This is a genomic window from Pseudomonas sp. RL_105y_Pfl2_101 (assembly GCF_963970585.1).
GTDB lineage: Bacteria > Pseudomonadota > Gammaproteobacteria > Pseudomonadales > Pseudomonadaceae > Aquipseudomonas.
On sequence record NZ_CAXAPG010000006.1, the window covers coordinates 224,103 to 267,171 of the forward strand.

General features: G+C 61.8%; 37 protein-coding genes, 4 tRNA genes, 1 pseudogene and 1 riboswitch (1 of these 43 running past the window's edge). Of the genes and pseudogenes, 29 read left to right on the forward strand and 13 right to left on the reverse strand.

Going from position 1 to position 43,069, the window contains the following annotated elements:
• Both AACY31_RS10235 and AACY31_RS10240 read right to left on the reverse strand, forming a co-directional pair.
• A protein-coding gene (locus AACY31_RS10235; protein ID WP_339504384.1) for a PQQ-dependent sugar dehydrogenase crosses the window boundary here: on the reverse strand, positions 1–1,192 show its 5' portion. Its footprint begins 119 nt before the window's first position; only the first 1,192 of its 1,311 coding nucleotides appear in the window; it begins with the start codon at positions 1,190–1,192; the stop codon falls past the left edge of the window.
• A 249-nt stretch (positions 1,193–1,441) separates the two neighbouring features.
• Positions 1,442–2,026: a hypothetical protein gene (locus AACY31_RS10240; protein WP_339504385.1), complete on the reverse strand. Its 585-nt coding sequence runs from the start codon at positions 2,024–2,026 to the stop codon at positions 1,442–1,444.
• A gap of 154 nt (positions 2,027–2,180) precedes the next feature.
• A riboswitch (cobalamin riboswitch) is annotated at positions 2,181–2,390 on the forward strand.
• Positions 2,391–2,470: 80 nt separating this feature from the next.
• Between AACY31_RS10240 and cobO the strand changes: the two genes are divergently transcribed.
• The 13 genes from cobO to AACY31_RS10305 all read left to right on the forward strand — a co-directional run bounded on the left by cobO (position 2,471) and on the right by AACY31_RS10305 (position 14,162).
• On the forward strand, positions 2,471–3,097 hold the full coding sequence (gene cobO / locus AACY31_RS10245; protein ID WP_445261531.1) for a cob(I)yrinic acid a,c-diamide adenosyltransferase: 627 nt from the start codon (positions 2,471–2,473) through the stop codon (positions 3,095–3,097).
• A gap of 11 nt (positions 3,098–3,108) precedes the next feature.
• A complete protein-coding gene (locus AACY31_RS10250) occupies positions 3,109–4,506 on the forward strand; it encodes a cobyrinate a,c-diamide synthase (protein ID WP_339475703.1) in 1,398 nt (465 codons plus the stop codon).
• Positions 4,503–5,153: a 5,6-dimethylbenzimidazole synthase gene (bluB, locus tag AACY31_RS10255; RefSeq protein ID WP_339504387.1), complete on the forward strand. Its 651-nt coding sequence runs from the start codon at positions 4,503–4,505 to the stop codon at positions 5,151–5,153. Before AACY31_RS10250 ends, bluB begins: the two co-directional genes overlap by 4 nt.
• Positions 5,150–6,058, forward strand: a complete 909-nt coding sequence (cbiB, locus tag AACY31_RS10260; RefSeq protein WP_339504388.1) for an adenosylcobinamide-phosphate synthase CbiB — start codon at positions 5,150–5,152, stop codon at positions 6,056–6,058. The genes bluB and cbiB overlap by 4 nt, the downstream gene beginning before the upstream one ends.
• Positions 6,051–7,043: a threonine-phosphate decarboxylase CobD gene (gene cobD / locus AACY31_RS10265; protein ID WP_339475132.1), complete on the forward strand. Its 993-nt coding sequence runs from the start codon at positions 6,051–6,053 to the stop codon at positions 7,041–7,043. Before cbiB ends, cobD begins: the two co-directional genes overlap by 8 nt.
• Entirely contained in the window at positions 7,040–8,491 is a 1,452-nt protein-coding gene (locus tag AACY31_RS10270; RefSeq protein WP_339504389.1) for a cobyric acid synthase, read from the forward strand. Before cobD ends, AACY31_RS10270 begins: the two co-directional genes overlap by 4 nt.
• 320 nt (positions 8,492–8,811) lie before the next feature.
• Positions 8,812–9,333 carry a bifunctional adenosylcobinamide kinase/adenosylcobinamide-phosphate guanylyltransferase gene (gene cobU, locus AACY31_RS10275; RefSeq protein ID WP_339504391.1) on the forward strand — a complete coding sequence of 174 codons (522 nt, stop codon included), beginning with the start codon at positions 8,812–8,814 and terminating at the stop codon, positions 9,331–9,333.
• Positions 9,330–10,385 carry a nicotinate-nucleotide--dimethylbenzimidazole phosphoribosyltransferase gene (gene cobT / locus AACY31_RS10280; RefSeq protein ID WP_339504392.1) on the forward strand — a complete coding sequence of 352 codons (1,056 nt, stop codon included), beginning with the start codon at positions 9,330–9,332 and terminating at the stop codon, positions 10,383–10,385. The genes cobU and cobT overlap by 4 nt, the downstream gene beginning before the upstream one ends.
• Positions 10,382–10,957, forward strand: coding sequence for an alpha-ribazole phosphatase family protein (gene cobC / locus AACY31_RS10285; RefSeq protein WP_339504394.1), 576 nt, complete (start codon positions 10,382–10,384; stop codon positions 10,955–10,957). Before cobT ends, cobC begins: the two co-directional genes overlap by 4 nt.
• A gap of 2 nt (positions 10,958–10,959) precedes the next feature.
• A complete protein-coding gene (locus tag AACY31_RS10290) occupies positions 10,960–11,691 on the forward strand; it encodes an adenosylcobinamide-GDP ribazoletransferase (RefSeq protein ID WP_339504403.1) in 732 nt (243 codons plus the stop codon).
• A 72-nt stretch (positions 11,692–11,763) separates the two neighbouring features.
• Positions 11,764–12,168, forward strand: coding sequence for a MarR family winged helix-turn-helix transcriptional regulator (locus tag AACY31_RS10295; RefSeq protein WP_339504395.1), 405 nt, complete (start codon positions 11,764–11,766; stop codon positions 12,166–12,168).
• Positions 12,169–12,220: 52 nt separating this feature from the next.
• Positions 12,221–13,429 carry an MFS transporter gene (locus tag AACY31_RS10300; protein ID WP_339475087.1) on the forward strand — a complete coding sequence of 403 codons (1,209 nt, stop codon included), beginning with the start codon at positions 12,221–12,223 and terminating at the stop codon, positions 13,427–13,429.
• A gap of 181 nt (positions 13,430–13,610) precedes the next feature.
• Positions 13,611–14,162, forward strand: a complete 552-nt coding sequence (locus AACY31_RS10305) for a glutathione peroxidase (RefSeq protein ID WP_339504396.1) — start codon at positions 13,611–13,613, stop codon at positions 14,160–14,162.
• An 89-nt stretch (positions 14,163–14,251) separates the two neighbouring features.
• Here AACY31_RS10305 and AACY31_RS10310 read toward each other — a convergent pair whose 3' ends face one another.
• From AACY31_RS10310 to AACY31_RS10320, 3 genes are all read right to left on the reverse strand, one after another.
• Positions 14,252–15,523: an OmpP1/FadL family transporter gene (locus AACY31_RS10310; RefSeq protein ID WP_339475083.1), complete on the reverse strand. Its 1,272-nt coding sequence runs from the start codon at positions 15,521–15,523 to the stop codon at positions 14,252–14,254.
• Between the two features lie 144 nt (positions 15,524–15,667).
• A complete protein-coding gene (locus AACY31_RS10315) occupies positions 15,668–16,150 on the reverse strand; it encodes a hypothetical protein (protein ID WP_339475080.1) in 483 nt (160 codons plus the stop codon).
• A 275-nt stretch (positions 16,151–16,425) separates the two neighbouring features.
• Positions 16,426–16,650, reverse strand: a complete 225-nt coding sequence (locus AACY31_RS10320) for a hypothetical protein (protein ID WP_003204606.1) — start codon at positions 16,648–16,650, stop codon at positions 16,426–16,428.
• Between the two features lie 956 nt (positions 16,651–17,606).
• On the opposite strand from AACY31_RS10320, the gene AACY31_RS10325 reads away from it, so the two are divergent.
• Together AACY31_RS10325 and rmuC are read left to right on the forward strand one after the other, a co-directional pair.
• Positions 17,607–17,930 carry a sel1 repeat family protein gene (locus AACY31_RS10325; protein WP_339475077.1) on the forward strand — a complete coding sequence of 108 codons (324 nt, stop codon included), beginning with the start codon at positions 17,607–17,609 and terminating at the stop codon, positions 17,928–17,930.
• A gap of 188 nt (positions 17,931–18,118) precedes the next feature.
• The gene (gene rmuC, locus AACY31_RS10330; RefSeq protein ID WP_339504405.1) at positions 18,119–19,507 is read left to right on the forward strand and encodes a DNA recombination protein RmuC; all 1,389 of its coding nucleotides are present in this window, start codon (positions 18,119–18,121) and stop codon (positions 19,505–19,507) included.
• A gap of 154 nt (positions 19,508–19,661) precedes the next feature.
• On the opposite strand, the gene AACY31_RS10335 is transcribed toward rmuC, so the two are convergent.
• Positions 19,662–23,132 carry a hybrid sensor histidine kinase/response regulator gene (locus AACY31_RS10335; RefSeq protein ID WP_339475074.1) on the reverse strand — a complete coding sequence of 1,157 codons (3,471 nt, stop codon included), beginning with the start codon at positions 23,130–23,132 and terminating at the stop codon, positions 19,662–19,664.
• A 160-nt stretch (positions 23,133–23,292) separates the two neighbouring features.
• The gene (locus AACY31_RS10340) at positions 23,293–23,832 is read right to left on the reverse strand and encodes a TetR/AcrR family transcriptional regulator (protein WP_339475072.1); all 540 of its coding nucleotides are present in this window, start codon (positions 23,830–23,832) and stop codon (positions 23,293–23,295) included.
• A gap of 102 nt (positions 23,833–23,934) precedes the next feature.
• On the opposite strand from AACY31_RS10340, the gene AACY31_RS10345 reads away from it, so the two are divergent.
• From AACY31_RS10345 to AACY31_RS10360, 4 genes are all read left to right on the forward strand, one after another.
• On the forward strand, positions 23,935–25,125 hold the full coding sequence (locus AACY31_RS10345) for an MFS transporter (protein ID WP_339475070.1): 1,191 nt from the start codon (positions 23,935–23,937) through the stop codon (positions 25,123–25,125).
• A gap of 68 nt (positions 25,126–25,193) precedes the next feature.
• Positions 25,194–25,505, forward strand: a complete 312-nt coding sequence (locus AACY31_RS10350; RefSeq protein WP_339475069.1) for a cupin domain-containing protein — start codon at positions 25,194–25,196, stop codon at positions 25,503–25,505.
• Between the two features lie 103 nt (positions 25,506–25,608).
• On the forward strand, positions 25,609–26,757 hold the full coding sequence (locus tag AACY31_RS10355) for a TDT family transporter (RefSeq protein WP_339475066.1): 1,149 nt from the start codon (positions 25,609–25,611) through the stop codon (positions 26,755–26,757).
• 81 nt (positions 26,758–26,838) lie between these two features.
• Positions 26,839–28,713 carry an MFS transporter gene (locus AACY31_RS10360; protein ID WP_339504398.1) on the forward strand — a complete coding sequence of 625 codons (1,875 nt, stop codon included), beginning with the start codon at positions 26,839–26,841 and terminating at the stop codon, positions 28,711–28,713.
• A gap of 99 nt (positions 28,714–28,812) precedes the next feature.
• Here the strand turns inward: AACY31_RS10360 and sugE are convergent, their stop codons facing one another.
• The 3 genes from sugE to rdgC form a co-directional block, all read right to left on the reverse strand.
• Positions 28,813–29,127 (reverse strand): quaternary ammonium compound efflux SMR transporter SugE, encoded by a 315-nt coding sequence (sugE, locus tag AACY31_RS10365; protein ID WP_339475062.1) that lies wholly within the window; start codon positions 29,125–29,127, stop codon positions 28,813–28,815.
• Between the two features lie 118 nt (positions 29,128–29,245).
• Complete coding sequence (locus AACY31_RS10370) at positions 29,246–30,211, reverse strand: bile acid:sodium symporter family protein (RefSeq protein WP_339475060.1); 966 nt, start codon at positions 30,209–30,211, stop codon at positions 29,246–29,248.
• Between the two features lie 145 nt (positions 30,212–30,356).
• Positions 30,357–31,277: a recombination-associated protein RdgC gene (gene rdgC, locus AACY31_RS10375; RefSeq protein ID WP_339475059.1), complete on the reverse strand. Its 921-nt coding sequence runs from the start codon at positions 31,275–31,277 to the stop codon at positions 30,357–30,359.
• Positions 31,278–31,437: 160 nt separating this feature from the next.
• On the opposite strand from rdgC, the gene AACY31_RS10380 reads away from it, so the two are divergent.
• From AACY31_RS10380 to AACY31_RS10395, 4 genes are all read left to right on the forward strand, one after another.
• A tRNA-Val gene (locus AACY31_RS10380) sits at positions 31,438–31,513 on the forward strand.
• Positions 31,514–31,532: 19 nt separating this feature from the next.
• Positions 31,533–31,609: transfer RNA gene (locus AACY31_RS10385), tRNA-Asp, on the forward strand.
• Between the two features lie 176 nt (positions 31,610–31,785).
• Positions 31,786–31,861 (forward strand) — tRNA-Val (locus AACY31_RS10390).
• 17 nt (positions 31,862–31,878) lie between these two features.
• Positions 31,879–31,955, forward strand: a tRNA-Asp gene (locus AACY31_RS10395).
• Between the two features lie 424 nt (positions 31,956–32,379).
• Here AACY31_RS10395 and AACY31_RS10400 read toward each other — a convergent pair.
• Together AACY31_RS10400 and AACY31_RS10405 are read right to left on the reverse strand one after the other, a co-directional pair.
• Positions 32,380–33,516, reverse strand: coding sequence for a catalase family protein (locus tag AACY31_RS10400; protein WP_339475057.1), 1,137 nt, complete (start codon positions 33,514–33,516; stop codon positions 32,380–32,382).
• 28 nt (positions 33,517–33,544) lie between these two features.
• Positions 33,545–35,353: a di-heme-cytochrome C peroxidase gene (locus AACY31_RS10405; protein ID WP_339475055.1), complete on the reverse strand. Its 1,809-nt coding sequence runs from the start codon at positions 35,351–35,353 to the stop codon at positions 33,545–33,547.
• A 267-nt stretch (positions 35,354–35,620) separates the two neighbouring features.
• Here AACY31_RS10405 and AACY31_RS10410 point away from each other — a divergent pair, with 267 nt between their 5' ends.
• The 6 genes from AACY31_RS10410 (at position 35,621) to AACY31_RS10435 (ending at position 42,895) form a co-directional block, all read left to right on the forward strand.
• A complete protein-coding gene (locus tag AACY31_RS10410) occupies positions 35,621–36,334 on the forward strand; it encodes an FKBP-type peptidyl-prolyl cis-trans isomerase (protein ID WP_339475053.1) in 714 nt (237 codons plus the stop codon).
• Positions 36,335–36,629: 295 nt separating this feature from the next.
• Positions 36,630–37,085 carry a YkvA family protein gene (locus AACY31_RS10415; RefSeq protein ID WP_339475052.1) on the forward strand — a complete coding sequence of 152 codons (456 nt, stop codon included), beginning with the start codon at positions 36,630–36,632 and terminating at the stop codon, positions 37,083–37,085.
• A gap of 115 nt (positions 37,086–37,200) precedes the next feature.
• Positions 37,201–37,542 (forward strand): helix-turn-helix domain-containing protein, encoded by a 342-nt coding sequence (locus AACY31_RS10420; protein ID WP_339475050.1) that lies wholly within the window; start codon positions 37,201–37,203, stop codon positions 37,540–37,542.
• A complete protein-coding gene (locus AACY31_RS10425; RefSeq protein ID WP_003179080.1) occupies positions 37,539–37,910 on the forward strand; it encodes a hypothetical protein in 372 nt (123 codons plus the stop codon). Before AACY31_RS10420 ends, AACY31_RS10425 begins: the two co-directional genes overlap by 4 nt.
• Entirely contained in the window at positions 37,911–38,312 is a 402-nt protein-coding gene (locus AACY31_RS10430; protein WP_339475049.1) for a sel1 repeat family protein, read from the forward strand.
• 188 nt (positions 38,313–38,500) lie between these two features.
• Positions 38,501–42,895 (forward strand): RHS repeat-associated core domain-containing protein, encoded by a 4,395-nt coding sequence (locus AACY31_RS10435; protein ID WP_339504400.1) that lies wholly within the window; start codon positions 38,501–38,503, stop codon positions 42,893–42,895.
• On the opposite strand, the pseudogene AACY31_RS10440 reads toward AACY31_RS10435, so the two are convergent.
• A pseudogene (locus tag AACY31_RS10440) lies at positions 42,840–43,069 on the reverse strand (transposase); the annotation flags it as partial. The gene AACY31_RS10435 and the pseudogene AACY31_RS10440 overlap by 56 nt on opposite strands.

The following is a 43,069-nucleotide window of genomic DNA, read 5'->3' on the forward strand; positions in this document are numbered from 1 at the left end:
AACCGGTGAGCACATCTACGGGTTGCCCCACCGGCTTGCCGCCGTTGAACGGTACGAAAATCACTTTATAACCACTGTGGGGCTTACGGTTCCAGGAGCCGTGCTGGCCGACGAAGGCCCCTTCGGTAAACGGTGCAGGCAAGGTGCTGCCCTCGGCGAAGGTCAGGCCCAATGAGGCGGTGTGAGGGCCGACGGCGTAGTCCGGGGCAATGGCCTTGGCCACCAGGGCCGGGTTTTGTGGTTCGACCCGGACGTCGACGTTCTGCCCATAATAGCTGTAGGGCCAGCCATAGAAGGCCCCGTCCTTGACCGACGTAATGTAGTCCGGCACCAGGTCGCTGCCGATCTCATCCCGTTCGTTCACCGCTGTCCAGAGCGCGCCGCTGCGGGGCTCCCAGGCCAGGCCGTTGGGGTTGCGCAGGCCCGAGGCGAAGATGCGGTGATTGCCGCTGGCACGGTCCACTTCCCAGATGGCGGCGCGACCTTCTTCGGCCTCCATGCCGTTTTCCGCGACGTTACTGTTCGAGCCGGTGGTGACGTACAGCTTGCTGCCGTCGCGGCTGGCAATCACGTTCTTGGTCCAGTGATGGTTGAGTGTGCCACCGGGCAGATCGACGACCTTGGTCGGCTGCGTCTTGATTTGCGTGTCACCGTCCTTATAGGGAAAGCGGATCAGCCGGTCGGTATCGGCCACGTACAGGTCATTGCCGACCAGGGTCATGCCGAACGGTGAATTGAGATTTTCCAGGAACACCGTGCGGGTTTCGGCGATGCCGTCGTGATTGGCGTCGCGCAGCAGTGTGATGCGATTGGGGCTGGGCACGCCGGCGCCGGCGCGGCCCATGACTTTTTTCATCACCCAGCCCCGGATGCCCTTGGCGTCGTCCGGCTTGGGCGGGGCGTTGGTTTCGGCCACTAGCACATCGCCATTGGGCAACACGTAAAGCCAGCGCGGATGGTCCAGCCCTTCGGCGAACGCGCCCACTTGCAGGCCCTGGGCTGGGGTAGGCTTGGCGCCTTGTGGCCAGCCGATGGCTTCGGCGATGTTGACGGTGGGGACCAGGGTCTTGTTCGGTTCAGGCAGTTTCGGCGCTGGGCCGGTGCCGTCGGACACTTGCAAGGTGGACGACTCGCCACAAGCGACAAGCCCGGCGGCAAGGGCGACGATCAGGAGATGGGGTGGCTTGAGCATGCTGGCTTCCCTATGAATGCATGTAGTTATTCATAGAGGAGCGTAGACGCGCGATGGTTCAACTGTGGGTAGGACTGTCAGCCAGGCAGGCCCCTGTGATGCATATGGATTTTGTGCCTGCTGAAAATCCAGTGTGGGAGCGAGCTTGCTCGCGATGGCGGTGCATCAGCCTGTGTTGATGTTGACTGGCACACCGTTATCGCGAGCAAGCTCCCACACCAGATCTCTTACCGTTCCCTGCTGAACGAATCAACCATGAGCCTGCTTGAACAGCACCGCAATGCCAGGGTGGTAATGCCCGGCTTCGTTGCGCAACTTGCGGTAGGCGTAAGGGAAGTACCAGGCCACGGCGCAGGTGTTTTCCTTCTGCAGGTCGTCGATAATGTCCTGCAATTCTTCGGGTGTGGCGCTTTGCTGGGCTTTTTGTGGCGAGACGAACAGGCAGCCCAGCTTCAGGTCGCTGGCGTAGCTGATGCGCTTGGCATCGCTGGCGGCTTCGAGCAGCGGTTGGGTCAGGTTCAAGTTGTTGACCTTGGGCCAGCGTTGGGTGGCCTGGATGAAGGCGCGCTCTTCGGTGCTGGCGATGAACAGGTCGGCGCTGACGTTGCGTTCGCCTTCTTCATTCTGCTTGCGGGTTGGCGCGTTTTGCAGCGTGACCATCTCGGCCATCCAGGCTGCGGCTGATAGCAACCCAAGGTTGGCTTTTTCATCGAACCAGTAGGGCGTGTCGTTATCGCCGCGCACGGCATTGTAGCGGTCGATACAGTCAAACCAGCGTTCCAGCGCCGGGCGCAGGAATTCCAATTTTGGATTGCTGATGATCATGCCTTGCATGCTTTTGCCCTCTTGTTCTTGTGATATCGGGTCGTAATGTCGCTTTGATATCACTTGCCGCAGAATCCCACAAGATTGGCGTCATTTTATTGATCGGCGCCAATGATCGCCCCGACAGGCGGCTTTAATTGACGCTCCACCCCCAACCCTCTAACCTTCGCCGCTTGTTTCAGGTGCTCTGTGGCTGCGGTCGACAGAGTGAAACAGGGAAGCCGGTGAGTGCACACGAACCCGGCGCTGCCCCCGCAACGGTAAATGAGTCAACGCTGTGCTCAAGCCACTGTGTCGCCAGACATGGGAAGGCGCGCAGCCAGGCACCACGCCGCTCATGAGCCCGGAGACCGGCCTGATTCATCCAACGGCATCACGGTGGGCGATGCCAGGCTTGTTGCCGTCTTTTTTTGTGCCCGCCCGCCGTTGTCCAATCCCAAACGGAGGCTTCCCATGACCGACTCCCTCATCACCGACACGTCCGATCGCGATGAGCGCCACCTGGCGCGCATGCTGCGCAAGAAAGCTGTGATCGACGAGCGCATCGCCAACTCGCCGAATGAATGCGGCCTGCTGCTGGTGCTGACGGGCAATGGCAAGGGCAAAAGCAGTTCGGCGTTCGGCATGCTTGCGCGGTCCATGGGCCACGGCATGCAATGCGGCGTGGTGCAGTTCATCAAGGGGCGCAACAGCACCGGTGAAGAGCTGTTCTTGCGCCGCTTCCCGGAGCAGGTACGCTTTCATGTCATGGGCGAAGGGTTTACTTGGGAAACCCAAGATCGCCAGCGCGACATCGCCGCTGCCGAAGCCGCTTGGGCGGTATCACGTCAGTTGCTCAACGATCCGTCCATCGGCCTGGTGGTGCTCGACGAGTTGAACATTGCCCTCAAGCACGGTTACCTCGACCTCGATCAGGTGCTGAGCGATCTGCAGGCCCGTCCGCCGATGCAGCATGTGGTGGTGACCGGTCGTGGCGCCAAGCCCGAGATGATCGAGCTGGCCGACACCGTGACCGAAATGGGCATGATCAAGCACGCATTCCAGGCGGGTATCAAGGCGCAGAAAGGCGTCGAACTGTGAGCGATCCCGCCATGACCCGCCGCCACTGTCCGGCGGTGCTGATCGCAGCGCCGGCCTCGGGCCAAGGCAAGACCACCGTCACTGCGGCGCTGGCCCGGTTGCATCGCAACCAGGGACGCAAGGTGCGTGTATTCAAATGCGGCCCGGATTTTCTCGACCCGATGATCCTGGAGCGGGCCAGTGGCGCGCCGGTCTATCAATTGGACATGTGGATGGTCGGTGAGCAGGAAAGTCGCCGACTGTTGTGGGAAGCCGCTGCCGAAGCGGACCTGATCCTGATCGAAGGGGTCATGGGGCTGTTCGACGGCACCCCGTCGAGCGCCGACCTGGCGCGGCATTTTGGCGTGCCGGTGTTGGCGGTGATCGATGGCACGGCCATGGCCCAGACTTTCGGCGCCCTGGCCCTGGGCCTGGCGCGTTATCAACCCGATCTGCCGTTCGCCGGGGTCTTGGCCAACCGGGTCGGCACCTTGCGCCACGCGCAATTGCTCGAAGGCAGCCTGACCGAAGGCCTGCGCTGGTACGGCGCGCTGTCCCGGGAAACCGGCATCGAATTGCCCAGTCGTCATCTCGGGTTGGTCCAGGCCAGCGAGTTGAACGACTTGGACGCGCGCCTCGACGCGGCGGCCGAGGCCTTGGCCGGGAGTTGCGAAGTGGCGCTGCCGCCAGCGGTGGCATTCGCCGCGCCCGAGGTGATCGCCGTCGAGCCGTGGCTCGCCGGGGTGCGCATCGCCGTAGCCCGGGACGAAGCGTTTGCCTTCACCTATGGCGCCAGCCTTGATCTGCTGCGGGCCATGGGCGCGCAGTTGAGCTTCTTTTCTCCGATCCATGACAGCGAACTGCCCGAGGCGGACAGCCTTTATCTGCCTGGCGGTTATCCAGAGCTGCACCACGTTGCGCTGGCCCTGAATACGCCGATGCTCGCCGCGATCCGTGCCCACCATGCAGCCGATAAACCGTTGCTCGCCGAATGCGGCGGCATGTTGTATCTGCTCGATTCATTGACCGATGTCGACGGCGTGCGCGCCGAACTGCTGGGGCTGCTGGCCGGTGATGCGCAGATGCAAAAGCGCCTGGCAGCCCTGGCGCTGCAATCGGTGGATTTGCCGGAAGGCGACCTACGTGGGCACACCTATCATCATTCGCTGACCAGCACCGAGCTTGAACCGATTGCCCGTGGCCATAGCCCCAACGGCGGGCGCGGGGCGGAAGCGGTGTTCCGGCAGGGGCGGATGACGGCTTCCTATGTTCATTTTTATTTTCCGTCCAATCCCAAGGCGATTGCTGCGTTGTTTGCGCCTGATCCTGAGACCGCTATCGCGAGCAGGCTCGCTCCCACAGGGGACCCAGTGATCTCAAGTGCAACGCTAGCCAATGTGGGAGCGAGCTTGCTCGCGAAGAGGCCATGACCGACACCGCTTTCTCCCAGGCCGAACGCGACGCCATCTACCGCGCCATCGCCGAACGCCGCGACATGCGCCACTTCAGCGGTGGCACGGTTGAGCCGGCCTTGCTGCGCCGTCTGCTGGAAGCCGCGCACCAGGCCCCCAGCGTCGGCCTGATGCAACCGTGGCGATTCATCCGCATCAGCGACCGCGCCTTGCGTGGGCAGATCCGCCAACTGGTGGAGCAGGAACGCATTTGCACCGCCGAGGCCCTGGGTGAGCGCAGCGATGAATTCATGAAGCTCAAGGTCGAAGGTATCGACGACTGCGCCGAAGTGCTGGTGGCGGCATTGATGGAGGATCGCGAGCGACACATCTTCGGTCGCCGGACCTTGCCGGAAATGGACCTGGCCTCGCTGTCCTGCGCGATCCAGAACCTATGGCTGGCTTCCCGCGCCGAAGGGCTGGGGATGGGCTGGGTGTCGTTGTTCGAGCCCCTGGCCCTGGCCGACCTGCTGGGCTTGCCCGCTGGGGCCAAGCCGCTGGCGATCCTCTGTCTGGGCCCGGTCGAGGGGTTTTATCCGGCACCGATGCTCGCCCTGGAAGGTTGGGCGCAACCGCGTCCGCTCAATGAACTGCTGTATGAAAACCGTTGGGGAGTGAGCCCATGAGTGTGGCGTTGATCAGTGTCGCCGCGGTGGCGCTGGATGCGCTGTTGGGCGAGCCTCGGCGCTGGCATCCGCTGGTGGCGTTCGGCGGTTTTGCCAATCGCATCGAACAACGTTTCAACTCAGGCGGACGCGGCTGGCGCAGTCATGGGGTGACGGCGTGGTTCATCGCCGTGGTGCCGTTGACCTTGCTCGCCACGGCCCTTTCGTGGGCGCCGATGGTGGGCTGGTTGGTGGAGATCCTCGCCTTGTACTGCGCCCTCGGCCTGCGCAGCCTCGGTGAACATGTCGAGCCGGTGGCGCGGGCATTGCGCAGTGGCGATCTGGACGAGGCGCGCAAGCGTGTCGGCTATCTGGTCAGTCGCGAAACGGCTGAACTGGATGAAACCGCCGTGGCCCGCGCCGCCACCGAGTCGGTGCTGGAAAACGGCAGCGACGCGGTGTTCGCCGCGCTGTTCTGGTTCGCCGTGGCCGGCGCGCCCGGGGTGGTGTTGTACCGCCTGAGCAATACCCTCGACGCCATGTGGGGTTATCGCAACGAACGCTTCGAGCGCTTCGGTTGGGCGGCGGCAAAAATCGACGATGGGCTCAACTATATTCCGGCGCGCCTGGTGGCATTGACCTACGCGCTGCTCGGCAAAACCCGCCTGGCGCTCAAGTGCTGGCGCACCCAGGGGCCGACCTGGGACAGCCCCAACGCTGGACCGGTGATGGCCGCCGGTGCCGGAGCGCTGGGTGTCGAGCTGGGCGGGGCGGCGGTTTATCACGGCGAGCTGCATCAACGTCCAGCGCTGGGCGAAGGCGTGCCGGCGAGTGCCGACGCCATTGATCGCGGCTGGCAATTGGTCCAGCGCGGCGTATGGTTATGGCTGCTGATTCTTTGCCTGGGAGCTGAGTTTTATGCTTGAACACGGTGGCCGCTTGCGCAACGCAGTCCGGCAATACGGCATTGGCGAAGCGGATTGGCTCGACTTGTCCAGCGGCCTGGCACCTTGGCCGTTCGACGTCCCGGCGATTCCGCAGCGGGCCTGGGCGCGTCTGCCGGAAACCGATGACGGCTTGGAACAGGCCGCCTGCGATTATTACGGCGCACTGAATGTGCTGCCGGTGGCCGGTTCGCAGATGGCCATCCAGCTGTTGCCGCGCCTGCGCCGGGCCGGCAAGGTCGGTGTCTTGTCGCCCTGTTACGCCGAGCACGCCGAAGCCTGGCGCCGCAGCGGCTACATCGTGCGCGAAGTGCTGGAGACGGAAGTGGACTTCTTTCTCGACAGCCTCGACGTGCTGGTGGTGGTCAATCCGAACAACCCCACGGGCCTGAGCCTGGCGCCCGAGCGCTTGCTGGACTGGCATACGCGCCTGGCCCAGCGCGGTGGCTGGCTGGTGGTAGATGAAGCCTTCATGGACGTCACGCCGGCGCTGAGCCTGGCGGCGCACACCCAACTGGTCGGGCTGATCGTGCTGCGTTCGTTCGGCAAGTTCTTTGGCCTGGCCGGGGTGCGCCTGGGCTTTGTCTTGGCCGAGCGGCGCTTGCTCAAGTTGCTCGCTGAACAAGTCGGGCCGTGGGCCGTCAGCGGGCCGACCCGGGTGCTGGGCCAGGCGTGCCTGCTGGACACTGATGCCCACGCATACCAGCGCCAACGCTGCGAAGCCGCCCGCCAACGCCTGGCGCTGATGCTCGAACGCCACGGCTTCAAGCCACACGGCGGCTGCGGATTGTTCCAATGGCTGGTCACCGAACACGCCCTGGGGCTCCATGATTTCATGGCCCATCGCGGCATTCTCCTGCGCTTGTTTACCAACACCAGCAGCCTGCGCTTCGGGCTGCCGGCCGACGACAGCGAATTCCTGCGCCTCGAACAGGCCTTAGAGGCCTACGCCAAGGACACCCGATGACCACAGTGATGGTGCAGGGCACCACGTCCGATGCCGGCAAAAGTACCTTGGTCACGGCTTTATGCCGCTGGGTCCGACGCCAGGGTGTAAGCGTGGTGCCGTTCAAGCCGCAGAACATGGCCCTCAACAGCGCCGTGACGGCCGACGGCGGCGAAATCGGTCGCGCCCAGGCGGTGCAGGCCCAGGCGGCGGGGCTGGAACCGCACACCGACATGAACCCGGTGCTACTCAAGCCCAACAGCGACACTGGCGCCCAGGTGATCATCCATGGCCGTGCCGTGACCACCATGAATGCCGTGGCCTATCACGATTACAAAGCCATCGCGATGCAAGCCGTGCTGGCTTCCCACGCGCGCTTGAGCGCGGCGTATCCGGTGGTGATGGTGGAGGGCGCCGGCTCGCCGGCCGAGATCAACCTGCGTGCCGGCGACATTGCCAACATGGGATTTGCCGAAGCGGTGGACTGCCCGGTGCTGCTGATCGCCGATATCAATCGTGGCGGGGTGTTTGCCCATCTGGTCGGCACCCTGGAGTTGCTTTCGCCCAGCGAACAGGCGCGGGTCAAGGGCTTCATCATCAACCGTTTTCGCGGTGACCTCGCCTTGCTGCAACCGGGCCTGGACTGGCTGGAAGCGCGCACCGGCAAACCGGTGGTCGGCGTGTTGCCCTACGTGATGGACCTGCACCTGGAAGCCGAGGACGGCCTCGACCAGCGCCAAACCGGCAAGGCTGAACAGGTGCTCAAGGTGGTGGTGCCGGTACTGCCGCGTATCAGCAACCACACCGACTTCGATCCGCTGCGCCTGCACCCGCAGGTCGACTTGCAATTCATCGGCCCCGGCCAGCCCATCCCGCCGGCCGACCTGATCATCCTGCCCGGTTCGAAAAGCGTGCGCAGCGACCTGGCCTACCTGCGCGCCAACGGTTGGGCAGCGGCGATCAATCACCACCTGCGATACGGCGGCAAGCTGCTGGGTATTTGCGGCGGTTTGCAGATGCTCGGCCAGCAGGTCCACGACCCGTCGGGGCTGGAAGGCGCGGCCGGTTCCAGTGCCGGGCTGGGCCTGCTGGATGTCGAAACGACGCTGGAACACGAGAAGCAATTGCGCAATGTGCGCGGACGATTGGCTTTGGAAGAGGCTGAAGTCAGCGGCTATGAGATTCATGCTGGCGTAACCAGCGGCCCGGCCCTGGAACACCCGGCGGTGCATCTGGAGGATGGCCGTTGCGACGGCGCCCAGAGTCTCGACGGGCAGGTGTTCGGCACTTACCTGCATGGGCTTTTTGAATCACCGGCCGCCAGTAGCGCGTTGTTGCGCTGGGCCGGGTTGCAGGATGTGCAGGCGGTGGATTACCACGGGTTGCGCGAGCGGGATATCGAGCGGCTGGCGGATCTGGTGGAACAGCATTTGGATACTCGGTTGTTGCGTGAGCTTTGTGGGATTTGAGGTGCCTTTACCGGCCTCTTCGCGAGCAAGCCCGCTCCCACGTACACAGCAGGTTTTGTGTGGGCCCTGTGGGATTTAGAGTGGCTGGGCTGGCCTCCCACACCCCCCCCACATTGGATCTCTGATGACCACAGCATTCATGTACACCCTGGACCAACTGTGGGAGCGAGCCTGCTCGCGAAGAGGCCGGCCGCAACACCGCCAATAAAAGATACCCAATGTTCCAGCATCGGATCTGCGGGTATACATAAGTCCCCTGTGGGAGCGAGCTTGCTCGCGATGGCGCCAGTCGCCACACCGCCAAATAAAAGGAATAACCCATGCTGCAACTGATCCTCGGCGGCGCCCGCTCCGGCAAGAGTCGCCTGGCGGAAAAACTCGCCACAGACTCCCAATTGCCAGTGACCTATATCGCCACCAGCCAACCCCTGGACGGCGAGATGAACACGCGCATCGCCCAGCACCGCGCCCGGCGCCCGGCCGATTGGGCACTGGTGGAGGAGCCCTTGGCCCTGGCCCGAGTGCTACGGGAAAACGCCGCCCCCGGGCAATGCCTGCTGGTGGATTGCCTGACCCTGTGGCTGACCAACCTGTTGATGCTCGACGCTCCCGAGCGACTGAACGCCGAACGCGAGGCGCTGCTGGACTGCCTGGCCGCGCTCCCCGGGCACATCATTTTTGTCAGCAACGAGACCGGCATGGGTGTCGTGCCGCTGGGCGAGCTGACGCGCCGTTACGTCGATGAAGCCGGTTGGCTGCATCAAGCCTTGGCCGAACGTTGTCAGCGCGTCGTGCTGACCGTCGCCGGCCTGCCCCTGACTCTCAAAGGTACTGCGTTATGAATCATCGCTGGTGGCTGGACCCGTGCAAGCCCGTCGATACCCAAGCGCTGGAACTGGCCACGGCCCGTCAGCAACAACTGACCAAACCGGCCGGCTCCCTGGGGCGGCTGGAGTCGGTGGCGGTGCAACTGGCTGGCCTGCAAGGGCAGGTCAAACCGAGCCTCGATCAGCTATGGATCGCGATTTTTGCCGGTGACCATGGTGTGGTCGCCGAAGGCGTATCGGCCTATCCCCAAGAGGTCACCGGGCAGATGCTGCTCAACTTCGTCAGCGGCGGCGCGGCCATCAGCGTCCTGGCGCGACAACTGGGCGCGTCCCTGGAAGTGGTCGACCTGGGTACTGTCACGCCATCGCTGGACCTGCCCGGCGTACGGCACCTGAACGTCGGGCCGGGCACGGCGAATTTTGTCCAGGGCCCAGCCATGACGGTGAGCGAGGGCGAGCAGGCCCTGCAAGCTGGGCGCGACAGTGTGCTGCGTGCGGTCGCGGCCGGGACGCACTTGTTCATTGGTGGCGAGATGGGCATCGGCAACACCACGGCCGCCAGCGCCCTGGCCTGCGCCTTGCTCGAATGCCCGGTGGCGCATCTGGTCGGGCCGGGTACCGGGTTGGACGCGGCGGGTGTCAGCCGCAAGGCCCAGGTGATCGAACGGGCCCTGGCGTTGCACGCTGCCCAGGGCCACGACCCATTGCAAACCCTGTTCAACCTCGGCGGTTTTGAAATCGCCGCGTTGGTCGGCGCGTACCTGGCCTGCGCCCAGCAGGGCGTCGCCGTGCTGGTGGATGGCTTCATCTGCAGCGTCGCGGCCCTGGTGGCCGTGCGGCTCAATCCGGCGTGCCGGCCATGGTTGTTGTTCGCCCATCGCGGCGCCGAGCCGGGCCATCGCCACGTGCTGGAAACCCTCGGCGCCGAGCCGCTGCTGGAGCTCGGCCTGCGCCTGGGCGAGGGCAGTGGCGCTGCGTTGGCGGTGCCGCTGTTGCGCCTGGCCTGTGACCTTCACGGGCAGATGGCGACGTTTGCCGAAGCGGCCGTGGCGGATCGCCCGGCATGACCTTGCGCCTGGACCTGCTGCGTCACGGCGAAACCGAATTGGGCGGCGGCTTGCGCGGTAGCCTCGACGATGCCTTGACGGCCAGGGGCTGGGAGCAGATGCACACAGCCGTCGCCCAAGGCGGGCCCTGGGATCGCCTGGTGAGTTCGCCGTTGCAGCGCTGCGCCCGTTTCGCCGAGCAACTCGGCGCCCGGCTCAACCTGCCGGTGCACTTGGACAAAGACCTGCAAGAGCTGCATTTCGGCGCCTGGGAAGGCCGTAGCGCGGCGGCGTTGATGGACACTGACGCCGAGGCACTGGGCCAGTTCTGGGCCGATCCCTATGCCTTCACGCCCCCTGAAGGCGAGCCGGTGCTGGCGTTTTCCAGCCGCGTGCTGGCGGCGGTCGAACGCCTGCACGCGGCCTATGCCGGTCAGCGGGTCCTGCTGGTCAGCCATGGCGGCGTGATGCGCCTGCTGCTGGCCCAGGCCCGCGGTCTGCCTCGGGAGCAGTTGCTCAACGTCGAAGTCGCCCATGGCGCGCTGTTTTCCCTGACGGTGTCGGCAGGGCCCGTGCTCAAAGAGGCGGATTAATGATGTTGCCTTTCTGGATAGCCCTGCAATTTCTCAGCAGCCTGCCGGTGCGCCTGCCCGGCATGCCCGAGCCCGAACAGCTGGGCCGTTCGCTGTTGTTCTATCCCATGGTGGGGCTGGTGTTCGGCGCCGTGCTGTGGCTGCTCAATGCGCTGCTGCTGGGTGCGCCGTCGCTGCTCCACGCCGCGCTGTTGCTGAGCGCGTGGGTGCTGCTCAGCGGCGGCCTGCACCTCGATGGCCTGGCCGACAGCGCCGACGCCTGGCTGGGCGGTTTTGGCGATCGTGAACGCACGCTGCTGATCATGAAAGATCCGCGCAGCGGGCCGATTGCGGTGATCACCCTGGTGCTGGTGCTGTTGCTCAAGTTTGCCGCGCTGCTGGCGTTGATCGAGCAGGGGCACGCGTTGGCCTTGATCGTCGTGCCGGTGCTGGGGCGTGCCGCGTTGCTGGGCTTGTTCCTCACCACGCCGTACGTGCGGGCCGGTGGGTTGGGCCAGGCGCTGGCCGATCATCTGCCTCGGCGCGCGGGTTGGTGGGTGTTGTCGGCCTGTGCGCTGGGGTGCTTGCTGCTGTTGGGCTGGGCCGGGCTGTGGATGTTGGTGGTCGCCGCGCTGGTGTTCATCGGGTTGCGACGGATGATGCTGCGCAGGCTGCAAGGATGCACCGGGGATACGGCGGGCGCCCTGCTGGAGCTGCTGGAAGTGGCCGTTCTGGTAGCGTTGGTGTCGAGTTGAATCCGGATCTGGCTCACAGGGCTGTGTTCATTTAAATTTGCATTCATTCAGTCGCGGGTATATACACGCATCATGCTTCCTTCCCAATGTTTGTGCATCAACCTGCGTCGTGCCGCCCGTGGCGTCAGCAGGTATTACGACGGCGCCCTCGACGGCTTCGGGATCAACGTCGCCCAGTATTCGTTACTGAACAACCTGGCGCGCCTGGACCAACCGAGTATTTCCTCCCTGGCCGAGGCCATGGGCCTGGATCGCAGTACCCTGGGGCGCAACCTGCGGGTGCTGGAAGGTGAGGGGCTGGTGGCGTTGGCCGAGGGCGACGACTTGCGTAACCGTATCGTCGTGCTCACTGAAGCGGGCCGGGCCCGGCTGGCGGCGGCATTGCCGGCCTGGGAAGCGGCGCAGCAGAAACTGATCGATAAGCTGGGCGCGGAAAAGCGCGCGACCTTGCTGGCCTTGCTGGATGAACTGGCGTGAAGCCGGTTCGTTCGATGATAAGTGGGTATATACCCGCGACTGGAGAACAAGCATGACATCGATGTGGCGTACCTGTGGTTGGGTCCTGGTGGGCAGTGCGCTGATCCTGGCGTTGTCCCTGGGCGTGCGGCATGGCTTCGGCCTGTTCCTGGCGCCCATGAGTAGCGAGTTCGGCTGGGGCCGCGAGGTGTTCGCCTTTGCCATTGCCTTGCAGAACCTGATCTGGGGCCTAGCGCAGCCGTTCACTGGCGCCTTGGCCGACCGCTTCGGTGCGGCAAAGGTGGTGTTGATCGGCGGTGTTCTCTATGCGGTCGGCTTGGTGTTCATGGGCATGGCCGACTCGCCATGGTCGCTGTCATTGAGTGCGGGCCTTTTGATTGGTATCGGTCTGTCGGGCACGTCGTTCTCGGTGATCCTGGGCGTGGTTGGACGGGCCGTGCCGCCGGAAAAGCGCAGCATGGGCATGGGCATCGCCAGTGCTGCCGGTTCTTTCGGCCAGTTCGCCATGTTGCCGGGTACGCTGGGGCTGATCGGCTGGCTTGGTTGGTCGGCAGCGCTGTTGGCCCTGGGGCTGCTGGTGGCGTTGATTGTGCCGCTGGTGAGCATGCTCAAGGACGCACCGTTGCCAGTTGCCGGCCATGAACAAACCCTGGGCGAAGCCTTGCGCGAAGCGTGCAGCCATTCCGGGTTCTGGCTGCTGGCGGTGGGCTTTTTTGTCTGCGGTTTCCAGGTGGTGTTCATCGGTGTGCATTTGCCGGCGTACCTGGTGGACCAGCACCTGCCCGCCAGCGTCGGCACGACGGTGCTGGCCCTGGTCGGTTTGTTCAATATTTTCGGCACTTACACCGCCGGCTGGCTGGGTGGGCGCATGTCCAAGCCGCGCCTGTTGACCGGGTTGTACCTGGCGCGGGCGGTGGTGATCGGTCTGTTCCTGTGGCTGCCGGTGACGACCACGACGGCGTACTTGTTCGGCATGGCGATGGGCTTGCTGTGGCTGTCGACGGTGCCGTTGACCAATGGCACGGTAGCGACCCTGTTTGGTGTACGAAATCTGTCGATGTTGGGTGGGATCGTGTTCCTGTTCCACCAGTTGGGTTCGTTCCTCGGTGGTTGGTTGGGCGGGGTGGTGTACGACCGCACCGGCAGCTACGACTTGATCTGGCAGGTGTCGATCCTGCTCAGCCTGTTGGCGGCGGCGTTGAACTGGCCGGTGCGTGAACGGCCGGTAGCGCGCCTGCAAGTGCAGGTCGGTGCGACATGAGTCGCGTCGGCCCGTGGTTGATCGCTGTCGGTGCCAGCCTGCTGCTGGCGTTAGCCTGGTGGGGTTGGCATCAGGGCGGTTTGGCATTGATGCAACTGGGCATGGGGGCGTGTTGAGCAATGGACGGCATCGGACGCTGCGAGTAACGTCTTGGTCTGACGTGCTTTTAAGGAAAAACGACATGTTGATGCGCTGGTTTGCTGTTCCCGCCCTGTTGCTGGCTGTGACTGGGCAAGTCTGGGCCGCCGATTGCCCGTTGTTGCTGGAGGGTTCGTTGCCCAAGCTGCGGGCCAAGGAAACCATCGATCTGTGCCAGCGCTTCGCCGGCAAGCCACTGGTGGTGGTCAACACTGCCAGCTTCTGTGGGTTCGCCCCGCAGTTCAAAGGTCTTGAGGCGCTCAACCAGCGCTACAAGGGCCAAGGCTTGCAAGTGCTGGGTGTGCCGTCCAATGACTTCAAGCAGGAGTCCAAGGATGGTGCTGAAACCGCCAAGGTCTGCTACGTCAATTACGGCGTGACCTTCACCATGACCGAACCACAGCCGGTGCGTGGTGCGGATGCGATACCGCTGTTCAAACACCTGGCTGAACAATCCGCCGCGCCGAAGTGGAATTTCTACAAGTACGTGGTGGACCGCCAGGGTAAAGTCGTTGGCAGTTTTTCCAGTCGGATCAAGCCTGACGATCCTGATTTCATCAAGGCGGTAGAAGCGGCCATTGCTTCCAAGCCCTGATTGCAGACCACGAAAAAGCCCCGCCTCTTTGCAGAGTGCGGGGCTTTTTTCGCTTCAGGTGGCGAGTGGTTCAGGTTCGCCGTGAAACATCAGAAGCGGTAGGTTGCACCGACGCCGAAACCGTTGGCGCTGTTTTCGTATTCAGCGTTGTAGGATTGGCCGAGCGCATTGCTGCCGCCGACTTTGACTTTTTCTTCCTTGAGGTAGGAATAAGCCACGTCGATGGTCAGGTCTTCTGTCGGGCTCCAGCCGGCACCGAGGCTGAAGATGGTCCGGTCGCCGGTCGGAATGCGTGGCGAGCGGTCCTGGTTGTTGGTCGGCGACTGGTCGAAGGTCAGGCCGGTACGCAGTACCCACTGCTTGTTCAACTGGTAGGAGGTACCGATGGCGTAGGCCCAGGTGTCGTGCCAGTTTTGCTCTTCGGTGATGGTACCGAAGAGGGGCGGGTTCAGGGCACCACCACTCGTTACGTCGTTGTTTACGGTAATTTCTTTCAGGCGGCTCCAGCGAGTCCAGGTGCTGCCGGCGTAGACGGTCCAGGCATCATTGATTTGCTGGGTGACCGAAAAGTCCACCGATTCAGGCGTGGTGATGTCCAGCGAAGCGTCGTAGCGACCATTGCTGAGCAGGAAGGCCGGTGTGCCGGCGCCCGGGCTCACTTCAGTGTGGCCTTCAAGCTTGTACTTGACCTTGGAATGGTAGGTCAGGCCGACACGAGTGGTGTCGGTTGCCTGGACCAGCACGCCAATGTTGTAGCCGTAGCCAATGTCGTCACCCTTGATCTCCACGCCCGCCTCGGGCAGGCCTGGTACGCCCAGTTTCGATTCCAGGGAGCCGGAAATACGGTTGATGGTTGGGCCGAAACCGATCGATACCTTGTCGTTGAAGGCATAGCTGACGGTTGGCTGGAACGTGACGACTTTCACTTCGCTCTTGCTGCCGAAGCTCCGGCCCTGGAAGCCATTTTCGTAATCGGTGATCAAGCCGAACGGTGCGTAGACACCCAGGCCGAACGCCCACTGATCATCGATAGGCTTGACGTAATAACCCATCGGAACGCCGGTAAGCGGGACCATGTCGCCCTTGTTGGTGCCGGACTGGGTGCCGCTGGCATCGTCGATATCGGTGGAGGCATCGATGGCGGCGAAGCCACCGGTGACTTGCTGGCGCTTGAGGCGCGACATGCCGGCAGGGTTGCCAAACACGGTGCTGGCGTCATCGGCAGCGGAAGAACGACCTGCGAAACCAGTGCCCATGCCACTGATGCTTTGTTCGTTCAAGGCAAAGCCACTGGCGAAGAGTTGCGTGGATGCCAAGGTCACGGCAAGGCCAAGGGTGGTTTTGAGCATCATTTTTTTCATTGTTAGAACTCCTGGTGATCACCGGGGCGAAAATTACCAACATTTTCGGCCAAGCGCTATAGCCTTTATCGCTTGATTTAGAGTGCTTTTGTAGGACAATCAGACCAAATTCGCGACCATTGTAGGAAGTTTCCAAATTTCCCGTCAGCAAGCGACTTGGTTCAGTGGCGAGACGTAGCTTCGCCAGGCACAGGTGAAATCTCGCAGGCGTCCTTGGGGGTGAAAGGTCTGTCGCCAGATGCGGGCCATGCCCAGCAGGTCATCGGCTTCGGGAAGCGGGGTGTTCCGTTCCTCCACCAGCAGCCAGGCAATGGCGGTGGCGTAGCGCAGGTTGACGGTCAACTCCAGGTGCGGGCCGCTGAGAAAGGCGTGCTGGCTGGCCAGGCCGCGTACCAGGCTGGCACGCTCCGGGTCCAGCGCCAGGTAATGATCCCAGAGTGCCTGGTGTCGGGGTTCGGTAATGCGATACAGGCCGTGCCCGCGGCGATCATGCAGGGCCGAACCGAGGGCGGACTGGCTGGCGGCAATGCCCAGCAACAAGGATTCCGCGGTTGCGCTATGACGCTCAAGGTAGAGGAGCGTCGGGCGGATCACATATCGACACAGTTCGCTGGCAGCGATACCCATAAAACCCTCGAAGTGTGAATGGGCGGGGCCTGAAGAGTGTGGGCTTGGCAGCGGTGGATCGGTCCAGGCCCCGCCGGAAGCGGATCATGCCGCTTGACTTGAAGTGTAGTGTCATATTTGCGCTGTAAAGGACTGTTTTTAAAACATCTTCAGCGAACGGTTATAACTGTTATATCCCTTGGTACTTACGCCGTTTCGCTTGATCGAGACATTCCAGGCAATAAAAAGCCCCGCTTTCTGGGCGGGGCCTTTGGGGTTTCAGCCTTTCTGTCGTCTCAGGCAACCAGTGCCTGGCGGGTACGCTCGATCACGGCCTGCAGCGGTTCGGCGCTGGAGTACTGATCGGGGTACAGGCGTTCGCTGTGACGGGCGATGCCGTGTTCGTTGACCAGGGTGAAGCTGAAGCAGCCTTTGCGAGCGGCCATGATCAGGCAGTTCATCGGGGCAAAAGCGTTGGTTAGGGTGCGGATAGCATCCTGTGCGTGGATTTGAGTAGACATGTTATGGGTGTTCCTACAAATGACACGGTTAAGAACCGTGCAACGTTAAAACGTTCCAGTAACGTCGACCACCATTGGTCGAACGAAGAACCCGACTGGAACAAAGCAGCCAGTTTGAGCGCTATATAAAGTGCGCACTTGGGCTGGCAGGTAGGTACTTAGGAGGGCAGGCAACACATCAAGGGCAAAGGTTCTGGGCCCGGGGTGAAGATCCTGATCAATTTTGCAGGTTGGTTCGGTCAGAATAATGAGCCTGGCAACACCCTTCGCATTCGATCAAAGGCAGTGTTGGCGCAAGGTTTACCTGGAAACCATCGAGGGGGCCGGTCTCTTTTTTTCGGTGAGGCGTCCTTTGAAGGATGGCTGACCGTAGAGATGTGTTCGACCCTGAATTGACTTTCAGCTTGGTACTAACGCCGCGGATACTAACGGATCGAACTCGTGAAGGGAAGGGCGCTGGTTAAAAAATATTCAAGTAGGACCATGGGCCGATGTTGGAATCGGACTCGTAGCACAGGATCCAACTGTATTCGGGTGTGTTCATGCTACCCACGCTGCGCGCAAGAACCGAGGTTTATCCCCAGCTTTTACCGCCAGATGCGCCAAAAAAGCGCAGCGTTATAACCCATTCGGCGGTTACTTGTGCACACTCGCTGCACCACCTGTCACTGTACTGTCAGGTCGAAACAATCCGGGGTGGGTGCCTGTATCCAAAATTTAAGTCAATGAAAAACATCGCTTTTTTTTGCTGGTGAAAAAATCGTCAGTTTGAGTGCAGGCCCCGTTCCACAGGGCTTTGCGCGAGTTCAGGGGGGGTTGTCCACTGAGTTATCCACAGCTTCTGTGGATTGTCCCAAGCGCTTGCTCTAGCACGGGCGTGCTGGTTTTTTTTCGGCTTTACCCGTACGAAAAAAGGAGTAGAGTGGCGCGCCTTCCGATCTATCCCACAGTGTTTTATGAAGTTTCGCTCCGTATCAAATCCTGTTACCTCCACCCCCCCTGGTGTTACTCCACCCAAGCGTATTTCGATGCGGGTGGCTGAGTGGCTGCTCGACAGCCCGCGACTGGGGGATAGCCCCAGCGTCAAGCACTTGGCCGGCCGTTTACTCAAGCAACCGGCCCGTGAAGGCGTGGTGGCAGCGCAAAGTCGTCTCGGACAGTTGATGTGCCGTGAATGCGGCAACGCCCGGGATCGCCGCATCGGTCAGGACCTGCTGCGCCAGGCCGCACGGGCCGGCGATGATCAAGCCCGCCGGGTCCTCGGTGAAATCGAAGGCTGAAAACGAAGACCGAGCTGGGCAACCCCCGGCCGCTTGGTTAACCTTCGGGCTTTATTTGATCGGCAGGAATTGTCATGGCTATGGATTTGACCAGCCTGTTGTTTGGCTTGGCGGGTGCTGCGGTACCGTTGCTGGCACTGGCCTGGCACCTGCAACGCCAGGCCGGCGCTGCGCAGACCGAACAGGCCCTGCTGGAAGAACGCCTGGCCACCGCGCACATGGCCCACGACGGCCTCAACGCCCAACTCGATGCCTGCCGTGACGAGATCAGCGACCTCAGCCAGGCCAACGCCGCCAAGCAAGCCGAGCTTGCGGCAGTCAGTCGTGAAGTCGAGTTGTTGCAAATCGAGCGCGACAACGCCCGGGATGCGGCCCATGCCTGGAGCCTCGAGCGCGCCAACAAGGAAGCGGAACTGCGGCGGCTCGATGCCCAGGCGGCGTCGTTGCATGCTGAACTGCGCGAGCAACAGGAAAGCCATCAGCAACGCCTGGATGATCTGCAAGGTTCGCGAGACGAGTTGCGGGCACAGTTCGCCGAGCTCGCCGGAAAAATCTTCGATGAGCGTGAGCAGCGTTTCGCCGAGACCAGCCACCAGCGCCTGGGCCAGTTGCTCGATCCGCTGAAGGAGCGCATCCAGTCCTTTGAAAAACGTGTCGAAGAAAGTTATCAGGCCGAGGCCCGGGAACGTTTCTCCCTGGGCAAGGAGCTGGAGCGCCTGCAGCAACTGAACCTGCGCTTGAGCGACGAGGCCACCAACCTCACCCGCGCGCTCAAGGGCCAGAAGACCCAGGGCAACTGGGGCGAGCTGATTCTGGAACGGGTGCTCGAACATGCCGGCCTGGAGAAGGGCCGCGAGTATCAGACCCAGGTCAGCCTCAAGGGCCCGGACGGCGAGCGTTTTCAGCCAGACGTGTTGATTTATCTGCCGGGCGACAAGCAAGTGGTGGTCGATTCCAAGGTCAGCCTCACGGCTTATCAGCAGTACGTGGCCGCTGAAGATGACGCCATCGGCCAGCTTGCCCTCAAGCAACATGTGGTGTCGTTGCGCGCCCACGTCAAAGGCTTGGCCGGCAAGGACTACAAACGCCTGGACGGTTTGCACAGCCTGGATTTCGTGTTGCTGTTCGTGCCGATCGAAGCGGCGTTTTCCGCCGCCCTGCAAGCTGAGCCGAACCTGTTCCAGGAAGCCTTCGACCGCAACATCGTGATCGTCAGCCCGACCACGTTGCTGGCGACCCTACGGGTGATCGACAGCTTGTGGAAGCAGGAACGCCAGAGCCAGAACGCCCGGGAAATCGCCGAGCGGGCCGGGTGGCTGTATGACAAGTTCGTCTTGTTCATCCAGGACCTGGACGAGATTGGCAGTCGCTTGCAGCAGCTGGACAAAGCCTACAGCGCGGCGCGCAACAAGCTGACGGAAGGGCGCGGCAACCTGATCAGCCGCAGCGAACAGCTCAAACTGCTCGGCGCCCGGGCCAGCAAGAGCTTGCCCAGCGAATTGCTCGAACGGGCGATGACCGATGCGGATGGGCTGCCTGAGTTGCCGGAAGAGGCCCGCGAGAAAACCCAGGGCTGAAACACAAGCCCAAGGCTGAAGCGCAAACTTGTGGCGAGGTCATCGTGTGGGAGCAAAACTTGCTCGCGATGGCATCCTGAGACCGCTATCGCGGCAAGCCTTGCTCCCACAAGATTTTCCATCACCACAGGGGAGCAGCGTGTTCCGCTGCCCATTACAACGGCAAATGCCGACTCAACAACGCCCGCAATGCCGCCGGCTTCACCGGCTTGGCCAGGTAATCCAGGCCAGCGGCATGCACCTGGGCCACCGTCTCGGGGCGGCCATCGGCGCTGATCACCACCCCCGGCACCGGTTCCCCCATACGCTTGCGCAACCAGGCCATCAGCTCGGTACCGGTCTCGCCGTCGTCCAGATGAAAATCCACCAGCGCCAGTTGCGGTCGCCCGCCTTGGGCCAGCCAACGCTCGCATTCCTCGCGGTTGCGCGCTGTCCATACCTGGCAACCCCAGCGTGTCAGCAGGCTGTTCATGCCGATCAGGATGCTGTCTTCATTATCGACGCACAGCACCTGAGCACCGCTTGGCAGATGGCCGTTGGGTTCGGCCGCGGGGCTCGGTGCGACAACCTGTGTAGGGGCCAAGGGGACGCTGACGCTGAACACGCTGCCGCGCCCCGGCCAGGAGCGCACGCGCAAGGTATGGCCGAGCACGCGGCATAGCCCGTCGGCGATGGCCAGGCCCAGGCCCAGGCCTTTTTCGGCGCGGGTCTGGTGGCTGTCCAGGCGCTTGAACTCTTCGAAAATGACCTGCAGCTTATCCTCAGCGATGCCCGGCCCGCGATCCCAGACTTCCAGGCACAGCTCGCGGTTGTGTCGACGTACCCCCAATAGCACCGGGCCCTTGGCATAGCGGAAGGCGTTGGTGAGGAAGTTCTGCAGAACCCGCCGCAACAACTTGATGTCGCTGTCGACCCGCAGCCGCGAGCCCCGCACCCGGAATTTCAGGCCTTGTTCCTGGGCCAATGCCGTGAATTCGGCGCCCAAGGTGTCGAACAGTTCGTTGAGGGCGAACGGCTTGCGCTCGGGGTTGATCTTGCCGTTTTCCAGGCGGGAGATGTCCAGCAGGTCGGTGATCAGGTCTTCAGCCGAGCGCAGCGAACTGTCCAAGTGTTGCACCAATTGTCGGGCCTCGCCCGGCAAGCCGTCGTGCTGGTGGGACAGCGCGGCGGAGAACAGGCGCGCGGCGTTGAGCGGTTGCATCAGGTCGTGGCTGACCGCCGCCAGGAACCGGGTCTTGGATTGATAGGCCGCTTCGGCGGTGCTCTTGGCTTCGGTCAGGGCCAGGTTCAGTTGGGACAATTCCCGGGTGCGCTCGGCCACCCGTTGCTCCAGCCCCTCGTTGGCTTCGGTCAGTGCCTGTGCGGCCTCACGGAACGCGGTGATGTCGGTGAAACTCATGACGAAACCGCCACCGGGCATCGGGTTGCCGATCAGCTCGATCACCCGGCCGTTGGGGAACAGGCGCTCAGAGGTATGGGCGCGGCCCTGGCGCATCCAGTGCAGGCGTCGGGCGACGTGGACTTCCGCTTCGCCCGGGCCGCAGAGACCACGCTCGGCGTTGTAGCGGATGATGTCGGCAATGGGCCGGCCGACACTGATCAAGCCGTCCGGATACTTGAACAGCTCCAGGTAGCGACGGTTCCAGGCCACGAGCCTGAGGGACTGGTCGACCACGCTGATGCCCTGACTGATGTTCTCGATGGCACCTTGCAGCAGGGCTCGGTTGAACTGCAGCACTTCCGACGCTTCGTCTGCGATCCGCACGACGTCCTCGAGCTGCATCTCCCGACCTTCAATGGCGGCTTTTACGACAGCCCTTGTCGAAGAGGCCCCAAGCACACCGGCCAGCAGGCGTTCGGTATGGGCGATCCATTCACTGTCGGCGTTCTGGCTCGGGTTGAAGCCTTTGCCCTGGCGGTAGGCAAAACGAATGAAACTCTGCCGCGCCCGCTCCTCGCCGACGAAACGTGCGGCCAGTTGCAACAGGTCTTCGATGTGCACCGCCAGCATTGAACGGGGGTTGGGGCGGGCACTGATTTCCTGGCCGATGAAGCGTCCGGCCTGCCAGTGTTCCGAGACGCGTGTACGCGACAGTACGGATATCCAGGCGAACAGTGTGAAGTTACCGGCCAGGGACAGGACCACCCCTTGGGTCAGTGGCGTAATCGGCAGGTTCAATGGGTTGCCGTGCAGCCAGGCCAGACCGGGGAAGCTGCTGAGCGACCAGCCCAGGCTGTGGGCCGTGATCGGCAACACCAAGGTGTAGAACCACAGGAAAATCCCCATGGCGAGGCCGGCGAACACGCCGCGGCGATTGGCCTGTTTCCAGTACAGCGCGCCGAGCATGGCGGGGGCCAGTTGGGTCACGGCGGCGAAGGCTATCTGGCCGATGGTCGCCAGGCTCGCTGTCGAACCCAGCAGGCGGTAGCTGACGTAGGCCAAGAACAGGATCACGACGATGCTCACCCGACGCACCGATAGCATCCACTGGCGGAACACTTCGAAGGGCCGTTCGGCGTTGTTGCGGCGCAGCAGCCACGGTAACAACATGTCGTTGGAGACCATGGTAGACAGCGCCACACTTGCGACGATCACCATGCCGGTGGCCGCCGAGGCGCCGCCAATGAACGCCAGCAACGCCAGGGCTGGATGGGCCTGGGCCAGCGGCAGGCTGATGACGAACGAATCCGGCAGTACCGAGCTGGGCAGCAGCATCTGCCCGGCGAGGGCGATGGGCACCACGAACAGCGCGGCCAGGGCCAGGTAGGCGGGGAATACCCATTTGGCCAGGCGCAGGTCCTGAGGCTCGATGTTTTCCACCACGGTCACGTGGAACTGCCGCGGCAAGCAGATGATCGCCATCATCGCCACCCCGGTCTGCACCACCATGGACGGCCAGTTGATGGTTTCTTTCCAGTATTGCTCCAGGCGTGGGGCGAGCATGGCCTGGTTGAACAGGTCGTCGAAGCCGTCGTAAAGGCCGAACGTCACGAACGCACCGACCGCCAGGAAGGCGAACAGCTTGACCAGGGATTCGAAGGCAATCGCCAGCACCATGCCACGGTGGTGTTCGGTGGCGTCCAGGTTGCGAGTACCGAACACGATGGTGAACAACGCCAGGATCAGCGAAACGATCAGCGCGGTGTCCTGGGCACGGGTGCCCATGGCATCGGCGCCGGCACCGATCAACAAGTTCACCCCGAGCACGATGCCCTTGAGCTGCAACGCAATGTACGGCAGCACGCCGACCAGACAGATCAGTGCGACCACCACCGCCAGGGATTGGGACTTACCGTAGCGGGCGGCGATGAAGTCGGCGATGGAGGTGATGTTCTCCTGTTTGCTGATCATCACCATTTTCTGCAGGACCCACGGCGCCAGCACCAGCAGCAGGATGGGCCCGAGGTAGATCGGCAGGAATGACCAGAGCTGTTCGGCCGCCTGGCCGACGGCACCAAAGAACGTCCAGCTGGTGCAATACACCGCCAGCGACAGGCTGTAGACCCAGGCCCGCACCCGTGGCGGCAGCGGTGTGCTGCGCCGGTCGCCGTAGAAGGCGATGGCGAACATGATGGCCATATAGGCCAGGGCGACAACGGCGATCAGCCCGCTGGACAACGACATGGAAACTCCCGGACAAAGACACCGGGACTTGAGCCCGGCAGGACAGTCTCGCATGCCCGCTCGGGTTCGTCAGTGTCGACCAAGGTCGAGGCGTGGTGGGGTGTCGCAGGCGGGGGAAATGCTCAGATTATTTGGTGTTCTTTCGGGCCTCTTCGCGGTCTTACTGAGCCAACGCAATATCCACCAACCGATACAACTCCCCAACTTCCAATGGCGCGGTGGCAAAGAGGATACGAAACACCGTCGGCGCCACCACCACATTGATCAGCCGTTCGACGCCTGGATTGGGCTCATCGGGGTAGCGGTCCAGGATGATTTGCAACTGACGGCTGATGATCCCCACGCAATACCCCGGGGTGGCGCAGGCCTGGATGTCGCGCATCATATTGCGCCCGGGCTCGGAACTCATCTCGTCCAGGTACTGCTCGGCCCAGGCGAGTAGGTCGCCGCGCAGGCTGCCGGTGTTGACGGGTTCACTGTCGGGGTGCAAACGGGCGATAGCGACGTCGGCCAGCAGCGCCGGCAGATCCCCCCAGCGCCGGTAAATGGTGGACGGCGTGACCCCGGCGCGCGCAGCGATTTGCGGTACGGTCAGGGTTGCGCGGTCCTGCTCTTGCAGCAGGTCGCGGACCGCCGAATGAATCGACTCTTGGACCCGGGCGCTTCGACCGCCGGGGCGTAAACCTTCTTTAATCGCCATGCGTCAGACCTTAACACAAAGAATTTGCTTTAAGCGCACGCCGGTAGCACACTCCGCAAAAGCAAAAAATTAGCTTTTGTGGATATTTTGTGGAGCGTGCCCATGTCCCGTCCAGCTTCGACCCGTGCCAGCCTGATCTTCCTGGCGCTCACCTTGCTCGGTTTTCTCGCCGCGTCCAGCGCGCCGACGCCGTTGTACCACCTTTACCAGGAACAATTGCATTTTTCCCCGGCCGTCCTGACGCTGATTTTCGGTGTGTACGCGTTCAGTCTGTTGGCGGCCTTGTTGATCGTGGGTTCGCTGTCGGATTACCTGGGCCGCAAACCAGTGATTTTCGTGGCGTTGTTGCTCAACATGCTGGCGATGCTGCTGTTTATCAGCGCCGACAGCGTTGTCTGGTTGATCAGTGCACGGTTGATCCAGGGATTTGCCACCGGCATGGCCACCAGCGTGCTGGGGGCTGCCTTGCTGGATTTCGACCGTCGTCAAGGCCCGCTGATCACCAGTGTCGCGCCGCTGTTGGGCATGGCATGCGGGGCGCTGGGCGGTGGCCTGCTGGCTGAATTCGCGCCGCTGCCCTTGCAACTGACGTACTGGCTTTTGTTGGGCTTGTTCCTGGCCCAGGCCGTTTACCTCTGGCGCCTGGCGGAAAGCGTCAGCCCGCAACCCGGTGCCTGGCAGTCCCTGCGGCCAACCCTGCATGTGCCGCTCCAGGCGCGGCAAGCCTTGTGGCGGGTCCTGCCACTGAACCTGGCGGCCTGGGCCGTGGGCGGGTTCTACCTGTCACTGGCACCGTCCCTGGTACGGACGGCAACCGGATCGACCTCCAACCTGATCGGCGGCGCGTTGGTGGCGGTGTTGACCCTCAGCGGCGCGTTATCCATCTACCTGTTGCGCAACCAGGAGGCCGACAAAATGTTGCGCTCCTCCGCGAGTCTGCTGGTGATCGGTCTTGCATGGGTGCTGGTGGCGGTGCATGGCGCTAGCGTGCCATTGTTCTTCATGGGCACGCTGGTCACTGGCGGCGGCTTTGGCGCAGGATTTCTGGGCGCGCTGCGCAGCATCATGCCGCTGGCATTGCCCCACGAACGAGCCGGTTTGATGTCGGCGTTCTATGTCCTCAGTTACCTGGCCTTCAGCCTGCCGTCGCTGCTGGCGGGGAACCTGACGCGGGTGTTCGGATTGATCCCGACCACCGATGGTTATGGCGCGGTGTTGATTGTGCTGTGTGTCGTTGCGTTGTTGGGGATACGTCAATCCATGAGATCGGTCAGCGATGGCGCGCGGCCTTGAAACCATGCATGCAGGCGCCGCTGGCAGTGGGTTAGTCTTGGCGCCTCAGTCTTTTTCCGGACGATCTCTTGAAAATCATTCGTAGCAAATCCTTCACCGGGGACCGCGCCTGGGCGGCGCTGGATATCGCCAACATGAACGGCATCACCACGCGTCTGCACTGGACCGATCAGCCCTACAAATGGCACGTCAATGACGGCGAGGAAGTTTTCGTGGTGCTCGATGGGCAAGTGCGGATGTGCTATCGGGAAGAGGGTGTCGAAAAGGAGACCTTGCTGGAGGCCGGGGATATTTTCTACGCCTCGGTGGGCACCGAGCATGTGGCCAGGCCCGTGGGCGCAGCGAGAATCCTGGTGGTCGAGAGCGAAGGCAGCGTCTGATGGTTATCTGTTAAACCGATAACATATAGAGAAATTACCCGTTATATAGATATTTGATCCGGCTCTAGCATGGCTCCACCTCATCCGAGGACAGGAGTTCGCCATGACATGCTGCGCTGCAAAAAATCGCTTGCGTCCATTGAGTCATTTGCCCAGGCCGCTGGAGGCCATTCGCCAATTCACGCCTAACTGGTTTGCCGTGGTCATGGGCACCGGTGTGCTGGCGCTGGCCTTGGCGCAATGGCCTGGGAATGTACCGGGCCTGCGCCTCCTGAGCGAAGGCTTGTGGTTGTTCAACACGCTGTTGTTCGTGGTGTTCGCCCTCATGTACACGGCCCGTTGGGTGCTGTTCTTCAACGAAGCGCGACGGATTTTCGGCCATTCAACAGTCTCGATGTTTTTCGGCACCATTCCCATGGGGCTGGCGACCATCATCAACGGCTTTTTGGTATTTGGACTGGCGCGCTGGGGGAGCGGTGTGGTGGCGGTGGCTGAGGTGTTATGGTGGATCGACGTGGCCATGTCGCTGGCCTGTGGTGTGCTGATTCCATTCTTGATGTTCACCCGCCAGGAACACCGCATCGATCAAATGACCGCCGTATGGCTCCTGCCGGTGGTGGCCGCCGAAGTCGCGGCAGCCAGTGGCGGGCTGTTGGCGCCGCATCTGGCCGACGCTCATGGGCAACTGGTCATGCTGGTGACCAGCTACGTGCTCTGGGCCTTTTCTCTGCCGGTGGCGTTCAGCATCCTGACGATTTTGCTGTTGCGCATGGCGCTGCACAAACTGCCTCACGAAAACATGGCCGCCTCGAGCTGGCTGGCCCTCGGTCCGATCGGCACCGGTGCCCTGGGCATGTTGCTGCTGGGCAACGATGCCCCGCTGATTTTTGCCGCCAATGAGCTGTCCGGCGTGGGCGAAATCGCCGCCGGGTTGGGCCTGGTGGCCGGCATCACGCTGTGGGGGTTGGGGTTGTGGTGGATGTTGATGGCGCTGCTGATTACCGCGCGTTACCTGCGCGCAGGCATTCCCTTCAACCTCGGCTGGTGGGGGTTTACCTTCCCCTTGGGCGTGTACGCGTTGACCACGTTGAAGCTCTCGGAGCTGCTGGGTCTGGCTTTTTTCAGCGTGTTCGGCGCTGTGCTGGTGGCGATGCTGGTGGTGATGTGGCTGATCGTCGGGCGGCGTACGGTCCTCGGTGCCTGGCACGGTGAGTTGTTTGTGTCGCCCTGCATTGCAGGGCTGGCGAAATAATCGCTAAAGACAGGTAATGTGTGGCCTGGATCGAAAAGCGTTCATTCCAATAAGCGTCCACGCCACTCAGGAACATGGAAGATGAGTCACCCTTCGCAGTTCACCTTGCTTCGCACGCGGCGTTTCTTGCCGTTCTTCATCACGCAGTCCTTGGGCGCGTTCAACGACAACATTTTCAAGCAGTCGCTGATCCTCGCCATCCTCTACAAATTGACCATCGAGGGGGACCGCTCGATCTGGGTCAACCTTTGCGCGCTGCTGTTTATCCTGCCGTTTTTTCTGTTCTCGGCGCTGGCAGGGCAGTTCGGGGAAAAGTTCGCCAAGGACGCGCTGATTCGTCTGATCAAGCTCGGCGAAATCGCCATCATGGCAGTCGGCGCAGTAGGGGTTCTGTTCGATCACTTGTCGCTGATGCTGGTGGCCCTGTTTGCCATGGGCACGCAATCGGCGTTGTTCGGCCCGGTGAAGTACTCGATCCTGCCGCAGGCCTTGCACGAGGAAGAGTTGGTCGGCGGCAATGGGCTGGTGGAGATGGGCACCTTCCTGGCGATCCTGGCCGGTACCATTGGCGCCGGGATCATGATGTCCTCGGCGCATTACGCACCCGTGGTGTCCGCCGTGATCATCGGCGTTGCCGTGCTCGGTTACCTGGCCAGCCGCAGCATTCCGCGCGCGGCCGCGGCCTCGCCGCAGATGCGCTTGAACTGGAACATCTTCAGCCAATCCTGGGCCACCCTGAAACTGGGGTTAGGGCAAACCCCGGCAGTGTCCCGGTCGATTGTCGGCAACTCCTGGTTCTGGTTCGTCGGTGCGATCTACCTGACGCAGATCCCCGCCTATGCCAAGGAGTGGATGCACGGTGACGAAACCGTGGTGACCTTGATCCTGACGGTGTTCTCGGTGGGGATCGCCTTGGGTTCGATGCTCTGTGAAAGGCTTTCCGGGCGCAAAGTCGAGATCGGCCTGGTGCCGTTCGGCTCGTTCGGGCTCACCGTATTCGGTCTGTTGCTGTGGTGGCATTCCGGTGGAATCCCCGACAGCGTCGAGGGTCACGGTTGGCTTGAAGTGCTCGGTTTCGGTCACGCCTGGCTGGTGTTGATCGACATCCTGGGCCTGGGTGTCTTCGGTGGTTTCTACATCGTGCCGCTGTACGCCTTGATCCAGTCGCGCACGGTGGAGAACGAGCGGGCGCGGGTGATTGCCGCCAACAATATTCTCAACGCGCTGTTCATGGTGGTCTCGGCCATCGTTTCCATCGTGTTGCTGAGCCTGGTCAAACTGTCGATCCCGCAGTTGTTCCTGGTGGTCTCGCTGCTCAACATCGGCGTCAACGCCTACATCTTCAAAATCGTCCCCGAGTTCAGCATGCGTTTCATGATCTGGCTGCTGAGCCATTCCATGTACCGCGTGGAGCATCGCAACCTGGAGGCGATCCCGGATGAAGGCGCCGCGCTGTTGGTTTGCAACCACGTGTCCTTCGTCGATGCCTTGCTGATTGGCGGCGCGGTGCGTCGACCGATTCGCTTCGTGATGTACTACAAGATCTACAACCTGCCGGTGCTGAATTTCATCTTCCGTACCGCCGGGACGATCCCGATTGCCGGGCGCCAGGAAGACATTCACATCTACGAAAAAGCCTTCAAACGAATCGCCCAATACCTGAAGGACGGTGAGTTGGTGTGCATCTTCCCTGAAGGAAAATTGACCGGTGACGGTGAGATCAATGAATTCAAGAGCGGACTGACACGCATCCTCCAAGAGACCCCAGTGCCGGTGATTCCCTTGGCGTTGCAGGGTTTGTGGGGCAGCTTTTTCAGTCGCGACCCGGCCAAAGGGCTGTTTCGCCGGTTCTGGTCGCGGGTGACACTGGTGGCGGGTTCGGCGGTCGCTGTGGAAGTGGCTGAGCCGGCGAAGTTGCAGGCGTTGGTGGGGGAGTTGCGCGGCACAGTCAGGTAAGACGAAGAGCCTGTGGGAGCAAGGCTTGCCCGCGATGACGGTCTCAAGGACGCCGTCGCGAGCAAGCTTTGTTCTCACAGGTTTCGCTCCTTGGAGAACTCAGGTGCTGACCTTAAGCCCGATCAACCCCGCAACGATCAACGCTACGCTGAGCAAGCGCACCAGTGCCATCGACTCACCAAACAAAATGATTCCGGCGATCACCGTGCCCACGGCACCGACCCCGGTCCAGATCGCATAGGCTGTACCCAGCGGCAGTTCCTTCATTGCAAGGCCGAGCAGGCCGAGGCTGATCGCCATGGCGGCGATGGTCAGTGCAGTGGGGAGAGGGCGGCTGAAACCGTCGGTGTATTTCAGGCCGACAGCCCAACCGACTTCGAACAGGCCGGCAAGAAACAGAATGATCCAGGACATCACACACCTCATCAATGGATGGGGCCGTCCCCGGATAACGATCGCTCGAGCGTTGCGGGGTCGTCCCCGCATTGGGTGCAACAGTGCCCAATGCTGACGATTTGGTCAAGATTCTCCTTCAGTCCACCGCTTGGCGGGCTTGTAGCTCACGGTCCTGTTTTTCGCTCATGCGCCGCAAGTACGTCGAGAGCAGGGCGCCGGAAATGTTGTGCCAGACGCTGAACAGCGCGCTGGGCACCGCCGCCAGTGGCGAAAAGTGCGCGCTCGCCAATGCCGCGCCCAGGCCGGAGTTCTGCATGCCCACTTCCAATGACAGGGTTTTGCGCTGGGCCAACGGCAAGCCGAACAAACGCCCGGTGAAGTACCCCAGCAGATAACCGAAGCTGTTGTGCAGCATCACGATGGCCATGATCAGCAGGCCGGATTCGGCAATTTTCGCCTGACTGGCTGCGACCACCGCCGCGACGATGATCACGATGCTCACTACCGATATCAGCGGCAGCACTTCTACGGCATGACGAACCCGGGCACCCAACAGACGTTGGGCAACGATGCCCAGTGCGATCGGCAACAGGACAATTTGCAGGATCGACCAGAACAGCGCCGAGAACGACACCGGCAACCAGGCCGAGGCCAGCAGCCAGATCAGTGCCGGGGTCAGCAGAGGGGCGAGCAGGGTCGTGATGGCGGAAATCGCTACGGCCAGGGCCAGGTCACCGCGAGCCAGCCAGGTCATGACATTGGACGATGTGCCGCTTGGGCAACAGCCCACCAGGATCACGCCGACGGCGATCTCCGGCGGTAGGCTGAACACTTGGCAAAGCAGCCACGCCATGCCAGGCATGATCACGAATTGAGCAATCACCCCCAGGGCTACCCGCCCAGGATGGCGGGCCACTTCGGCGAAGTCTTCCAGCTTGAGTGCCAGGCCCATGCCGAACATCACCAGGCCCAGCAGCGGCACGATGGCGATTCTCAGGCCGACGAACCACTGCGGTTGCAGGAAGGCCAGCACTGCGAAAATCAGTACCCAGTAAGCAAAGGTGTTGCCGACAAAGCGACTCAATGCAGCCAGTGCGCGCATGACCTGATCCTTATTATTGATAACACCACAAGACCCAATGTGGGAGCGGGCTTGCTCGCGAAAGCGGAGTGTCAGTCAACATCATCGTTGAATGTCAGTCAGTCTTCGCGAGCAAGCCCGCTCCCACACTAGAGATCAACAGCCTTTAGATCCCCTGCGGAATCTCTTCCCCACCTAACGCTTCAACCAGCGCCGGCAGGAACTCGCCGAACGTCAACATCATCAGCGTGAAGCTGGCGTCCAGTTGGCCGAGGGCCTCGTCGCCACCGTCCTGCTCTGCCTGGTCCTGCAGCAGGTCTTCGAACTTCAGGCGCTTGACCACCATCTTGTCGTCGAGCACGAAGGACAGCTTGTCCTGCCACGCCAGGGCCAATTGCGTCACCACCTTGCCGGTGTTCAGGTGCAGCTGGATTTCGTCGCTGGTCAGGTCCTGGCGCTTGCAGCGCACGATGCCGCCGTCTTCATGGGTGTCGCGCAGTTCGCATTCATCGAGTACGAAGAAATCGTCCGCGGCTTTCTGGGTCTTGACCCAGTCGGTCATGGTGGCGGTCGGGGCCATTTTTACCGTCAGTGGCCGTACCGGCAGCGAGCCGATGACTTCGCGCAGGGTAGACAGCAGGTCTTCGGCGCGTTTCGGGCTGGCCGAGTTCACCAGGATCAGGCCCTGTTTCGGCGCGATGGCGGCGAAGGTGGACGAACGACGGATGAACGCACGCGGCAGGAACGCCTGGATGATTTCATCCTTGAGCTGGTCCCGTTCCTTTTTATAGACCTTGCGCATTTGCTCGGCTTCGATCTCTTCGACCTTTTCCTTCAGCGCATCGCGTACGACGCTGCCCGGCAAGATACGTTCTTCCTTGCGCGCGGCGATCAGCAGGAAGTCCTGGCTGACGTGCACCAGTGGTGCGTCTTCACCTTTGCCAAACGGCGCGACGAAACCGTAAGTGGTCAACTCCTGGCTTGCACATGGACGCGCCAGTTTGCTGGCCAGTGCAGTTTCCAACGCCTCGGCATCAAAAGGCAGATCTTGGGTCAGGCGATAGATAAGCAGGTTTTTGAACCACATGGGGTGAGTCTCTCCTTTATACAAAGGGGGGCATTATTCTCTTCGCGGCGCCATAGGCCAACCCTTCGCTAAGCCTTTGGAAGGCCTGAAAAAATTATTTTAAAAAGTGCTTGCCAGCTTAAAGACTGCTCCGTAGAATGCGCGCCACACCGAAAGCGAAGGGTGATTAGCTCAGCTGGGAGAGCGTCTGCCTTACAAGCAGAATGTCGGCGGTTCGATCCCGTCATCACCCACCATTCGTTCAACGTGTTACGCGCAGCGGTAGTTCAGTCGGTTAGAATACCGGCCTGTCACGCCGGGGGTCGCGGGTTCGAGTCCCGTCCGCTGCGCCATATTCGGTTACCTGGAACGCTGAACGCCAGGTCACCACACAAAGCCCGCTAACGCGGGCTTTTTGTTGTTTGAAGTTCCTGTGGTGTGTGTTGCTCATATTTTTTTGCTGAATTTGCTAATTAAATCAGCACGTTACAAAAAACTGTGAGAGAATGCGCCCCGCATCGAAAGTGAAGGGTGATTAGCTCAGCTGGGAGAGCGTCTGCCTTACAAGCAGAATGTCGGCGGTTCGATCCCGTCATCACCCACCAAACTTTCAGTGTTACGCGCAGCGGTAGTTCAGTCGGTTAGAATACCGGCCTGTCACGCCGGGGGTCGCGGGTTCGAGTCCCGTCCGCTGCGCCATATTCGGTTATCTGGAATGCTGAACGCCAGGTGACTACTAGAAACGACGCTTTTCCTTTACGAGGGAAGAGCGTCGTTTTTTTTTGTTTTCTTTTTTGTGTGTATATCCGTTGCTGCGGTTACGGCCACTTAGGTTCCGCCCTGACGGCGGGTCACCTCGAAAAGCGCGAAAGTAACCAAAGCGCTTCAGCCCCACCACTCGGTGCCTCGCCTAGGCTCGGCATGCCCGAACGAAGGCATTGCTCCGTGGGCCCGCCGCGAAGCAATGCCGGAGTGAGGGCACACCGAGCCTAGGCGAGGTGCCAAGTGGTGGGGCAAAGCGTTTTTGGTTACTTTTGGCGCTCTTCCAAAAGTGACCCGCCGTCAGGGCGGAACCCTAAGTAGCCGTTACCGAAGAAACGGATATACACCCAAAACCCATCGTCTACTGCTCAGCATTCCGCCGATGACGATAATCGCTGACCGCCTCATACACCGCCTTACGCAAGCGATTGATCCCACCAATAGGCCGATGCGCCTCAATCCCAAACCAAGGATTGAACGACTGATTATCACAAGCCAGATTCAGCTTGGGCGTATCAAAATCCTGAGCCGGCACCTTAATGCGTGCCACAGTCTCGAACGGTGCATCACTTTCCTGCCATTCAATACTGGTGTCTTCGATCGGCATGTACTTGCTCGGATCCTGACGCTGGATCTGCAAGACAAAACACGCCGGCACCCGGTCGGTGGATAACTGCTGGTTCAATGCGCTACGCAAGAAATTCGGCAGGTCCTGGTTCTGCGGAAGCAAGGTGTAGCTTGGGCAACTGTCCGGGTCCGGTGCGACGCGAAACTTGGCGTTGGCCTCACCGAACTTGTAAGGCGATACCGAGAAGTAAGTGGTCTGGGTCGGGCTGGCCGGAGCCGGCGAGAGGGTCGCCAGGGCGATGAACAAATGACGGATCTGCCAGCTGCGTGGGTCCAGGCTTGGAAAGAAAGCCATCGCCTTCTTCCCGTCAGCCTGAGCGGCCACATTCTGACGGTACTCGGCGACATCACTGACGAAGAAGTTCGGATGATTGAACATCACGAAATCCTGCTCACCCTGTGATTGCCGGTCAGCGAGCAGTTGCTTGCCCGGTACGTTCATCAGCTTGATCGCCATCCCGCGGGCATCGCGCAGGCTGTCGAACTGCGGATAGGCGTTGCCGTTGGACAGGCGAATCGTCGCCTGCCAGACCTTCCCCGGCTCGGCGAATACCCCTTGGCGCAACGCTGCCGGCAGGTCGCTCGGCACCTGGACTTCGGCCATGACGCACCCGTGCGCCTTGGCATGAGCGTCGCGCAGGTAGCGCGTGCTTTCGCGGTGCTGATCGACGATACGGATCGCGGTCTGGATGATGTCCTGGGTCATGGCGGCTTCGCCGGGCGCCACCTGTTCCTTGTCCGGGACCGGTCCCTTGTGTTGCCAGGCAAACCAGGCCGTGGACAGTGCCCAGCCGAGCAACCCGATGCCCAGCAGCCACAGGAGCGTCTTGCCCAAAAAGGCACCGAGGCGCAGCCAGAGCGCGATCAACATTGAAACTTCCTTTTACTTGTGGGATTCATCATTGCAGTTGCGCCTCCAGTGGCCCACCCAGCACCTTTAAATACTCCAGCAAGGCCCAGCGTTCCTGCGGTTGCAGCAAGCGGCCAATGACACCATTGCCTCGCTCGCCAGCGCGGAATTCATGGCCGCTGTTGTGGTTGCCGGTAAGGCGGGTATCGAAGAGAAAACCGTTGGTAAAGGCTTCGGTGCGATAGCCCAGGTGGCGCGGGTCGTATTCGAAGTTGCCTTTATAGAACGTGGTCGCGCGCTCGTCCTGTGGGGAAAGCAGTTGATAGATCGTCGGCACCGAGCCGTTGTGCAGGAACGGTGGCGTGGCCCAGACGCCCGCCAGGGGCCGGGCCTTGTAGGCGCGTAATTCACGTACGCCGATGGGCAGGCCGAAACCATCCAGGGCCGGGCGCTCGGCGGGAGTGACGCCGGCGTCGCGGTAAGCACGGTTTTCGACGAATGCCGTGACGTAGGCCAGACCTTTGGCGACCGAGAGTTGGCTCAGGTCCAGCGGCTCCGTCGGGGTCGGGTGCAGTTGCACTTCCAGCTTCGCCAGCTCGGCCGGATCCCACTGCAGGCTGGTCAGGTCGTAGCGGTGGTCGGCGATGTTATTAGCGGTGCCCGGGTCGGTGCCGATCACCTGCACGGGCAGCATGTGCAGTTGTTGGACCGGCCTGTCAGGCCCCTGGACCACTTTGGGCACATGGCAGCCGGCGCAGTTTTCGCTGAACAGGGCTCGGCCCTTGGCCGCCAGCGGTTTATCGATCGAGCCCAGCAGCGCTTCCGGCCACACGGGCGGCTTGAGCAGTTGCAGGGTCTCTTCGATCTTGTTCAGGTCGCGAACGCGCACGCTGGAGGGGTAGCGCGCATCGCCTTGCAGCGGTTTGCCTTGGGCATCGAAGAAATTCAGCGTGGCGCCGACCCCCAGCGCCTCACCGACGTTGCGGGCCATCGGTTGCTGGGCCGATCCGTTCCACTGCACCCAGTCGAACGTCCATATGTCCCACAACTGCGGGTAATCCACGGGGGCGTTGGCCACCCGGTAGTTTTTCGGCGAAATGGCGTCGCCGAAGCTGGCATTGGCGATGCGACCGAAGGCGTCGGTACGGCCAGGGCCTTCTTCGGTGGGGTACAGGCCGCGATGGGTGTCGTTCCAGGCCACCCGCAGGAACGTGTCCAGAGAGACCTTGAAGGCCTTGCGCAATGCCTCGTGGCGGGCGTCGTAGTCCTGGCCCAGCACTTGTCGGGCGAAGCGCTCGAATTTCCAAGGGTTGTAGTAGGTAGACGCCAGACTGGCGACCAATGCCTGTCCGAAACTGCCACCGCGTAATGTAGGAACACTGGAAGGCAGGACGTGTTGAGCCGAGCCACCATCGATTCGTATCGCCTGTCCCTTGAAGTGCAATTCGCCGGTATGACACGCGGCACAGGTGATATCCAGGAATTCGGCGTTGCTGCCCGGGTTCTGGTGACGAGCGAAACCTACCGGCAAGTTGCCGGGATTGTCTGGCGTGGCTTTCTGCGCTGGGTCGACCAGGAAGCCAAAGCGCGCCAGATACTCAGGCGACGCGAAGCGTTGTTGCGAAAATGGTAATTCGAGGGCAGTGAACCAGTCGTAGCGCAGGCCTTTGACCTGGGTGCCCTGGGGGGTGAAGTAATACGTCTGGCGCTCGGCGGCGCTCCATTGATCCAGGTAATACACCTGTTCGACGGGCGTGTAGAACGGCAAGCGAGGATTGGCGACGTAATAAAGCACCACCGCCACGACGATGATCAGCAACGCGAGGAGCAGCAAGAGAATGCGAGAGAGAAGGCGCACGGTAACGTCCTTGTTTTTTTGATGTGTCCTTATGCCTCAGTGCCGCGCGGCGGGCAAGTGGCCATTACCCTGGTCCTTGGAGAGCGGCCATTTGTCCCTGTACGTAACAGATGACAGATGCTTCATTCGTCCAGGCTTAAAAAGCGTTTGCGGACCTGAACTTATCATTACTTTGTGGCTCACATGCCGGTAGCCATTGGTCGTGGCCGCCTGATAAGCTCGCGGCTTTATTCGATTGCCCTTTAGGCGCATGAACAAGGAAATAGCATGAAACAGCATCGGTTGGCGGCGGCGGTGGCCCTGGTTGGCCTGGTACTCGCGGGTTGCGACTCGCAGACCAGCGTAGAGCTGAAAACCCCGGCGCAGAAAGCTTCCTACGGTATTGGCCTGAACATGGGCAAGAGCCTGGCTCAGGAAGGCATGGATGACCTGGACTCCAAAGCGGTCGCCCAGGGCATCGAAGATGCCGTTGGCAAGAAAGAACAGAAGCTGAAAGACGAAGAACTGGTCGAAGCCTTTGCCGCGCTGCAAAAGCGTGCCGAAGAGCGTATGGCCAAGATGAGCGAAGAGTCGGCAGCCGCCGGCAAGAAATTCCTCGAAGAAAACGGCAAGAAAGCCGGTGTCACCACCACCGCTTCCGGCCTGCAGTACGAAGTGGTCAAGAAAGCCGACGGCCCACAGCCTAAGGCGACCGATGTCGTGACTGTCCACTACACCGGCAAGCTGACCAACGGCACCGTGTTCGACAGCTCCGTTGAGCGTGGCAGCCCGATCGACCTGCCGGTCAGCGGCGTGATCCCGGGTTGGGTCGAAGGCCTGCAACTGATGCACGTCGGCGAGAAGTACAAGCTGTACATCCCGAGCGACCTGGCCTACGGCGCCCAGAGCCCGAGCCCGGCCATCCCGGCCAACTCGGTCCTGGTGTTCGACCTGGAACTGCTGGCGATCAAGGATCCGGCAAAAGAAGACGCAGTCAAGTAATCGCGACTGCTATGAACGACAACGCCTCGCTTATGCGGGGCGTTGTCGCATCTGGGCTGCTGCAAAATGGCAAAAAAACCGAACGCATGATGCAGGGTATAGTCATAGGCAATACAGGCGCTGCGCTAGACGCAGTCAGCCGGTCAAGTCAATGAAAAATTGGGTTTTTTTATGTGAGTAAAAAACGCCCGATCTAAGCCGGGCCCTTATGAAACGGGGGCTTCAGCGATGAAATGCAGCTCTGTTCACAAGGTTATCCACAATTTGTGTGGATAACATTTCAGTGGGAGAAAAAATGAAGGCCCCGTGGAATTTTGCGCGATTTCTGCCCTTGGCAGGCCGCCTGCTGGCCCGCGGTCGATTGCCAACATTGCTATTCGCTGTTGCCAGCAAAGGCGCCCGGGAGGGCGGACGGTTGGGCAAGCTCAAGGAGGACCTGCGTCTGTTGCAGGCCTTGTGCCTGGCCTACTGGCGAGGGGAATACCGCGCTGTCAGCGCCCAGTCGATGTTGTCGGTGGTGGCAGGGCTCATGTATTTCCTCAGCCCGCTGGATGCGATTCCAGACATCTTGCCAATGTTTGGCATGTTCGACGATATCGCCGTGCTGGCCTGGGTCATGAAAACCCTCGACGTTGAGCTTGAGGCTTTCCGCGCCTGGCGTTATCGACAGTCACCCGAGAAGCTTGCCCGGGTCGAAAGGCTTCCCGATACCCCGGAACAACTCCAACTCCAAGGCCAGAAAAAAACCTGATTCGGTAGCATTTGCCCCTGAGAATGCATCGCCCCGCGACCTTAGCCGGTATTTAGGATTACACTTCTAAGAAAAAAGGCTGACTCGCTAAGTGTTGTTGTCCTACGGGGTAGACATGGATATTCAAATAATCACACGTGACGGAGAACCCGAATACGCGGTTTTGTCGTGGGATCAGTACCAGTCGTTGTTGAAGGCAGCAGGCATCGATCAAGCTCCGCCGCGCGAAGCGACAGTCCGTCACGCGGCGGCACCGGGTCAGGTTCTCCCTGGCCTGGATCAATTACGCAGTTTGCGCGAAGGGAAGGGCATCGCCATTGAGGCGTTGGCCCGCACGGTAGGTATCAGCCCGTCTTATCTGGCCTTGATCGAGAGCGGCGAGCGTCAGCCCGATGCCGCGATTCGGCGCAGTCTGGCCTGGGAGTTGACGGTGCCGGGTTGGAGGGAAGAATCGTGAGTGTACGCATCAGTCGGCAGCATTGGGATGGGTTGTTGGGGGAGTTGGACCAGGCACGCCGCCAGCGCCATTTATTGACCTACCGCGCCTTGCTGGAGCGTCTGCAACTGCCCAGCCCGGCCATGCAGACCTTGACCGCGGCTCTTGAGCACTTGGCGGCGCTGGACGCCCGGGCGGAACAGCCGCTGCGCAGTTCATTGGTGATCAGCCAGGGCGCCAGTCGGTTGCCGCGTACGGGGTTCTTCGAATGTGTTGAACGCCTGGGTCGCTTTTCCGGGCCTTCCGATGGCGTGGCCGCTGCTTCCTGGCACGCTTCAGAAGTGGTTCGGGTATTTGAATACGAGTACCCCGAGTCGGCGGAGGCCTGAGTGCTCTGGCGACTCAAGGCGCTGGCCGGTTACTGGTTGGCGCGTCGGTTGTTTCATTGGTCCTGGTTCGTCCGCCAGCCGCGTGGCTGGGCCTGGCTCGAGGGGCAGTTCTCGCGCATGGCGAACTTGGGCGACGTCGGTGCACAGAGCTTCTATGGGCACATCCTCACGTTTCGCGGCCAAGGGCTGGGGGCCCGTGAAGAAGGGATTCGCCTGCTGCGGCTGGCTGCATTGGCCGGTGATGGCAAGGCCGCCTACCAGGTTGGCGTGATCAGCCTGGCCGGCACAACCAGCAAGGCGCCGGACCCGGTGGAAGCGGCACGTTGGTGGACCTTGGCGGCGAAAGCCGGGCACCCGCTGGCCGAGACCAAGCTCAAATCACTTGAAACTCGCGATCTCTAGGGGTGTTCACAGGCGATTCGTTGTGCAAGCCAGACGAATTTAGCGAATCGCCCTACGCACTCTGTCTCCTCCCCCTGACTTAATTCCCCTGCCATCCCCGGCAAAGTCTCGCGCTCCCTGAGCGCTGCGAGACGTCTGCCCATGTTCGACCGTTTTTTCCTGCCGGCCCGTGAGAGAGCCCTGTCCTGATGGATCAGGTAAGCCGTATCGAGCAGGAACTCGACAGCTTCAAAGACACCCTGTCGATCTACCGCGAGCACCTCGAGCGCTGGTACAGCAGAGCAGCGGACCGGGCCAGTCATGCGGCAGACCTGCCGTCACTGATGGGCATGGAGCGGGTGATCCGCTTCGGCGACAGCACCACCACTGTCAGCACCGGTGACGATGATTTTCTCTCCACAGTCGTCCAGTGCCCCAAGGGTGGGCCGTTGACGATCGAAAGCAAGTTCGAGTCGGTGTACGACATCCCGCTGGGCGATATCGTGGTGGATGTGGTGGATGTGGCCAGCGGCGAGGTCACGCCGGTCACCCTGGATGCCCAAGGCCTGGGGACCTTCACGGGGGAGGCGGGCAAGTCCTATCGGGCTCACGTTCAGGGCGAGGTGTCCGCCAAGCAAATCGCGAATCTGTTTTCTTCCTACGATGGCCTGAGCACCGATCTGACGGACTGGCTGCGCGGCGAGTGGCAGGGCTTCAAGCCGCGATGGGCGCAGCAGTCCTTGGCGACGTCGGCAACTGCGGTGGGCAACGGCTTGCTCGCCGGTAGTTGGGCGGCGATTGAAAGTGTGTGGGACAGCATCGGCTTGCTCTCAGACATCCTCAAGGACCCTGGTCAGTTTGTTGAGCGGTTGGGTGAAAGCGCCACGCAGCTGGAGGACCTGGCGGAAAAAACACCGCAGGTGATGGCCAAGCTGCAACTGCTGGCCAGCGACGAAGCGGCACTGTGCCTGTTGGTGCGCACCGCCAGTCTCTGGCTGGAGATGTTGCCGCCCAGTGAAGTCGCTGGCGAAAGGGCCAAAGGGCTCTCGACTGTCGCGGTGCAACTGGTGATCGACTTACTGATCGGCGTGGTCTTGACCTTTGCCGGGGCGGGGGCCGGGATTGCCTACCTGTCGATGCGGTTGGCCAGGCACGGCGCAACCCTGCTGAACGCCATGCAGCGTTTCATCCGTGCGATCTTCGCAGTGGTCAACGGCTTCATGAGCTACGTGGACCGCTACAAAACCGTGGCGGCACGCGGTATCGCGGCCGGGGTGAAAAAGGGCCGGATGCAACTGCACTGGGGTGCGCAGCGCAACGCCATGCTGAAAAAACACGAACATCACGACGACGCCCCCGCCCAATCGAAAAACCCCAACGGCGACCCCGCCGACACCGCGGCCCAAACCCAGGCAGTCGGCTGCCCGGTGTCGATGGTCACCGGCGAAGAACTGCTGACCCTCGACGACGGCACCCTCGATGGCCGCTTGCCGTTCGTCTTCACCCGTTTGTACCGCACCAGCGCCGCCGACCTGGACGTCGGCCTCGGGCGCGGCTGGAGCCATGCCCTGACCCATCGCTTGGAGCTCGACGGCGAGCAGGTCACCTGGGTCGACCAGGAAAACCGCCGCACGACCTTTCCACTGCCCAACGCCCAGCGTCCGGCGATCCACAACAGCCTGGCCCGGGCGGCGATCTACCTGGGCACTGAGCCGGACGAACTGATCGTCGCCCAGCCTGGCGAAAACGCAGCGTTCCTACATTTTCGCGACGGCCACCTGAGTGGCCTCAGCGACCGCTATGACAACCGCCTGACCCTCCAGCGCAACATCCACGGCGACATCTGCCGTTTGGACAACGGTGGCGGGCGTTCCTTGCGCCTGCGGTACGAGCAGCGCCACCTGATCGCCGTCGACTACCAGAGCTTCCATCCCGCCATCACCCTCGACGAAGCCTGGCGGACCGAACAGACGCTGGTGTCCTACCGCTACGACGGACGTTTCCGACTGATCGAAGCGACCAATGCCGCCGGGGAAAGCGAGCGCTACGACTACGACGACCAGCACGTCATCCTCCAGCGACAACTGGCCGGCGGGGCGAGTTTCTACTGGGAGTGGCAAGGCGCCGGGCCGGCGTCCCGCTGCGTACGGCATTGGGCTTCGTTTGCGCAGATGGATAGCCGCTATACCTGGGGCGAAGACGGCAGCGTCACGGCCCGGCATCTGGATGGCAGCCAGGAAGTGTATGTCCACGACGAGCGGGCGCGGCTGGTGCGCAAGGTCGAGCCCGACGGCGGCGAGCACCTCAAGGCCTACGACGAACAGGGCCGGCTGATCGCTGAACAGGACCCATTGGGGAGCGTTAGCGAATACCGCTACGACGACGTCGGACGGCTGGTGGCGCTGATTCCTCCGGACGAGGCGCCGACGTCCTACGAATACCGCAACGGTTTCCTGCACACCCGTGCGCGCGGCAAGGCCGTGTGCACTTACTGGCGCAATGCCCTGGGTGACGTGATCGTCTTCATCGATCCGGACGACCGGCGCACGGAATATGCCTACGACGCCCACGGGCAATTGCTGGCGACGTATGACCCGGACGGTGGCGAACATCGCTTCACCTGGAGTCGCCTGGGCCAACTGACCGAAGCGATCCTGCCCGACGGCGGTCGCCGGTGTTTTTCCTACGACGCCCTGGGGCGTTTGCTGACTCGCCAGGACGAACACGGCGCCGTCACTCATTACCAATGGGATGCCCTGGGGCGCTTGCTTCAGACCACCTTGCCCACCGGCGCGACCCGTGCCTGGAGCTACAACGCCTACGGCAAGGTCACCGCCGAGCGCGATGAGCAGGGCCGGCTGACCCGCTACGAATATGCCGACGACCTGCACCTGGTCAGCCGTCGCCTGAACCCCGACGGTAGCGAGCTGAAGTACCGCTACGACTCGGCGCGGCTGTTGCTGACCGAAATCGAAAACGAATCCGGCGAAAAATATCAGCTGGACTACACGCCCAACGGCTTGATCCGACAACAAGTCGGCTTCGACGGCCAACGCACCGCCTACGCCTACGACCTCAACAGCCACCTGCTGGAAAAAACCGAGTACGGCGAGGACGGTTCGCAACGGCTCACCCAGTACCAGCGTGACGCGGCCGGGCGGCTGCGGCTCAAGATCTTGCCCGACGGCCAGGCCATCGACTACCGCTACGACGAGCTGGGCCGATTGGTCCACGTCAACGACGGCAGCGATCATCCCCTGGCCTTCGAATACGACGCCCAGGACCGGCTGGTCTGCGAGCACCAGGGCTGGGGCACCCTGCGTTATCGCTACGACGCCTGTGGGCGCCTCAACCACCTGCGCCTGCCGGACGACAGCCAGCTCGACTACCACCATGCCCCAGGTGGCGCACTGACCGCCATCGACCTCAACGGCTCACGCCTGACCGAACACCGGTTTGACGGCGGTCGCGAGCGGCAACGTCGGCAGGGGCGGCTGCTCAGTGACTACGACTACGACGAACAGGGCCGCCTCAAGGCCCAGACCGTGTGGCAGAGCCAACAGCAGCAACTGTTCTGGCGCGATTATGCCTACAGCCCCCGGGGCAACCTGCAAACCCTTTCCGACAACCGAAGCCGTCGCAGCTACCAATACGACCCGCTGGATCGCCTGACCCGCATCGACTTTTCCCACAGCGAACCGCCGGAACACTTCTGCCACGACCCGGCCGGCAACCTGATGATGCAGGACCGGCCCGGCCCGATCACCCTCAAGGGCAACCGCCTGCTGAAGGAGGGCGACCGCCACTACGACTACGACGCCTTCGGCAACCAGATCCGCGAACGCCTCGGCCAGGCCCTGGTCAGCGCCTACCACTACGACAGTCAACACCGCCTGATCGGCATCACCGGCGCCGACGGCCGCGAAACCTCCTACCGCTACGACGCCTTTGGCCGACGCATCAGCAAGACCGTGGACGGCCTGACCACGGAGTTTTTCTGGCAGGGCGACCAGGTCGTCGCCGAAAACAGCCCGCGCCACCACCGCAGCTACGTCTACGAACCCGGCACCTTCCGCCCACTGGCAATGCTTGATGGCGAAGGCCCGGAAAAAGCCACGCCGTTCTACTACCACCTCGACCACTTGGGCACGCCCCAGGAACTGACCAGCTACAGCGGCCAGATCGTCTGGTCGGCGCGCTACAACGGCTACGGCCAACTCACCGAACTGCAGCACGGCGGCGGCGAACAACTTGAGCAACCGCTGCGCTTCCAGGGCCAATACTTCGACCCCGAAAGCGGCCTGCACTACAACCGCCACCGCTACTACAATCCCGAAACCGGCCGCTACCTGACGCCTGACCCGAGCAAATTGGCGGGAGGGCTCAATGGGTATCGGTACACCCTGAACCCGACGGGGTGGGTGGATCCGTTGGGGTTGGTGGATTGTCCGGGAAGCGACGGGTGTACAAAACCGGCGGTTGGGCAGCAGGATCCGGCGGCGAAGGCTGGGATGGATGAGGGGGAGCCGGCGCTGCCGATGACGGCGGAGCATCGGCGCAGATCACGTTTTCCTCGCCATGCAGCAGTTTGTCGACCTGCGTGACGTCGGCCACATTGGCCGCCGTGACCACCACGCTGTGCACCAGGCCCGACTCATCGTCGACACCGATGTGGGCTTTGGCACCGAAGTAGTATTGGTTGCCTTTCTTGGTCTGATGCATCTCAGGATCGCGCTTTCCATCTTTGTTCTTGGTAGAACTGGGCGCATGAATCAGCG

What these genes read in the sequence shown, in the direction of transcription:
- AACY31_RS10420 (WP_339475050.1), top strand. Translation starts at nt 37,201, where the DNA reads ATGGATATTCAAATAATCACACGTGACGGAGAACCCGAATACGCGGTT.
- AACY31_RS10270 (WP_339504389.1), top strand. Translation starts at nt 7,040, where the DNA reads ATGACCACAGTGATGGTGCAGGGCACCACGTCCGATGCCGGCAAAAGT.
- AACY31_RS10410 (WP_339475053.1), top strand. Translation starts at nt 35,621, where the DNA reads ATGAAACAGCATCGGTTGGCGGCGGCGGTGGCCCTGGTTGGCCTGGTA.
- AACY31_RS10415 (WP_339475052.1), top strand. Translation starts at nt 36,630, where the DNA reads ATGAAGGCCCCGTGGAATTTTGCGCGATTTCTGCCCTTGGCAGGCCGC.
- AACY31_RS10355 (WP_339475066.1), top strand. Translation starts at nt 25,609, where the DNA reads ATGACATGCTGCGCTGCAAAAAATCGCTTGCGTCCATTGAGTCATTTG.
- AACY31_RS10335 (WP_339475074.1), bottom strand. Translation starts at nt 23,132, where the DNA reads ATGTCGTTGTCCAGCGGGCTGATCGCCGTTGTCGCCCTGGCCTATATG.
- AACY31_RS10360 (WP_339504398.1), top strand. Translation starts at nt 26,839, where the DNA reads ATGAGTCACCCTTCGCAGTTCACCTTGCTTCGCACGCGGCGTTTCTTG.
- AACY31_RS10345 (WP_339475070.1), top strand. Translation starts at nt 23,935, where the DNA reads ATGTCCCGTCCAGCTTCGACCCGTGCCAGCCTGATCTTCCTGGCGCTC.
- AACY31_RS10250 (WP_339475703.1), top strand. Translation starts at nt 3,109, where the DNA reads ATGACCCGCCGCCACTGTCCGGCGGTGCTGATCGCAGCGCCGGCCTCG.
- AACY31_RS10310 (WP_339475083.1), bottom strand. Translation starts at nt 15,523, where the DNA reads ATGAAAAAAATGATGCTCAAAACCACCCTTGGCCTTGCCGTGACCTTG.
- AACY31_RS10315 (WP_339475080.1), bottom strand. Translation starts at nt 16,150, where the DNA reads ATGGGTATCGCTGCCAGCGAACTGTGTCGATATGTGATCCGCCCGACG.
- sugE (WP_339475062.1), bottom strand. Translation starts at nt 29,127, where the DNA reads ATGTCCTGGATCATTCTGTTTCTTGCCGGCCTGTTCGAAGTCGGTTGG.
- AACY31_RS10435 (WP_339504400.1), top strand. Translation starts at nt 38,501, where the DNA reads ATGGATCAGGTAAGCCGTATCGAGCAGGAACTCGACAGCTTCAAAGAC.
- rdgC (WP_339475059.1), bottom strand. Translation starts at nt 31,277, where the DNA reads ATGTGGTTCAAAAACCTGCTTATCTATCGCCTGACCCAAGATCTGCCT.
- AACY31_RS10320 (WP_003204606.1), bottom strand. Translation starts at nt 16,650, where the DNA reads ATGTCTACTCAAATCCACGCACAGGATGCTATCCGCACCCTAACCAAC.
- AACY31_RS10340 (WP_339475072.1), bottom strand. Translation starts at nt 23,832, where the DNA reads ATGGCGATTAAAGAAGGTTTACGCCCCGGCGGTCGAAGCGCCCGGGTC.
- AACY31_RS10300 (WP_339475087.1), top strand. Translation starts at nt 12,221, where the DNA reads ATGACATCGATGTGGCGTACCTGTGGTTGGGTCCTGGTGGGCAGTGCG.
- AACY31_RS10370 (WP_339475060.1), bottom strand. Translation starts at nt 30,211, where the DNA reads ATGCGCGCACTGGCTGCATTGAGTCGCTTTGTCGGCAACACCTTTGCT.
- AACY31_RS10290 (WP_339504403.1), top strand. Translation starts at nt 10,960, where the DNA reads ATGTTGCCTTTCTGGATAGCCCTGCAATTTCTCAGCAGCCTGCCGGTG.
- cobC (WP_339504394.1), top strand. Translation starts at nt 10,382, where the DNA reads ATGACCTTGCGCCTGGACCTGCTGCGTCACGGCGAAACCGAATTGGGC.
- AACY31_RS10325 (WP_339475077.1), top strand. Translation starts at nt 17,607, where the DNA reads ATGAAGTTTCGCTCCGTATCAAATCCTGTTACCTCCACCCCCCCTGGT.
- cobD (WP_339475132.1), top strand. Translation starts at nt 6,051, where the DNA reads ATGCTTGAACACGGTGGCCGCTTGCGCAACGCAGTCCGGCAATACGGC.
- AACY31_RS10295 (WP_339504395.1), top strand. Translation starts at nt 11,764, where the DNA reads ATGCTTCCTTCCCAATGTTTGTGCATCAACCTGCGTCGTGCCGCCCGT.
- AACY31_RS10400 (WP_339475057.1), bottom strand. Translation starts at nt 33,516, where the DNA reads ATGTTGATCGCGCTCTGGCTGCGCCTCGGTGCCTTTTTGGGCAAGACG.
- bluB (WP_339504387.1), top strand. Translation starts at nt 4,503, where the DNA reads ATGACCGACACCGCTTTCTCCCAGGCCGAACGCGACGCCATCTACCGC.
- AACY31_RS10305 (WP_339504396.1), top strand. Translation starts at nt 13,611, where the DNA reads ATGTTGATGCGCTGGTTTGCTGTTCCCGCCCTGTTGCTGGCTGTGACT.
- AACY31_RS10240 (WP_339504385.1), bottom strand. Translation starts at nt 2,026, where the DNA reads ATGCAAGGCATGATCATCAGCAATCCAAAATTGGAATTCCTGCGCCCG.
- cobO (WP_445261531.1), top strand. Translation starts at nt 2,471, where the DNA reads ATGACCGACTCCCTCATCACCGACACGTCCGATCGCGATGAGCGCCAC.
- cobU (WP_339504391.1), top strand. Translation starts at nt 8,812, where the DNA reads ATGCTGCAACTGATCCTCGGCGGCGCCCGCTCCGGCAAGAGTCGCCTG.
- cobT (WP_339504392.1), top strand. Translation starts at nt 9,330, where the DNA reads ATGAATCATCGCTGGTGGCTGGACCCGTGCAAGCCCGTCGATACCCAA.
- cbiB (WP_339504388.1), top strand. Translation starts at nt 5,150, where the DNA reads ATGAGTGTGGCGTTGATCAGTGTCGCCGCGGTGGCGCTGGATGCGCTG.